General features: G+C 72.0%; 53 protein-coding genes and 1 tRNA gene (1 of these 54 running past the window's edge). 20 read left to right on the top strand and 34 right to left on the bottom strand.

Annotated elements, in window-relative coordinates:
• Positions 1-142: 142 nt before the first annotated feature.
• Genes ABIC61_RS05270 through ABIC61_RS05280 form a run of 3 tightly spaced genes read right to left on the bottom strand, consistent with a single transcriptional unit; the run spans position 143 to position 3,422 of the window.
• Positions 143-1,111, bottom strand: coding sequence for a glycine betaine ABC transporter substrate-binding protein (locus tag ABIC61_RS05270; protein ID WP_354029069.1), 969 nt, complete (start codon positions 1,109-1,111; stop codon positions 143-145).
• The gene (locus tag ABIC61_RS05275; RefSeq protein WP_354029070.1) at positions 1,108-2,082 is read right to left on the bottom strand and encodes an ABC transporter permease; all 975 of its coding nucleotides are present in this window, start codon (positions 2,080-2,082) and stop codon (positions 1,108-1,110) included. The genes ABIC61_RS05270 and ABIC61_RS05275 overlap by 4 nt, the downstream gene beginning before the upstream one ends.
• The gene (locus ABIC61_RS05280; RefSeq protein ID WP_502908786.1) at positions 2,079-3,422 is read right to left on the bottom strand and encodes a quaternary amine ABC transporter ATP-binding protein; all 1,344 of its coding nucleotides are present in this window, start codon (positions 3,420-3,422) and stop codon (positions 2,079-2,081) included. The genes ABIC61_RS05275 and ABIC61_RS05280 overlap by 4 nt, the downstream gene beginning before the upstream one ends.
• A 429-nt stretch (positions 3,423-3,851) precedes the next feature.
• Between ABIC61_RS05280 and ABIC61_RS05285 the strand changes: the two genes are divergently transcribed.
• Positions 3,852-5,387, top strand: coding sequence for an amino acid permease (locus ABIC61_RS05285; RefSeq protein WP_354029072.1), 1,536 nt, complete (start codon positions 3,852-3,854; stop codon positions 5,385-5,387).
• Positions 5,388-5,468: 81 nt separating this feature from the next.
• Positions 5,469-5,789 (top strand): hypothetical protein, encoded by a 321-nt coding sequence (locus tag ABIC61_RS05290; RefSeq protein WP_354029073.1) that lies wholly within the window; start codon positions 5,469-5,471, stop codon positions 5,787-5,789.
• Positions 5,790-5,812: 23 nt separating this feature from the next.
• On the opposite strand, the gene ABIC61_RS05295 is transcribed toward ABIC61_RS05290, so the two are convergent.
• Positions 5,813-6,739, bottom strand: coding sequence for an aldo/keto reductase (locus tag ABIC61_RS05295; protein ID WP_354029074.1), 927 nt, complete (start codon positions 6,737-6,739; stop codon positions 5,813-5,815).
• Positions 6,740-6,812: 73 nt separating this feature from the next.
• Here ABIC61_RS05295 and ABIC61_RS05300 point away from each other — a divergent pair, with 73 nt between their 5' ends.
• The gene (locus ABIC61_RS05300; protein ID WP_354029075.1) at positions 6,813-7,409 is read left to right on the top strand and encodes a TetR/AcrR family transcriptional regulator; all 597 of its coding nucleotides are present in this window, start codon (positions 6,813-6,815) and stop codon (positions 7,407-7,409) included.
• On the opposite strand, the gene ABIC61_RS05305 is transcribed toward ABIC61_RS05300, so the two are convergent.
• From ABIC61_RS05305 to ABIC61_RS05325, 5 genes are all read right to left on the bottom strand, one after another.
• Entirely contained in the window at positions 7,381-8,217 is an 837-nt protein-coding gene (locus tag ABIC61_RS05305) for a VOC family protein (RefSeq protein ID WP_354029076.1), read from the bottom strand. The genes ABIC61_RS05300 and ABIC61_RS05305 overlap by 29 nt on opposite strands.
• 117 nt (positions 8,218-8,334) lie before the next feature.
• Positions 8,335-8,958 (bottom strand): PepSY domain-containing protein, encoded by a 624-nt coding sequence (locus tag ABIC61_RS05310; protein ID WP_144757385.1) that lies wholly within the window; start codon positions 8,956-8,958, stop codon positions 8,335-8,337.
• A 48-nt stretch (positions 8,959-9,006) separates the two neighbouring features.
• Positions 9,007-10,338: a HAMP domain-containing sensor histidine kinase gene (locus tag ABIC61_RS05315; RefSeq protein ID WP_354029077.1), complete on the bottom strand. Its 1,332-nt coding sequence runs from the start codon at positions 10,336-10,338 to the stop codon at positions 9,007-9,009.
• Complete coding sequence (locus ABIC61_RS05320) at positions 10,331-11,008, bottom strand: response regulator transcription factor (protein ID WP_354029078.1); 678 nt, start codon at positions 11,006-11,008, stop codon at positions 10,331-10,333. The genes ABIC61_RS05315 and ABIC61_RS05320 overlap by 8 nt, the downstream gene beginning before the upstream one ends.
• Positions 11,009-11,113: 105 nt before the next feature.
• Positions 11,114-11,713: a TetR/AcrR family transcriptional regulator gene (locus ABIC61_RS05325; RefSeq protein WP_354029079.1), complete on the bottom strand. Its 600-nt coding sequence runs from the start codon at positions 11,711-11,713 to the stop codon at positions 11,114-11,116.
• A 124-nt stretch (positions 11,714-11,837) separates the two neighbouring features.
• Between ABIC61_RS05325 and ABIC61_RS05330 the strand changes: the two genes are divergently transcribed.
• From ABIC61_RS05330 to ABIC61_RS05340, 3 genes are read left to right on the top strand one after another with little or no spacing between them, the layout of a single operon-like run.
• Complete coding sequence (locus tag ABIC61_RS05330) at positions 11,838-12,434, top strand: DUF6230 family protein (RefSeq protein ID WP_354029080.1); 597 nt, start codon at positions 11,838-11,840, stop codon at positions 12,432-12,434.
• Positions 12,434-12,850: a DUF6114 domain-containing protein gene (locus tag ABIC61_RS05335; RefSeq protein ID WP_354029081.1), complete on the top strand. Its 417-nt coding sequence runs from the start codon at positions 12,434-12,436 to the stop codon at positions 12,848-12,850. Before ABIC61_RS05330 ends, ABIC61_RS05335 begins: the two co-directional genes overlap by 1 nt.
• Positions 12,847-13,626, top strand: a complete 780-nt coding sequence (locus ABIC61_RS05340) for a hypothetical protein (RefSeq protein ID WP_354029082.1) — start codon at positions 12,847-12,849, stop codon at positions 13,624-13,626. The genes ABIC61_RS05335 and ABIC61_RS05340 overlap by 4 nt, the downstream gene beginning before the upstream one ends.
• 335 nt (positions 13,627-13,961) lie before the next feature.
• On the opposite strand, the gene ABIC61_RS05345 is transcribed toward ABIC61_RS05340, so the two are convergent.
• The 5 genes from ABIC61_RS05345 to ABIC61_RS05365 all read right to left on the bottom strand — a co-directional run bounded on the left by ABIC61_RS05345 (position 13,962) and on the right by ABIC61_RS05365 (position 16,965).
• Positions 13,962-14,174, bottom strand: coding sequence for an SCO4848 family membrane protein (locus tag ABIC61_RS05345; protein WP_354029083.1), 213 nt, complete (start codon positions 14,172-14,174; stop codon positions 13,962-13,964).
• Positions 14,175-14,281: 107 nt separating this feature from the next.
• The gene (locus ABIC61_RS05350) at positions 14,282-15,139 is read right to left on the bottom strand and encodes an alpha/beta hydrolase (RefSeq protein WP_354029084.1); all 858 of its coding nucleotides are present in this window, start codon (positions 15,137-15,139) and stop codon (positions 14,282-14,284) included.
• Positions 15,129-16,055 carry a hypothetical protein gene (locus ABIC61_RS05355; protein ID WP_354029085.1) on the bottom strand — a complete coding sequence of 309 codons (927 nt, stop codon included), beginning with the start codon at positions 16,053-16,055 and terminating at the stop codon, positions 15,129-15,131. The genes ABIC61_RS05350 and ABIC61_RS05355 overlap by 11 nt, the downstream gene beginning before the upstream one ends.
• The gene (locus ABIC61_RS05360) at positions 16,052-16,528 is read right to left on the bottom strand and encodes an ImmA/IrrE family metallo-endopeptidase (protein ID WP_354029086.1); all 477 of its coding nucleotides are present in this window, start codon (positions 16,526-16,528) and stop codon (positions 16,052-16,054) included. The genes ABIC61_RS05355 and ABIC61_RS05360 overlap by 4 nt, the downstream gene beginning before the upstream one ends.
• Entirely contained in the window at positions 16,525-16,965 is a 441-nt protein-coding gene (locus ABIC61_RS05365; RefSeq protein ID WP_144757371.1) for a hypothetical protein, read from the bottom strand. The genes ABIC61_RS05360 and ABIC61_RS05365 overlap by 4 nt, the downstream gene beginning before the upstream one ends.
• Positions 16,966-17,048: 83 nt before the next feature.
• Between ABIC61_RS05365 and ABIC61_RS05370 the strand changes: the two genes are divergently transcribed.
• A complete protein-coding gene (locus ABIC61_RS05370) occupies positions 17,049-17,699 on the top strand; it encodes an IMPACT family protein (protein ID WP_354029087.1) in 651 nt (216 codons plus the stop codon).
• A gap of 103 nt (positions 17,700-17,802) precedes the next feature.
• Here ABIC61_RS05370 and ABIC61_RS05375 read toward each other — a convergent pair.
• Positions 17,803-17,878 (bottom strand) — tRNA-Lys (locus tag ABIC61_RS05375).
• 92 nt (positions 17,879-17,970) lie between these two features.
• On the opposite strand from ABIC61_RS05375, the gene bcp reads away from it, so the two are divergent.
• Positions 17,971-18,441: a thioredoxin-dependent thiol peroxidase gene (gene bcp, locus ABIC61_RS05380; RefSeq protein WP_144757367.1), complete on the top strand. Its 471-nt coding sequence runs from the start codon at positions 17,971-17,973 to the stop codon at positions 18,439-18,441.
• Between the two features lie 152 nt (positions 18,442-18,593).
• Here bcp and ABIC61_RS05385 read toward each other — a convergent pair whose 3' ends face one another.
• On the bottom strand, positions 18,594-19,016 hold the full coding sequence (locus ABIC61_RS05385) for a hypothetical protein (RefSeq protein WP_144757365.1): 423 nt from the start codon (positions 19,014-19,016) through the stop codon (positions 18,594-18,596).
• Between the two features lie 260 nt (positions 19,017-19,276).
• Here ABIC61_RS05385 and ABIC61_RS05390 point away from each other — a divergent pair, with 260 nt between their 5' ends.
• The gene (locus ABIC61_RS05390; RefSeq protein WP_022904217.1) at positions 19,277-19,525 is read left to right on the top strand and encodes a WhiB family transcriptional regulator; all 249 of its coding nucleotides are present in this window, start codon (positions 19,277-19,279) and stop codon (positions 19,523-19,525) included.
• Positions 19,526-20,083: 558 nt separating this feature from the next.
• On the opposite strand, the gene ABIC61_RS05395 is transcribed toward ABIC61_RS05390, so the two are convergent.
• Positions 20,084-21,589 carry a sensor histidine kinase gene (locus ABIC61_RS05395; RefSeq protein WP_144757360.1) on the bottom strand — a complete coding sequence of 502 codons (1,506 nt, stop codon included), beginning with the start codon at positions 21,587-21,589 and terminating at the stop codon, positions 20,084-20,086.
• Between the two features lie 117 nt (positions 21,590-21,706).
• Here ABIC61_RS05395 and ABIC61_RS05400 point away from each other — a divergent pair, with 117 nt between their 5' ends.
• The gene (locus ABIC61_RS05400; protein WP_354029088.1) at positions 21,707-22,120 is read left to right on the top strand and encodes an Rv3235 family protein; all 414 of its coding nucleotides are present in this window, start codon (positions 21,707-21,709) and stop codon (positions 22,118-22,120) included.
• 69 nt (positions 22,121-22,189) lie between these two features.
• On the opposite strand, the gene secA is transcribed toward ABIC61_RS05400, so the two are convergent.
• The 6 genes from secA to mtrA form a co-directional block, all read right to left on the bottom strand.
• Positions 22,190-24,970, bottom strand: a complete 2,781-nt coding sequence (secA, locus tag ABIC61_RS05405; protein WP_354029089.1) for a preprotein translocase subunit SecA — start codon at positions 24,968-24,970, stop codon at positions 22,190-22,192.
• 154 nt (positions 24,971-25,124) lie between these two features.
• Positions 25,125-25,823, bottom strand: a complete 699-nt coding sequence (gene hpf / locus ABIC61_RS05410; protein ID WP_079236420.1) for a ribosome hibernation-promoting factor, HPF/YfiA family — start codon at positions 25,821-25,823, stop codon at positions 25,125-25,127.
• 150 nt (positions 25,824-25,973) lie between these two features.
• Positions 25,974-26,645, bottom strand: a complete 672-nt coding sequence (locus ABIC61_RS05415) for a ComF family protein (protein ID WP_354029090.1) — start codon at positions 26,643-26,645, stop codon at positions 25,974-25,976.
• Positions 26,646-26,746: 101 nt separating this feature from the next.
• The gene (locus tag ABIC61_RS05420) at positions 26,747-28,429 is read right to left on the bottom strand and encodes an LpqB family beta-propeller domain-containing protein (RefSeq protein ID WP_354029091.1); all 1,683 of its coding nucleotides are present in this window, start codon (positions 28,427-28,429) and stop codon (positions 26,747-26,749) included.
• Positions 28,429-30,105 carry an MtrAB system histidine kinase MtrB gene (gene mtrB, locus ABIC61_RS05425; protein WP_354029092.1) on the bottom strand — a complete coding sequence of 559 codons (1,677 nt, stop codon included), beginning with the start codon at positions 30,103-30,105 and terminating at the stop codon, positions 28,429-28,431. Before mtrB ends, ABIC61_RS05420 begins: the two co-directional genes overlap by 1 nt.
• Positions 30,106-30,110: 5 nt before the next feature.
• Entirely contained in the window at positions 30,111-30,785 is a 675-nt protein-coding gene (mtrA, locus tag ABIC61_RS05430; protein ID WP_354029093.1) for an MtrAB system response regulator MtrA, read from the bottom strand.
• Between the two features lie 161 nt (positions 30,786-30,946).
• Here mtrA and ABIC61_RS05435 point away from each other — a divergent pair, with 161 nt between their 5' ends.
• Genes ABIC61_RS05435 through ABIC61_RS05455 form a run of 5 tightly spaced genes read left to right on the top strand, consistent with a single transcriptional unit; the run spans position 30,947 to position 36,552 of the window.
• The gene (locus tag ABIC61_RS05435) at positions 30,947-32,347 is read left to right on the top strand and encodes a glycerophosphoryl diester phosphodiesterase membrane domain-containing protein (RefSeq protein ID WP_354029094.1); all 1,401 of its coding nucleotides are present in this window, start codon (positions 30,947-30,949) and stop codon (positions 32,345-32,347) included.
• The gene (locus ABIC61_RS05440; RefSeq protein ID WP_354029095.1) at positions 32,344-32,982 is read left to right on the top strand and encodes a DUF4129 domain-containing protein; all 639 of its coding nucleotides are present in this window, start codon (positions 32,344-32,346) and stop codon (positions 32,980-32,982) included. Before ABIC61_RS05435 ends, ABIC61_RS05440 begins: the two co-directional genes overlap by 4 nt.
• Entirely contained in the window at positions 32,979-34,208 is a 1,230-nt protein-coding gene (locus tag ABIC61_RS05445) for a DUF4350 domain-containing protein (protein WP_354029096.1), read from the top strand. The genes ABIC61_RS05440 and ABIC61_RS05445 overlap by 4 nt, the downstream gene beginning before the upstream one ends.
• Complete coding sequence (locus ABIC61_RS05450) at positions 34,205-35,200, top strand: AAA family ATPase (RefSeq protein ID WP_502908785.1); 996 nt, start codon at positions 34,205-34,207, stop codon at positions 35,198-35,200. The genes ABIC61_RS05445 and ABIC61_RS05450 overlap by 4 nt, the downstream gene beginning before the upstream one ends.
• Positions 35,200-36,552, top strand: coding sequence for a DUF58 domain-containing protein (locus ABIC61_RS05455; protein ID WP_354029097.1), 1,353 nt, complete (start codon positions 35,200-35,202; stop codon positions 36,550-36,552). Before ABIC61_RS05450 ends, ABIC61_RS05455 begins: the two co-directional genes overlap by 1 nt.
• On the opposite strand, the gene ABIC61_RS05460 is transcribed toward ABIC61_RS05455, so the two are convergent.
• Positions 36,549-37,544: a stage II sporulation protein M gene (locus tag ABIC61_RS05460; RefSeq protein WP_144757340.1), complete on the bottom strand. Its 996-nt coding sequence runs from the start codon at positions 37,542-37,544 to the stop codon at positions 36,549-36,551. The two genes, ABIC61_RS05455 and ABIC61_RS05460, sit on opposite strands and share 4 nt — an antisense overlap.
• A gap of 66 nt (positions 37,545-37,610) precedes the next feature.
• Between ABIC61_RS05460 and ABIC61_RS05465 the strand changes: the two genes are divergently transcribed.
• Positions 37,611-38,480 carry an RDD family protein gene (locus ABIC61_RS05465; protein WP_354029098.1) on the top strand — a complete coding sequence of 290 codons (870 nt, stop codon included), beginning with the start codon at positions 37,611-37,613 and terminating at the stop codon, positions 38,478-38,480.
• Positions 38,481-38,657: 177 nt separating this feature from the next.
• On the opposite strand, the gene ahcY is transcribed toward ABIC61_RS05465, so the two are convergent.
• Both ahcY and ABIC61_RS05475 read right to left on the bottom strand, forming a co-directional pair.
• Complete coding sequence (ahcY, locus tag ABIC61_RS05470; RefSeq protein ID WP_354029099.1) at positions 38,658-40,136, bottom strand: adenosylhomocysteinase; 1,479 nt, start codon at positions 40,134-40,136, stop codon at positions 38,658-38,660.
• A 103-nt stretch (positions 40,137-40,239) separates the two neighbouring features.
• Positions 40,240-40,455 carry a DUF3499 family protein gene (locus tag ABIC61_RS05475; protein ID WP_144752489.1) on the bottom strand — a complete coding sequence of 72 codons (216 nt, stop codon included), beginning with the start codon at positions 40,453-40,455 and terminating at the stop codon, positions 40,240-40,242.
• 58 nt (positions 40,456-40,513) lie between these two features.
• On the opposite strand from ABIC61_RS05475, the gene ABIC61_RS05480 reads away from it, so the two are divergent.
• Complete coding sequence (locus ABIC61_RS05480) at positions 40,514-40,954, top strand: hypothetical protein (RefSeq protein ID WP_354029100.1); 441 nt, start codon at positions 40,514-40,516, stop codon at positions 40,952-40,954.
• A gap of 31 nt (positions 40,955-40,985) precedes the next feature.
• Here ABIC61_RS05480 and ABIC61_RS05485 read toward each other — a convergent pair whose 3' ends face one another.
• From ABIC61_RS05485 to manA, 5 genes are all read right to left on the bottom strand, one after another.
• A complete protein-coding gene (locus tag ABIC61_RS05485; protein WP_354029101.1) occupies positions 40,986-42,389 on the bottom strand; it encodes a DUF5719 family protein in 1,404 nt (467 codons plus the stop codon).
• A complete protein-coding gene (locus ABIC61_RS05490) occupies positions 42,386-45,223 on the bottom strand; it encodes a glycosyltransferase (RefSeq protein ID WP_354029102.1) in 2,838 nt (945 codons plus the stop codon). The genes ABIC61_RS05485 and ABIC61_RS05490 overlap by 4 nt, the downstream gene beginning before the upstream one ends.
• A 187-nt stretch (positions 45,224-45,410) precedes the next feature.
• Positions 45,411-45,743: a WhiB family transcriptional regulator gene (locus ABIC61_RS05495; protein ID WP_083295294.1), complete on the bottom strand. Its 333-nt coding sequence runs from the start codon at positions 45,741-45,743 to the stop codon at positions 45,411-45,413.
• 189 nt (positions 45,744-45,932) lie between these two features.
• Positions 45,933-46,895: a UDP-glucose 4-epimerase GalE gene (gene galE / locus ABIC61_RS05500; protein WP_354029103.1), complete on the bottom strand. Its 963-nt coding sequence runs from the start codon at positions 46,893-46,895 to the stop codon at positions 45,933-45,935.
• A gap of 39 nt (positions 46,896-46,934) precedes the next feature.
• Positions 46,935-48,143, bottom strand: coding sequence for a mannose-6-phosphate isomerase, class I (gene manA / locus ABIC61_RS05505; RefSeq protein WP_354029104.1), 1,209 nt, complete (start codon positions 48,141-48,143; stop codon positions 46,935-46,937).
• 40 nt (positions 48,144-48,183) lie between these two features.
• Here manA and ABIC61_RS05510 point away from each other — a divergent pair, with 40 nt between their 5' ends.
• Both ABIC61_RS05510 and ABIC61_RS05515 read left to right on the top strand, forming a co-directional pair.
• The gene (locus ABIC61_RS05510) at positions 48,184-50,316 is read left to right on the top strand and encodes an acyltransferase family protein (RefSeq protein WP_354029105.1); all 2,133 of its coding nucleotides are present in this window, start codon (positions 48,184-48,186) and stop codon (positions 50,314-50,316) included.
• Between the two features lie 30 nt (positions 50,317-50,346).
• Positions 50,347-51,726 carry an O-antigen ligase family protein gene (locus ABIC61_RS05515; protein WP_354029106.1) on the top strand — a complete coding sequence of 460 codons (1,380 nt, stop codon included), beginning with the start codon at positions 50,347-50,349 and terminating at the stop codon, positions 51,724-51,726.
• A 4-nt stretch (positions 51,727-51,730) separates the two neighbouring features.
• Here the strand turns inward: ABIC61_RS05515 and ABIC61_RS05520 are convergent, their stop codons facing one another.
• A complete protein-coding gene (locus ABIC61_RS05520) occupies positions 51,731-53,125 on the bottom strand; it encodes a hypothetical protein (RefSeq protein ID WP_354029107.1) in 1,395 nt (464 codons plus the stop codon).
• A gap of 91 nt (positions 53,126-53,216) precedes the next feature.
• On the opposite strand from ABIC61_RS05520, the gene ABIC61_RS05525 reads away from it, so the two are divergent.
• A complete protein-coding gene (locus ABIC61_RS05525; protein WP_354029108.1) occupies positions 53,217-54,518 on the top strand; it encodes an O-antigen ligase family protein in 1,302 nt (433 codons plus the stop codon).
• Between the two features lie 323 nt (positions 54,519-54,841).
• On the opposite strand, the gene ABIC61_RS05530 is transcribed toward ABIC61_RS05525, so the two are convergent.
• A complete protein-coding gene (locus ABIC61_RS05530; RefSeq protein ID WP_354029109.1) occupies positions 54,842-55,594 on the bottom strand; it encodes a polyprenol monophosphomannose synthase in 753 nt (250 codons plus the stop codon).
• Positions 55,591-56,726 carry the 3' end of a glycosyltransferase gene (locus ABIC61_RS05535; RefSeq protein WP_354029110.1) on the bottom strand. The gene runs 1,354 nt beyond the window's last position, so only the last 1,136 of its 2,490 coding nucleotides appear in the window; its start codon lies off the right edge, out of view — the gene reads right to left on this strand; the stop codon is at positions 55,591-55,593. The genes ABIC61_RS05530 and ABIC61_RS05535 overlap by 4 nt, the downstream gene beginning before the upstream one ends.

Raw genomic sequence — 56,726 nt, forward strand, 5'->3', positions numbered from 1 at the left:
CGCGGGCGCCGGGGGTCACTCCCCTCCCCCGCAGGCGCCTTCCCGGCTCCGGGGGGGGGCGCGCCCCGGCCCCCCCCCCCCCCCCCGGGCGGGGGGGGGGGGGCCCCGCGGCCCCCGCGCCTCCCGTCCTGCTCGTCAGCCGCTACTTCGACGACGTGAGCGAGTCCACGTAGTCCTGGTGCTCGGACGCCCACTTCGCGGTGATCGCCGGGTACTCGCTCGTCTTCGCGCCGCTGTTCACGAGCGCGTTCTCCAGCGAGTAGAGCGTGTCGGAGTCCATCGAGAAGTCGGACATCCACTTCGACGCCGTCGGGAAGTCGTCCTTGATGGACTTCTTCGCGATGGTGTGGATCTCCTCGTTCTTGCCGAGCGCGCCCTTCGGGTCCTTCAGGTCCTTGATCGGGAACGCGTCGTACGCCCAGTGCGGACGCCACAGCGTCACGACGACGTCCTGCTTCTTCGCGATCGAGGCCTTGAGGTCCGCGAGCATCGCCGGCGTGGAACTCGTCACGAAGTCCATGCCGTCGAGGCCGTACTGCGGGATGACCTGCTCGGACACGACCTTCGTCTCACCGGCGGCGGGCTCGATGCCGATGATCTTGTTGCCGAAGTCCGACGCGTGCGCCTTGAGCTCGTCGATCGAGTCGATGTCCGAGTACTCCGGCACGGCGAGCTCGAGCGACGCCTGCTCGTTCCACGCACCGAGGTCCGTGAGGTCCTTGCCGTACGTGTCCATGTACTCCTTGTGCGTGTTCGGCAGCCAGGTGTCGAACACGACGTCGTAGTCGCCGGACGCCAGGCCCGTGTACGCGGGTGCGACGTCGGAGTTCGTGAGCTGGACGTCGTAGCCCTTCTGCTCGAGCACGTGCTTCCAGAGGTAGCTGGCGGCGGTGTCCTCGTCCCAGCCGTTGAAGACGACGACGTGCATCGACTTCTGGTCGCCGTTGTCGAGCGTGCCGGTCGCGCCGTAGTAGCCGGGCGGCATGCAGGCGGAGAGGCCGAGGGCGGTGGCGGCGGCGAGCGCGGCCGCCGCGAGGGTGCGCTTGGTCCGCTTGCACGGGGTGTGGTTGCGCGGGGTCTGGTTGCGCTTCATGGTCTGGTCATTCCTCACGCGTCGACGGTCTGGCGGTCGGTGGCCGCTTCGGTGGTGGCGGCGGTCTGGGCGGTCGCCGCGTTCGGCGTCGCGGTCACCGTCGGCTTCCGCTTCCGTCCGAACAGCCTGGAGGCGCGCCCCGCGTCGCCGCCGAGCGCTGCGGTCAGGCGGTCCAGCAGGATCGCGAGGACCACGACGGACAGTCCGGCCTCGGCACCCAGGCCGACGTCGATGCGGTTCAGCGACGCGACGATCTGCTCGCCGAGCCCACCGGCGCCGACCATGCCGGCGATGACGACCATCGAGAGGGACAGCATGATGACCTGGTTGACGCCCGCCATGATGCTGGCCTTCGCGAGCGGCAGCTGGATCTGGCGGAGGATGCGCCACGGGCTGGAGCCGAACGCGGCGCCGGCCTCGACGACCTCGCTCGGGACCCCGCGGATGCCGAGCTCGGTGAGACGCACACCCGGAGCCATCGCGAACACGATCGTCGCGACGATGCCGGGCACGACGCCGACGCGGAAGAGCAGCAGCGCCGGGATCAGGTAGACGAACGCCGGGGTGGTCTGCATGAAGTCGAGCACCGGGCGGATGATGCGGCTCGCGGTGTCGGAGCGGGCGGCCCAGATGCCGAGCGGCACGCTGAACACGACGGCGAGGCCCGCGGCGACGATCACGAGCGCCAGGGTGTCCATCGCGTTCGTCCACTGACCGACGCTCACGATGAAGAGCAGGCCGATGGCGGCACCGATGGCGAGTTTCCAGCCCTTCGCGACGAACGCCAGGACCACGAGGACCGCGACGACCACCCAGAACGGCGGAGTGGAGAGGAAGTACTCCATCCACGCGTCCATCCACGTGAACACGTAGCGGACGACGTCGAAGAAGCCGGAGAGGTAGGTCGTGATCCAGTCGACGATCGCGGCGACCCAGGTGCCGAGGGGCAGGTGGAAGTCGCCGAAGGAGTTGGTACCGGGGGTGATCATGCGTGGTCTCCTTCGCTGACGACGGGGTGTTCGCCGGTCGCGGCGAGGGTCGAGTCCATGTCGGAGTCGCTGATGCGGGTCACCGGCTCGAGCACCGGGATCGGCATCGTCGCGGTCGGCACGTTGCCGAGCGCTGCGAGCAGCGTGACGCGCGGGACCACGCCGAGCAGGCGCCCCTCGTCGTCCACGACCGCGATCGGCAGCGGCGACTCGACGGCGAGCTCGAACAGGTCGGTGAGCGCGGTGTCCGGGGCGACCCGGGCGTACTCGGTGTTCACGATGGCGTCGAGGTTCGTGTCGCCGGCCTTGACCTGCCGCATGACGTGCCGGTCACGGACCCAGCCCTCGAGCTTCCGGCCGCGGCCGGTCACGAAGACCGCCGCGGTCTGCAGGTCGCGCATGGTGCGCAGCGCGCCTCGGGGTCCGACGGTGAGCGGGACGGCCGCACGTGCGGGCTCCATCACGCTCGCGGCGGTCAGCACGCGAGCACGGTCGACGTCCTGCACGAACTGGGCGACGTAGTCGTTCGCGGGGTCGGTGAGGATGTCCTCCGGCGACCCGATCTGGACGATCCGGCCGTCGCGCATCACGGCGATCCGGTCACCGAGGAACATCGCCTCGTTCAGGTCGTGCGTGATGAAGACGATGGTCTTGCCGAGGCGCTGCTGCAGGTCGACGAGCTGCTCCTGCATCTCACGGCGGATGAGCGGGTCGAGGGCGCTGAACGCCTCGTCCATGAGCAGGACGTCGGTCTCGGCAGCGAGGGCGCGGGCGATGCCGACGCGCTGCTGCATGCCGCCGGACAGCTCGTCGGGCTTGGCGTCCGCCCAGACGTCGAGGCCGACCAGGCCGATGACCTCGCGGGCCTTGGCGAGCCGGGTGGTCTTGTCGACGCCGTTCACCTCGAGGCCGTACGCGACGTTCTCGAGCACCGTGCGGTGCGGCAGCAGTGCGAAGTGCTGGAAGACCATCGACACGCTCGTGCGACGGATCTCGCGGATCTCCTTCGGCGTGGCCTTCGTGACGGTGCGGCCACCGATCTCCACCGTGCCGGCGGTCGGCTCGAGCAGACCGTTCAGCATCCGGATGAGGGTCGACTTGCCGGATCCGGAGAGCCCCATGACGACGAAGATCTCGCCGGGACGCACGTCGAACGACGCGTCGATGACGGCTGCGGAACCGAGGTCGCGGACCTCGTCACGCGTCGCGCCGGCGGCCAGACGGCGGACCGCCTCGCCGGGACGTCGGCCGAACACCTTGTAGGCGCCGCGCACGCTCAGCGCGGGATCGGCGGTGGGGTCGTCCGGCGTGCTGGCACGCCGGTCCTGGGGTGGTGCGATGGTCAACGGTGCTCCTCGCGGGACCGCGGCGCACGGGCGCACGGCGGTCTCGGTGTGGTTGCGGACGGGTCGCCCGGCACCCTGTTCGGCGGCACCGCATCGAGCCCGCGCAACAGGCGCAGGGCGAGCGATCACGCACGCGGGGGTCGTACTCGGGACGACCCCGGTCCGGCCGACCGTACGGCCAGCGCTCTGCTGCTGCGCTGGACGCGTCCTGATCGTCGGTGTCCCCTGAGGGGACGTTCAAGGCTATCGACGGTTGTCCCCCATCGCGAATCCGGGTCCGCCGGAATCCCGGCACCGCTGTACCCCGACCACGGCGTGTCGCCCACTGGCATGGGGATCGCGATCGTAACCACCCCGTTACAGTTCAGGCCTCTCGCATGTTTGTGTGCCGCCCCGGTTCCACGCACCTGTAGCGTGTCGCGCATGACAGCGCAGAACGACACCGGGGTGGACCGCGCGCCCGCGAACGACTTCTCGCACGAGCAGGAGGGCTACCAGCACGGTCTGAAGCCCCGGCAACTGCAGATGATCGCCATCGGCGGCGCGATCGGCACCGGCCTCTTCCTCGGCGCCGGCGGCCGACTGCACACCGCGGGGCCGGCCCTCGCGGTCGTCTACCTGATCGCGGGCATCTTCGCCTTCTTCATCCTGCGCGCCCTCGGCGAGCTCGTGCTGCACCGCCCGTCCTCCGGGTCGTTCATCTCCTACGCCCGTGAGTTCTACGGCGAGAAGTTCGCGTACGCCGCGGGCTGGATGTACTTCCTGAACTGGGCGATGACCTCGATCGTGGACACCACCGCCGTCGCGGTCTACCTGAAGTACTGGTCGGCGTTCACCGCTGCTCCACAGTGGCTCCTCGCACTCATCGCCCTCGTGGTCGTCCTCGCCGCCAACATGGTCGCGGTCAAGGTGTTCGGTGAACTCGAGTTCTGGTTCGCCCTCATCAAGGTCGCCGCCCTCGTCGCGTTCCTCGTGATCGCGCTCATCTGGCTGATCTGGGCCTTCCCGGTCGAGGCGGGCGGCGAGACCGTCCGCACCGGCTTCAGCCTCTGGGCCGACAACGGCGGACTGCTGCCGAACGGGCTGCTCCCCGCGGTCCTCGTGGTGCAGGGCGTCGTGTTCGCCTACGCCGCCATCGAGCTCGTCGGCACCGCGTCCGGTGAGACGCAGGACACCGAGAAGGTCATCCCCCGCGCCATCAACTCCGTCATCCTCCGCATCGCGGTGTTCTACGTCGGCTCGGTCGTCCTGCTGTCGATCCTCCTGCCGTACACCGCCTACAAGGAGGGCGAGAGCCCCTTCGTCACGTTCTTCTCGTCGATCGGCAACCCGCAGGTCGGGGCGATCGTCGGGTCGATCATGAACTTCGTCGTGCTCACCGCGGCACTGTCGTCCCTCAACGCCGGCCTGTACTCGACCGGCCGTGCGCTGCACTCGATGGGCATGAACGGCTCGGCGCCGAAGTGGACCACGAAGATGTCGAAGGGCGGTGTGCCGTACGCCGGCATCCTGCTGACCGCGGCGTTCACCGTCGCGGGCGTCGTGCTCAACTACTTCATCCCGAGCCAGGCGTTCGAGATCGCGCTGAACATCGCCAGCCTCGGCATCATCACGGCGTGGGGCACGATCATCCTCTGCCAGATGAAGCTCCGCTCCTGGGCGAAGCAGGGGCTCGCGAAGGAGCCGTCGTTCAAGCTGCCCGGCGCCCCGGTGACCTCGTGGCTGACGCTCGCGTTCCTCGTGTCGGTGCTCGTCCTGATGGCGATCGACTACCCCGTCGGCACCTACACGATCGCTTCCCTGGTCATCGTGATCCCGCTGCTCATCGTCGGCTGGTTCCTGCAGCGCGACCGGATCCTCCGCATCGCCTCCCTGCGCGAGGGCGTGACCGGTCCGTTCCCCGTGACCGGCCGTGACCCCGCCAACCAGGTGCGCCGCCGGGACGAGGACGGTCACTGACCTTCTCGCTCCTGTCCGGATAGCGACGACGCGGCTCGGCGCCGCACGCACGGGTCCGGCACCCCTCGGTACGATCGGCGGGTGCCGGACCCTTCTGCATCCCCCGCGACCTCGTCGCCCGTGCTCGACCTCCAGCTGACGTGGCGCGGCACGTTCGGCCGCGTCCGGGTGTTCGACGACCACGTGTCGGCGGAGACGAGCTTCGAGCGCGACGGCCTCACCCAGGTGCCGATGGACGCCGTGGACGGGTGGCGCATCGAGCCGTGCGACTTCGACGCGGTGTGCGTCGAGTTCGTCACGGCCGACGACACCTACCGCGTCCTGCTCGACACGTCGGACGAGAAGGTCGCCGGGCTCGCACTCCGCCGGGTGCTCGGGGCACCGCTGCCGTCAGAGTCCTGACCCGGACCGTTCTCCCCAGCCGCTCACGGCCAGGTGCGCTCCGTCTGCCCGTCGGCGACCCGCTGCGACCACACCGCGTCGAGTGCGGTCGTCTGCGCCTCGGTGAGCACGATGCTCCCGACCGCGACGTTCTCGGCGAGGTGGTCGGCGTTCGACGTGCCGGGGATCAGCAGGACGTCCGGTGCGTGCCCGAGCAACCAGGCGAGCCCGAGCTGCGCGGGCGTGATGCCGAGCTCAGCGGCGATGCGGAGCACTTCGGGCTCGTCGGCGACCTTCGGCAGCCCGGGGAACGCACCGCCGAGCGGGAAGTACGGTACCCACGCGATGCCGTTCCGCACGCACACGTCGAGGAGCGCCTCGTGCTCACGGGCCACGAGCGAGTAGGCGTTCTGCACGCACACGATCCCTGCCGCGAGCCCGCGGCCGAGGACCTCGCCGGACACCGCGCTCAGCCCGATGCCGCCGATGAGCCCCTCGTCCCGCATGGCGGTCATCTCCGCGAGCTGGGCGTCGAGGTCCACGAGCTGGTCCCCCTGCGCGATGAGACCGGGGCCGATGTCGGCTCGACGGAGGTTCACCACGTCGATGCGGTCCCGTCCGAGGCTCCGCAGGTTCGCGTGCACCTGCGCACGGAGCTGCTCCGGGCGCTGCTCCAGCGCGAGCGGCACCGGGGCGTCCACGCGCACCGCACCGACCTTGCTCACGACGACGACCTCGTCCGAGGCACCGAACGCCCGGCGGATCACGTCGTTCGCCACCCCGTCTCCGTAGAAGTCGGCGGTGTCGACGTGGTCGACCCCGAGGTCCCGCGCGCGGTGCAGCAGCGCCGCCCCGGCATCACGGTCGTCGGCGAAGCGCTCGAGGGCCATCGCGCCGTACCCGATCCGCGCGACGGTCCGTCCGCCGAGGTCGTACGCGCCACCCGGGCGCCGTGTCTCGTTCTCCTGCATGGGGGTCTCCGGTAGTCTCATCCGAAGCGGAGGAACCTCCGCTTCACCGATCATAACCGGAGGAACCTCCGCTTTGTCCAGCGAACCGACGTCCCCCGTCCGACGGCCGCGCGCCGACGCCGCCCGCAACCGGGAGCGACTCGTCGAGGCCGCGCGGGCAGCCTTCACCACCCACGGGGAGGACACCTCGCTCGAGGGCATCGCCCGGGCAGCCGGGGTCGGCATCGGCACGCTCTACCGGGCGTTCCCCACGCGCGAGGACCTCATCGCGGCCGTGTACCGCGCCGAGCTCGACGCAGCCCTCGACACCGTCGACGACTCGCTCCGCACAGCGACCACCGGTGCCGGCGCACTGCGATCGTTCAGCGGTCGGTACGCCGAGTTCGTCGCCACGAAGCGCGGCCTCGCCGAGACCGTCCGGGTGGGTGCGCTCCGTGGCGCAGCCGAGGCCGCGGGCACCCGCGACCGGGTGAACGCGGCCGTGCAGCGCTTCCTCGACGCCGGAGCCGCGGACGGCTCGCTCCGCGAGGACCTGCTCGCGGACGACGTCACCGCGGCATTGATCGGGATCCTGCTGTCGACGCGGGACGCCACGGACACCGGGCAGACCGGTCGTCTGCTGGACATCCTGCTCGCTGGACTCAGTCGGAGTCCGGCGCGAACTGCGTGACGCGGAACGTCGCACCCTGCGGGTCCCGGAGTTCCGCTGCCTTCGTCCAGAAACCCTCCCACGCGCCGAGCACCGAGCCGCCGAGCCGCTCGGCCAGCGCGGCCGCGTCGTCTCGGTCGGCGACGCTGAACGAGACGTGCCAGTCGTCCGGGCCGGAGTCCGTCCGGGCCAGGGCGCCGATCACGTCGGCGAAGCCCTCCGGAGCGCCGGCCTGGCGTTCGCGGATGTCCGGGTCCGAGGTCGCGGCGAGGTGGTCGCCGTACCCGGGCAGCCGGACCATCGCGCTCGGGCCTTCCTCGATGCCCGAGACCCGCCACCCGAACAGCTGCTCGTAGAACGAGAACGCCTGCTCGGGCTCCGTCGAGCGCAGGTCGCTGAACACCCAGCCACCGGGGGCGTTGATGTGCTGTGCGCCGAGCCGTGCCCGGGCCTGCCAGAGGCCGAACGCGGCACCGCGGGGATCGACGCAGTCGACGCTGCGGCCGGCCACTCCCCCGGGCCCGGCGTCCTCGGGCGCAGCGGCCGAGCCGCCGAGCTCGACGACCCGGGCGGCCGCGACATCGGCGTCGTCGACCGCGATGTACGTCGTCCAGGTCGCCGGGTCCTCGCTCGAGGCGATCGCACCGACCTCGTGCCCGTCGAGGCTCACGATCCGGTACGACCCCGGGGCACCGGGCGGCAGCCGCTCCTCGAAGTCCCAGCCGAACAGGCCGCCGTAGAACGCCTGCGCGGCGTCCGGGTCGGGCTGTCGGGCGTCGATCCAGCTCGGGACGCCCTGGGGGTAGGTGCGCGGGGTCTGGTCGGTCATCGTCGCTCCCTGGTCAGCCGACGCTCGGCCGGACGCCCCCGGTCTACCGCGCACCACCGACGCGCGCACGCGCGGCGGCGGCGGGCACCTGCGCGGCGGCGGCACCCGGGCGAGCCGTCAGTCGTCGGTGTCGACCCGGTCCGTGACGACGTCGCCCGAACCGGCGTCGATCCGGACGCTGTGCTTCGTGCCGGACGGGTCGCGGACGTCGCCCTCCCAGACCACCTTCCCGAGGTGGTCGTCGAGCCCGAGCTCGGTGATGGTCCCGGCGTGCAGGTCCTCGAGCTTGCCCGCAGCGTCGGTGACGTCGAGGTCGGCCGCCGCGACGAACCGGTCGTTCTCGGCGCGGTCATCGGCGTCGGAGGTCTCGGCCCGCGGCGACCCGGACACCGAGGTGCCCTCGGCGTTCGTGTGGACCTCGTGCTCGTTGCCGTCGTCCGTGACGACCAGGACCTCGTACGCCGAGCCGTTCTGCTCCTGTTCGACGGAGATCACGACACCGGACCCGACGGCCTTCCGGGCGGTCTCGACCGCCGCACGCAGGGCGTCGTTCGATGCAGCCGCGGTGGTGGCGGTCCCACCGGAGGAGTTCGACGACGACGCTGCGGACGACGGCGCGCCCGAGGAACCGGACTGCGCGGTCGAGCACCCGGCGAGGGCGAGGGCGGCCACGAGCGGCAGGGCGGTGAACCCGGCGATGCGACGGGCGGAGCGGACGGAGGCGGTACGGGGAGTGTTCATGCGACCAGCGTGCCGAGCGGGTGCTGAAGCAGACCTGAAGCGACCTGTTCAGCCACCGAGTGCGATGCGGACGACGAAGCGCGCACCACCGAGCGGGGAGTCCGTCACCGTGACGTCGCCACCGTGCGCCCGGACCGCGTCCCGCACGATCGCGAGCCCGAGACCCGCGCCGCCGGCGTCCCGGCTGCGGGCCTCGTCGAGCCGGACGAACCGCTCGAACACCCGGTCGCGCTCCTCCGTCGGGACCCCGACGCCGTCGTCGTCCACCGTGAGGACCGCCCGCCCGCCGTCCTCGGCGAGCGCCACGGCCACCCGTGCGGACGCGTGCCGGAGGGCGTTGTCGACGAGGTTGCGGACCACCCCGGCGAGCACGCGCTCGTTCCCGAGGACCCGGGCAGGTGCGATCCCGGAGCCGTCGACGTGCACGTGTCCCGCGGACCGCGCCCGGGCGACCGCGTCGAACGCCAGGTCGTCGAGGTCGACCGGACGCCGCTGCCCGATCCCGCCCTCGTCGAGCCGGGAGAGCTCGAGCAGCGCCGTGACGAGGTCCTGCAGCCGGAGCGCCTCGGACCGGACGACCTCGGACAGCTCGGTGACGTCCGCGCGCTCGGGGTGCGCCGCGGCGACCTCGGCGTGCTGCCGGATCGTGGCGATCGGCGACCGCAGCTCGTGGGAGGCGTCGGAGACGAACCGCCGCTGCCCTTCGGCGGAGCGGTCGAGCCGGTCGAGCATGGCATTCATCGTGTCCGCGAGCCGGGCGATCTCGTCGCCGGTGTCCGGCACGGCGACCCGGGCGTCGGGACGCGCCGCCCGGACCGTCTCGACCTCGTTCCGCATCCGTTCGACCGGCCGGAGCGAGCGACCGGTCACGACCCAGGTCACGGACCCCATGAGGACCACGAGCACGGGGACCCCGACCGCGAGCAGCGCCACGGCGGCACCGACGGCCGCGTCGGTCTGCTCGAGCGAGACGCCGTAGACGAGGGTCGCCTCCCCGCCACCCGGCAGGTCGACGTCGTCGGCGACGAGCAGCCACCGCTCGCCGTCGTGCGACCACCGGGACTCCTCGGCGGTGGGCAGCGCGGGCGGGTCGGCGTCGTCGCCGTGCGCGAGGACCGCGCCGCCGTCACCGACGACCTGGACGAGGACGTCCTCGTAGCCGCTGACCACACCGGCACCGTCGGCCTCGACCCGGGCGGACGCCTGCTCGAGGCCGGCATCCGCCGCGGTCCGCACGCCGTCGAGGAGCACGAGCCGCAGGACCACCACGAACGCCGCGGCACCGACCAGCAGGGCGGCGAGCACCACCACGACCGCGCCGAGGGTCGTGCGGGCGCGGACGGAGCGGAAGCGCCGCGACCGCCGGGGAGCGTCAGCCACCGTCGGCCGCCAACCGGTACCCGGCACCGCGCACCGTCTCGAGGGACGTCCGCCCGAACGGTCGGTCGACCTTGCGCCGGAGGTGTCCGACGTACACCTCCACGATGTTCGGGTCGCCGTCGAAGTCGACGTCCCAGACGTTCTCGATCACGGCGCGCTTCGAGCAGACCTCGCCGGCCCGTCGGGCGAGGAACTCGAGCACCGCGAACTCCCGGCTGGTCAGGTCGACGGGGACGCCGCCACGGGACACCGTCCGGGCCGCCGGGTCGACGACGAGGTCACCGACCGTGAGGACCGCAGGCCGCTCCCGGGCGCCGCGACGGACCAGGGCCCGCAGGCGCGCGACGAGCACCGGGTGCGAGAAGGGCTTGGTGACGTAGTCGTCCGCGCCCGCGTCGAGTGCCTCGACCTGGTCCCACTCGCCGTCCTTGGCCGTCAGCATGAGGACCGGCGTCCAGTCCCCGTCTGACCGGAGCTGCGCGCACACCGCCCACCCGCTGAGACCGGGCATCATGAGGTCGAGCACGATCGCGTCGTACGTGAACTCGCGGGCGTGCCAGAGTCCGTCGACGCCGTCGTGGGCGACGTCGACCGCCCACCCCTCGGCTTCGAGGCCTCGGCGGACGCCGTCGGCGAGCCGCACCTCGTCGTCGACCACCAGCACGCGCATCCCACGATCCTGCCGTGCCCCGCTGAAGCGGCGCTGAAGCGCCCTGGACGCGACCAGGGGACGGACTGGAGGCACGGTGCGGGCCCGCCCCGCGCCTCCAGTCCGTCATCCAGTCGCGTCGAGTGCCCCCACCAACGCGGTCGCGCTGCGCACGAGGAACGCGGTGAGCGCGTCTGCGGACGCGTCGTCGTCCGTCGGGACCTCGTCGAGCATCTCCTCGACGAAGGCGACCCACGATCGCAGGGCGCTGCGCAGCAGTGGACGGTCCTCGTACCCGAGTTCGGTGAACACCACGATGACCCGGCGGGCGTTCTCGTCGCGGGCCTCGTCGATGAGCGCACGCACGTCGGCATCCCCGGCGGAGGCGCCGCGGACGAGGGCGTGGAACGTCCCCCGGTGCTCGGCCACGAACGCGACGAAGCGGCGGAGGGTGTCCTCGAGCCGGGCGAGCGGTTCCAGCTCGTCGCGCGGCTCGGTGGCGTGCAGCATCGCGTCGCGGGCGGTGCGGACGATGGCCTCGTGCAGGCCCTGCTTCGTGCCGAAGTAGTGGAACAGCAGGCCACGGGAGACCCCGGCCTCGGTGGCGAGCCGGTCGATCGTGATGTCCTCGAGCGGTTCGTCCACCAGGGTCGCGACGCCGAGGGCGACGAGCTGTGCGCGGCGTTCCTCGGAGCTGAGGCGGGAGCGCTGGCGGTCGTCGGGCACGCCTGGAGCCTAGCGAGCGGGAATGTCCGTCCCCCGAACGGGTGACGATGTTGTTGACCTACAGTCAACAACGGGTCTAGCGTGGCCTGCGGTCGCGACGGAGCGACCGTCACGAGGAGGAACGATGTTGTTCACCAGACTCACCCGCTCGCACGGCGGCCGTGTCGCTCTCGTCGCCGTCCCGGTCGGGATCGCCACCGCCATCGCCCTCGGCGGTGTCGCCCAGGGAGCGGTCCCCGTGTCGTTCTCGGTCTCCGGCCAGCAGTTCCAGATCAGTGCCGACAAGCTCGACGGCCAGCAGTTCTCGCAGTACGCCGGCGTCGCGAAGGACACCGCGGGCAACGACCGCCAGGTCGCGATCGCCAACATCGGGTCGGCGACGCTCGCGAACCTCTGCCAGTCCGTCACGACCGACACCCCGATGGGCAAGGTCGGCGTGATGATCACCGCCGGTGGAGGGAAGACCCCGGCGTCCGCGAAGGACCTGCAGATCGGGATGACCGACCTCAAGGGCGACGCCGAGTTCCACGACATCCGGATCGGCGTCGACGCGTCGACCGTGAAGGGCGATCAGCACGGCAGCGCCGGCGACTTCGCTCAGGACGCCGACGCGCTCACCATCGACGGAGTGCAGCAGACCGCGTGGTCGACGACCGCCGGGACGTTCACGCTGACGGGCATGCACCTGCAGCTCACGGACGGCTCGAAGAGCTGCTTCTGATGAGCGCCCACGCCGTCGCACCCACCTCCCCCTGGGCGCGCTTCCGGGTCTGGGCCCGTTCGCGGCCGTTCGTCGGAGGCCTGCTCGTCGGGCTCGGCGGGATCGAGCTGTTCTGCTCCGGCCAGCTCGACCTCGGCAACATCCGGATCCAGTTCGGCATCGAGGGCCTGCAGGCGACCGTGATCCCGATCGCCCTCGTGGTGCTCGGCGTCCTGGCGGTGTGCTCCCCCGCGCAGCGGATCTTCTACGGGATCGTCACGCTCGCGCTGGCGGTGTACTCGCTCATCGGCGTGAACCTCGGCGGCTTCGTGCTCGGCATGCTGCTGTCCGCGGTCGGCGGCGTGCTCGTCGTCGCCTGGATGCCGCGGGGCCCGTCCGAGCCTGCCGACCCGGTGCACGACGAGGGTGCCGCGTGAGTCGTCGACTGCGTGCGTCGCTCGGGATCGGCACGGTGGTGGTCGTCGCCGCCGCACTGTCGGTGACGGGTGGGACGAGTGCTTCGGCCGCGGGGTTCTGCATCCCGCTGCTCATGGACTGCTCGGCGCCCTCGCCGGCGCCGTCGCCCTCGACGTCCGCCGCACCGTCGTCTTCGTCCTCTCCGACCCCGTCCGACCCGTCCGGGTCGGATGCCACAGCCCCGTCGGCGCCGGGCTCCGGGACGGGTTCGGGTCCTGGCCCGGCATCCGGCGGCGACGGTGCCACCCGTGATCCTGCTCCCTCAGCGACCGCCACGCCGGACGCGTCGTGGGGCGCAGCGGTCCCGGACGACACGACGGTGTTCACGCAGCCGTCCGCGCAGCTGAGCAGTTCCTCGATCGAGATCGGCGGACTGTCCGGACTCGCGCTCGTGCAGGTGCCCCTCGCCGACGGTTCGCAGATCACCGTCATCCGGCTCAGTGCCGACCGGGTCGCGATGGACGACTTCACGCTCGACGTCCGCGGCGAGTCGAACGGGACCTCGGCGGTGACGACGGACGCCCGGATGGAGCTCCGTGGGCACGTGGAGGTGTACCTGAACTCGGTCACCGCGGAACTGCCGGGAGGGAAGCACCTCACGCTCGGTGCCGACACCCCACCGCCGGGAGGCGAGCTCCCGACGACGTGGGCCCGGGTCGACCTCGGGCTCGTCGGCGCCATCGCGGACGGCATCACCCACACCGGCTCCGACCTGCGGGTGCGCCCGGGCGCGTAGGGGCGGTGCCGTTCCGGGCGCACCAGGTCGTTCCGGGCGTACTTGGCTGTTCCGGGCGTACCCGGCCGTTTCTTTCGACCAGGTACGCCCGACCCCGCTTCCCACCGCAGGCGATACGGGAAGGAACCGACGGACGGGAGGCACATTGCGGCGCCGCACCGCGCCTCCAGGCCCACACACGGTCGGGACGAGCGCGCCGCACCGGACGCACCCGGCTGTTCCGGGCGTACCGGGTCGTTCCGGGCATACCGGGTCGTTTCTTTCGACCAGGTACGCCCGATCTCGCTTCCCACCCCAGGCGATATGGGAAGGAACGACGCGCAGCAGGGGCGCGCTCAGACGAGCAGGAGGATCCCTGCGACGACAGCAGCCGCTGCGATCACCAGCGCGATGAGCAGCAGCACGAAGTGCACCGTGTAGAAGGTCGTCGGCTTGCCGGCTGCGTCGCGCGCCCGGGAGTCCTTCGCGACCCGCTGGAAGAAGCGCGGCCAGGTGACGACGTTGAAGACGGCACCGATGAACAGGACGACAGCTGCGAAGACGGTCACCCGACGATCCTAGACAACGCACGTCGGGGCCGGTGGTGCTCGGCCGCCCCCAACGCGGCCGAGACCCACCCCGGCGGCCACAGAATCTGTAGCAACTGCTACAAACCCTACACGGCCAGGGCGACGGCGTCGAGCCATCCAGTGGGATTCGTGTCCCGTTCTCCGCCGTGCGTGGCTCCGGCGACCACGTGGAGCCGTGCAGTGCCCGGCCACGAGGCCACGAGCGCACGGCTGGAGTCGAGCGGGACGGTGCGGTCGGCGTCGCCGTGCACGACGAGCAACGACGGGGCGGGACCGGCGACCTCCGGCAGTCCGAGACGGACCGGCCTGTCCTGACCGGCCAGCCGCGCGAGTCCGGGGACCCGCAGCGTCCACCGCATCACCGCGGCCGCTGCCCGCCCGATCAGGCCGCCGCCGGCGCCGTGCGCGACCGTGGCGTCCCAGTCCGACAGCGGTCCGGTGAGCACGACGCTCCGCACGCGGACCGGGAGCGGCCCAGCGAGCAGCCGGAGCCAGAGCGACGCGCCGAACGACCAGCCGAGCAGTACGACCTCGGTGGCACCACGTGCGGCCGCGAACCGGAGCCACGCGAGCGCCTCGTCCTCCTCGCGCAGGCCGAAGCCGTGTCGGCGCGCCGGGTGCCGGGCCGAGTGCGACGCGAACAGCACGGTGTCCCCGCGGGCGATGAAGGCGTCGGCGACGTCCTGGTGCCGCAGGGGGTGCGAGCCGAGACCCGGCAGGAACACCGCCCAGGTCGTCCCGTCGCCGCCCGGGCGGATCCAGCCGGGAAGTCCGCCGACGGACACCGGCTCGAGCCCCGGCGCCGGGACGACGTCCGGCGTCTCGTACAGCGCGGCGGCGCGGCGAGCGATCACGGCACCGGCGATCGGGACGAGCACACCGACGACCCCGGCCACAACCCCGACGGTGCGCGCAGCGACGGGCGCGAGACGGCTACGCGACATCGAGCGCTGCCTCGGCGTCCGCCAGCGCTCGACGCTCGGCGTCGCTCAGCGTCTGCCGGGCACGACGAGCACCGTCGTTGATCTCGACGATCAGGCGGCTCAGGCGCGTGGCGGGGTCGCCGGAGTCCGGGTAGGCGTTGTCGATCCCGATGCGCTCGTGCAGGGGGGCGAGGCGGCGGAGGGCGACCTCGACCCGGCGGGACCGTCGGCGCCGCGAGACCTGGTGGCCGATCACGAGGAAGAGCATCCCCGACGAGACGCAGATCACGGCGCCCGGGGTCGTCACGTCGTACGGCAGCGCCAGCCCGTGGGTCACGTCGAGGTCGCCCACCACGTGCGCGACGTCCATCACCACGACGACGACCATCCGCACGACGCCGAGCACACCGCCGAGCACGAGTACCCACAGGCCGACGAGGTCGGTGGTGGTGCGGGCCTCGCGCAGGTGCAGCACGCAGATCAGCCCGGTCGCACCGAGCGCCACCCCGAGGTAGACCGTCTGCGCGATCGAGTAGACGGTCGCTGCCGGGTGCTGCCCGGCATCGAGCATGAACGTCGTCGTGGTCGCCGGCTTGTCGAGGACCACGAAGGCGACGACCACCACGACCACCACGACCGCACACGTGACGACGATCGCGTTCCGGAGCCACGGCCGCGCAGCGCCGACCGCCTTCGCCACGCCCCAGAGCAGCGTGCTCGTCCCCGCCACCATGAGGCAGTCACTCACCACGGTCACGACGTTGAACCCGCCGAACAGCGGATCGAGCCAGAGGTAGAGCGGGTCGACGTTCGTGACGATCGTCGCCGCGAACAGCAGGAACGTGACGGCCAGGGTCCGGTCCTGCCCGCGCTGGAGCACGAACAGCGTCACCGTGCCAGCGATGAGGAGCAGCGCCTGGACGAGGGAGACGATCACCCGAACACCCCGCGGAACGCACTCGGACGACCGCGGTGCCCGCGGATGAGCCCGGCGAGCCGGTCGGCGAAGACCTCGGCCTCGTGCTCGTACTCGTTCGAGAACAGCCCGCGGGCGAGGGCCCGCTCGACCTTGTACTCCGGCAGGTCCGGGATGACGTCGCGGATGTACGCCGCCTGGGGTGCGTGGTTCTGGTGACGGTGCAGGATGTGCCCGAGTTCGTGGCCGATGACGAAGGACCGGAAGGTCTGCGACGCCGTGGGCGAGATCATCACGAGGTGCCGGCGTTCGAGGGTGGCCACGAAGCCGCACACCGGCTCGGCCGCGAGGAACGCCTCTTCACGCACGACGATCGGCTTGCCGACGACCTCGGCCGCTGCCGACACCGCCTGGTCGACGTCCGACCAGCCCTCGGCCGCACCGCGCGCCCAGAACGCCTCGACGAAGTCGTCCGCCCCGACGTGCTCCGTCATGCGACGCTCCCCCGCTCGGACTCCTCCTCGAGGACCTCCGCGATGCGGCGGAGGGCGTCGGGCGAGAGTTCGCCGGGGAAGGTGCGGGCCGCGAACCCGCTCACGCGTGCCGACCGGAGCGACCGGACGAGTGCGAGCTGGGCACCGATGCGCTCGGGGACGTCACTGTCCTCGAGCAGGAAGCGCTCGTCGACCTCGAAGAACCCGGCCAGCAGGCGGAGCAACCCGGTGTCACGGTTGCGTCGTCCGTCGCCGGAGAGCATGTACGTCCACTTCGCCCGGGACAGCGAACCGCCCTGCGCCGCCACGTACTCCTCGATCGCGGAGAACGGCACGGGCGAGCCGCGCTGCGCCTCCTCGAAGTCGAGCAGGAGGTTGAGCCGGCGCGCCAGTTCGGCAGCGTCGAGGACGCCACCCTTCGGAGCTGCTGTCGCCATGTCGATCGGACTCCTCCCCAGCCGCACGTCGTGCAGGACATGGTAGCGCGGGCTGCCGGGTGCCCGCCGCTACCCTCGGGACCGTGAGTCCACGCTTCCCGTCCACGATCGCCGAGCCGGTCGAGCACGAGATCGTCATCACGAAGTCGCGGTTCATCACCACGGTCGCACCGGTCACGGGCGTCGAGGACGCCGACCGGGTCATCGCCGAGGTCCGCCGACGCCGGTGGGACGCACGGCACAACTGCACCGCCATGGTCACCGGCGTGCTCGGGGACCAGGCCCGGTCGAGCGACGACGGCGAACCCTCCGGCACCGCGGGTGTCCCGATGCTCGAAGTCCTGCGCCGGCGCGACCTGACCGACGTCGTCGTGGTCGTCACCCGGTACTTCGGCGGCGTGAAGCTCGGCGCCGGTGGACTCGTCCGCGCGTACTCGACGTCGGCGTCGGGGGCGCTCGACCGGGCGACCCTCGTGCACCGGCGAGCACTGACCCGCGTGACGGTGGACGTCCCGCACGCCGACGCCGGTCGCATCGACAACGTGCTGCGCGACTGGGTCCGGCACCACGACGCGACACTCGGCGACGCCGCCTACGGAGTGGCGGCCACCTTCGAGCTCTGGGTGCCGGGCGAGGCGATCGAGCCGCTGCGCGCGGACCTCGCCGCGACCTCGGCGGGCACGCTCGACCCGGTGGTCGGTGAGGAGCGCGTCGTCGACGTCCCAGCGACCTGACCCGGACGAAGTCGCCGCTCGATCGCACTCCGGGCGTGTCTCGCTGATGGTGCCCCGGAGCCGGGAACGACGAAGGCCCCGACTCGATGAGTCGGGGCCTTGCTGGTGCACCCCCTCGGACTTGAACCGAGAACCCACTGATTAAGAGTCAGTTGCTCTGCCAATTGAGCTAGAGGTGCATGTTGCGCTTCCGTGCTGCAACGGGAAACAACAATAGCATGGGTTTCGCGTGCTCCTGACCACTCGGGGCACCGGACTCGACAGGAGCACCATGACCGACCGTCTCGCCGCCGGCGACACCGCCCCCGACTTCACCCTCCCGGACCAGGACGGCACCGAGCACTCGCTCGCCGACCTCCGTGGCAAGAAGGTCATCGTGTACTTCTACCCGGCGGCGTCCACCCCGGGCTGCACCACCGAGGCGTGCGACTTCCGGGACAACATGTCGTCACTGCAGGCGGCCGGCTACGAGGTGCTCGGCGTCTCGAAGGACGACCTGCCGAAGCTCAAGGAGTTCCAGCACGAGCAGGCGCTCACGTTCCCGCTGCTGAGCGACCCGGACCTCGCCGTGCACAAGGCGTACGCAGCCTGGGGCGAGAAGAACAACTACGGGAAGATCGTCACCGGCACGATCCGGTCGACGATCGTCGTGGACGAGGACGGCACCGTCCAGCTCCCCCTCTACAACGTGAAGGCAACGGGGCACGTGGCGAGCCTGCGGAAGAAGCTCGGTCTGGTCTGAGAACCCGACCAGACGACGGACTGGAGGCGGGGGGGCCCCGGGGCCCCCCCCCCCCCGCCCGGGGGGGGGGGGCCCCCACCCCCCCCCCCCCGGCCGGGGGGGGGGGGGGGGCCCCCCGCCCCCCCCGCCTCCAGTCCGTTGGTCGGTACCGCCTATTCCACCGGACGGGCGAGCGCGTCCGTCACCGGACGCGACAGCACCAGCGTGATGCCCAGCAGCGCCGGGATGAGCAGGAGCCACCCGACGGCCGGCACGCGGAAGACACCCTGGAACGCGCCGATCGCCAGGGCCCCCTGCAGCACCTGCCAGACGATGATCCCGGAGCGCACCCACGGCCGGCGGTTCCGGAGGCCGACGAACAGCGCACCGAGCCAGAGCGCCGCGATGGCGGCGAGGATCGTCAGCGCGATGCCGGACGCGAGGCTCGAGGCGGGCGCGACGATCAGTTCGACGACGAGGACGATCGTCACGACGACGAGGGCGGCGAACTCCACACCGACCACCACGAGGAGCGCCACGAGGGCCGGCGACCTCCGCTCGGCGGGGGCGGACTCGTTCGGGGTGGTCTCGGGCACAGCATTCCTCCAGCGTCGGAACCCTTGATTTGGCCCTACCAGTATGGAACGATATTCGAGGTCGTTTGGACGGCACGATGTGGTGTGCGTCTCCCGTGGTTCGACGCTCCTCCCCCGAGCGTTCTGCGGGCGTCAGACTCGCTTCCAGCGGACTCCTCCCCCACGGGTGTCCCCTCGTGCCTCGCGCATGCTCAGCGTTCCGATCCCCGAACCGCGGCCCCGGCCTGCCGTTCGAGCATCGATTTCAAGGAGCACCACACATGGACTGGCGTGACCAGGCAGCCTGCCTCACCGCGGACCCCGAGCTCTTCTTCCCCGTCGGGAACACCGGACCGGCCGTCGACCAGATCGAGAAGGCCAAGTCGGTCTGCGCTCGCTGCACGGTCACCGAGATGTGCCTGCAGTACGCACTCGAGAACAACCAGGACTCCGGTGTCTGGGGTGGCCTCAGCGAGGACGAGCGCCGCGCGCTGAAGCGTCGCGCCGCCCGCGCTCGTCGCGCTTCCTGACGCTGCGCAACCTGCGCAACCTGCGCGCCCTGCGCGCCCTCCGCGCCTGACGCCCGCCGCCCCTCGGGGCCGGCGGGCGTCGTCGTGTCCGCAGTGCGCGGCGCGGGGGCGGTGCGGTGCGGTGCGCGCTGCGTGGGTGCTGCCCACACGTCGTGGGCCGAGGATCGCGCCCGGCACCGGACACCGCGCCCCGGTGCAACGGGGCGCGGTGTCCGGTACGGGGCGCGTCGCGAGACCTCCGGCCTGGAGGCACGGCGCAGCTCCGCCGGGCGGGCGCGGCTCCGTCGGGGCTCACTCCACGATCGCGCGGCGGCTCTGCGCGCGCTCGCGCCGCCCGTACGGCTCTGCGCGCGTTCGCGCCGCCCGTACGTGCTCTGCGCGCGTTCGCGCCCCCGTACGGACATTGCGCCCCGTCAGAACGGGGCGCAGTGTTCGCGACGGGGCGCGACGGGAGCGGTGCACTCCGTCGGGCGCCGAAAGCGGCCTGAGCCGCGCCGACGCCGCGCCGACGCCGCGCCGACGCCGCGCCGAAAGCGGCCTACGCCGCGCCGGCCGCGCCTACGCGGCGCCGGCCGCGGTCAGCCAGCGGAACGGGATGGTGATCGTCACCTCGGTGCCGCTGCCGGTCAGGGTGTGCCAGTCGATCGTGCCGCCGAGCTCGCCCTGGATCAGGGTGCGGACGATCTGCGTGCCGAGCCCCGAGCCGACCTTGCCCTCCGGCAGCCCCACGCCGTTGTCGCGGACCTGGATGTCGAGGTGGTCGTCGGAGCGCTCGGCCACGATCTCGACCTCGCCGTCCCGGCCGTCCAGCCCGTGCTCGACCGCGTTCGTGACCAGTTCGGTGAGGCCGAGCGCGAGCGGCGTGGCGGCCTCGGACGGCAGCACCCCGAACTCGCCGGTCTTCTTCGGGTGCACGGTGGTGTTGTGCGAGGCGGCGACCTCGGTGACGAGCTTGAGCACGGAGTCGAACACGTCGTCGAAGTCCACCGTTTGGCTCAGGCCGCTCGACAGGGTGTCGTGCACGACCGCGATCGCCGCGACCCGGCGCATCGCGTTCTGCAGCGAGGTCCGGGCCTCGTCGGAGTGCGTGCGGCGGGCCTGGATGCGCAGGAGGGACGCCACTGTCTGCAGGTTGTTCTTCACCCGGTGGTGGATCTCGCGGATAGTCGCGTCCTTGGTGATGAGCTCGCGCTCCTGGTGCCGCAGCTCGGTGACGTCGCGGCAGAGCACGATCGCGCCGATGCGGTCGCCGTGGTCGCGGAGCGGGATCGAGCGCAGGGACACGGTCACGCCCTTGGACTCGATGTCGGCACGCCACGGGGCACGCCCGGTGACGACGAGCGGCAGGGACTCGTCGACGTCGAGCTGCGCCCCGATGAGTTCGGTGGTGACCTCGGCGAGGGACTTCCGCTCGAGCTCGCCCTCGAACCCCATGCGGTTGAAGGCGCTGAGCCCGTTGGGGCTCGCGAACGTGACGATGCCGTTCGTGTCCAGGCGGAGCAGGCCGTCGCTCGCTCGAGGGGCTCCGCGACGGGGTCCGGCCGGTGCGCCGATGTCCGGGAAGTCGCCGGTCGCGATCATGCCGAACAGGTCGTTCGCACTCGCGGTGAAGTTGAGTTCCTGGCGACTCGGGGTGCGCATCTCGTCCTGGTTCGAGTGCCGCGTGACGACCGCGATCGGGCGCTCGGTGGTCTCGGCGGAGTTCGCACTCAGGCGCCGCAGCACCGGGATGGCGCGCACACGCGTCGGGGTGTCCTCGTACCAGTCCGGCTCGGCGGAGTCGACGACCTTCGCGCCGGCGAAGCACTCGGTGACCTGCTCGCGCCACTCCTCGCGGATCTCCTGCCCGACGATGTCGCGGTAGAAGAGCGTCGCCGCGGAGCTCGGCCGGGCGTGGGCGACGGCCACGAACGAGCCGTCCTCGGCAGTGGGCACCCAGAGGACCATGTCGGCGAACGACAGATCGGCGAGCAGCTGCCAGTCCCCGACGAGCAGGTGGAGCCACTCCACGTCGGCTTCGGAGGAACGGCCTTGTGCGAGGACGAGGTCACTGAGGGTCGACACCCCGTCAGTCTAGGTGCGCTGCACTGTGGAGAACTCCTCGCTCTCCACAGCCCCGAACACTGTTGCATTTCTCATGTTGTACGCACCATACGCTCAGCCCCGACGAAAGGGGCAGGGGTGGCGGAGCAAGCACGCCGGATCGACGACGAGGACCGGACGGTGGAGACCACGCACCTCGCCGTGGTCCCGCCCCCGACGGACGTCGAGGACACGGCGAGGGCACTGGGGCTGTGCGTGGCCGAGATCCTCACCGGGGCGCGCGAGGTCGACAGCATCGCGCGCTGGATCACGGACGAGGTGCACCGGCACCTGCAACAGCGCGCGACCGTCGCCGCACGGTCGCGGCAGCTGGGCGGCCGGTCACGCGCCCGGGCGCTGCTCCGCGTCGGCAGCGTGATCGTGTGCCGTCCGGCCGACGGCGTCGCCGAGGCGACCGTCGTCGTGCACACGCGCAGCCACGCGCGTGCGGTGGCGATGCGGCTCGAAGAGCGGCAGGGCCGCTGGCGGGCGACCGCGGTCGGGGTCCTGTGACGAGACTGCGGACGGACGGGAGGCGCGGTGCCAGATGGCACCGCGCCTCCCGTCACGTCAGTGGTGACGTCAGTTCTTCTTGGCGGCCTGTCGACGCTCGGCGCGGTTGCTCGCCGCGGCCTGGCCGGAGGCCGTCGCCGCGTTGCCGAACGCGGAACCCTGCTCGGGCCCGGCAGCGGCTTCCGCCTCGGCCTGGGCCTTCTGCGCACGTGCGGTCGCGGCCTGCTCGAGGCGGCCACGCTCGTCGCGCACCTCGACCTCACCGTCGATCGACGGCGCCGAGTACTCGAGCCCGGAGACCTCGTCTTCGTCGAGACCCTTGGCCTCGATCACGGCGTTCTCGCCGTCGGACTGGACCTGCACCTCGAGGTTGAAGAGGTAGCCCACGGACTCTTCGCGGATCTGCCCCATCATGCTCTGGAACAGTGCGTAGCCCTCGCGCTGGTACTCGACCAGCGGGTCGCGCTGCGCCATCGCACGGAGGCCGATGCCGTCCTTGAGGTAGTCCATCTCGTACAGGTGGTCGCGCCAGCGGCGGTCGATCACCGAGAGGACGACGCGGCGCTCGAGCTCGCGCATGGCTTCGTCACCGAGGAGCTCCTCGCGCTTCTCGTACGCGAGCTTCGCGTCGGAGAGGATCTCGCGACCGAGGAACTCGCGCGAGGCCTTGCCCTTCGAGCCGGCCTCGGTGATGACCTCGTCGATGGAGATCGAGATCGGGAACAGCGTGCCGAGCTCCGTCCACATGGCATCGAGGTCCCAGTCGTCCGGGGAGCCCTCACCGGTGTGGGTGTCGATCACGTCGTCGACGACGCTCTTCAGGAACGTCTGCGCGCGGTCGTGGATGTCGTCGCCCTCGAGGATGTGGCGGCGGTCGCTGTAGATCGCCTCGCGCTGGCGGTTCAGGACGTCGTCGTACTTCAGGACGTTCTTGCGGATCTCGGCGTTGCGGCCCTCGACCTGCGCCTGGGCCGAACGGATGGCACGGCCGACGAGCTTGTTCTCGATCGCCAGGTCGTCCGGCACGTTCGAGCGGCCCATCAGGCTCTCGGCAGCACCGGAGTTGAACAGGCGCATGAGGTCGTCGGTCAGCGACAGGTAGAAGCGGCTCTCGCCCGGGTCACCCTGACGGCCGGAACGACCACGCAGCTGGTTGTCGATGCGGCGGGACTCGTGGCGCTCGGTGCCGAGGACGTACAGGCCGCCGGCCTCACGGACCTTGTCGCCCTCTTCCTTGATCTCGGCCTTGACGCGGGCGAACACGTCGTCCCACTCGGCCTCGTACTCCTCCGGGGTCTCCGTCGGGGAGAGGCCCTTCGCGTGCATCTCCTGCACGGCGAGGAACTCCGAGTTGCCGCCGAGCATGATGTCGGTACCGCGGCCGGCCATGTTCGTGGCGACGGTCACGGCGCCGAGACGACCCGCCTGGGCGACGATCGCGGCCTCACGAGCGTGGTTCTTGGCGTTCAGGACCTCGTGCTTGACGCCCTTCTTCGCGAGGAGCTTCGAGAGGTACTCGGACTTCTCGACGCTCGTCGTGCCGACCAGGACCGGCTGGCCCTTCTCGTGGCGCTCCGCGATGTCCTCGGCGACCTGCTCGAACTTGGACTTCTCGTTCTTGTAGACGAGGTCCGTCTGGTCGATGCGCTGCATCGGCTTGTTCGTCGGGATCGGGACCACGCCGAGCTTGTAGGTCGACATGAACTCGGCCGCCTCGGTCTCGGCGGTACCCGTCATGCCGGAGAGCTTCTGGTACAGGCGGAAGTAGTTCTGCAGCGTGACCGTGGCGAGGGTCTGGTTCTCGGCCTTGACCTCGACACCCTCCTTCGCCTCGATCGCCTGGTGGATGCCCTCGTTGTAGCGGCGGCCCATCAGGATGCGGCCGGTGTGCTCGTCGACGATGAGCACCTCGCCGTTCATCACGACGTAGTCCTTGTCGCGCTTGAAGAGGGCGACGGCCTTGATGGAGTTGTTCAGGAACGAGATCAGCGGGGTGTTCGCCGACTCGTACAGGTTGTCGATGCCGAGGTAGTCCTCAACCTTCTCGATGCCGGGCTCGAGCACGCCGACGGTGCGCTTCTTCTCGTCGACCTCGTAGTCCTCACCCGGGGTGAGGCGGGTGGCGATCGACGCGAACTCGGTGAACCAGCGGTTCGCCTCGCCCGAGGACGGGCCGGAGATGATGAGCGGCGTGCGGGCCTCGTCGATGAGGATCGAGTCGACCTCGTCCACGATGGCGAAGAAGTGGCCGCGCTGCACCATGTCGGAGGACTGCCACGCCATGTTGTCGCGCAGGTAGTCGAAGCCGAACTCGTTGTTCGTGCCGTACGTGATGTCGGCGGCGTACTGCTCGCGACGCTCGGCCGGGGACTGGTTCGCGATGATGCAACCGGTCGACATGCCGAGGGCGCGGAAGACGCGGCCCATGATCTCGGACTGGTACGACGCGAGGAAGTCGTTGACGGTGATGACGTGCACGCCGCGCGACGGGATGGCGTTGAGGTACGCGGCCGTCGTCGCGACGAGGGTCTTGCCCTCACCGGTCTTCATCTCGGCGATGTTGCCGAGGTGGAGCGCCGCGCCACCCATGAGCTGCACGTCGAAGTGCCGCATGCCGAGGGTGCGCTTCGCGGCCTCGCGCACGGCGGCGAAGGCCTCGGGCAGCAGGTCGTCGAGGGTCTCACCGTTCGCGTAGCGCTCGCGGAGCTCCTTGGTCTCGTCCTGGAGCTCCTCGTCGGACAGACTCGCGAAGTCGTCCTCGAGGTCGTTGATCGCCGAGGCGTACGCCTTCAGCCGACGGAGGGTGCGTCCTTCACCGATGCGGAGGACCTTCTCCAGCACGTTTGCCACGTGAGCTCCTTACGAGATCGTCCGCGCGACCTGCGCGATGCGAACAGCCAGTCATGCTAGCAACCCGCTCGGGCGGGCTGCTGGGAGCGGCACGGGTGTGCGCGGCCCGCGAACGGACCGCGCACACCTCGATCGTGTCGGCGTCGGGCGGCCGTCAGGCGATCGCGACCGCCGGTTCCGCCTCGGACGCCGGGGCACCCGCGGTCTGGTCGTCGATGCCGATCACGCCGTAGTCCCAGCCCTTCCGCCGGTAGACCACGCTCGGTCGACGAGTCTCCGCGTCGACGAACAGGTAGAAGTCGTGTCCGACGAGCTCCATGTAGTACAGCGCGTCGTCGACCGTCATGGGCGAGGCCTCGAAGACCTTCTGGCGGATCACCACCGGGCAGTACGCCTCAGTCTCCTCCTCGTCGCCCGTCTCGTCGACCACGGGCACGGCGCCGGTCGCGACGTCCTCGATGAGCTTGCCCGTCGCCGGGACCACCCCCATCCGTTCGAACCCGGTGCCCGAGGCCTCGGACACGGAGGTCGGACGGTGCCGTCCACGGTGCACCTTGCGACGGTCGCGTGCTCGGCGGAGGCGTTCCATGATGCGCGCGAACGCCAGGTCGAACGCCGCGTACTTGTCCGACGCGGCGGACTCCGCCCGCACGAGGGGGCCGGGGCCGATCAGCGTGAGCTCGACGCGGTCCTCGCCCTGGGAACCGCCCGACTTCTCGTGGTGGCGGCTGATGCGCACCTCGAACGCGAGGGCGCGGTCGGCGAGCACGTCGATCTTCTCGGACTTCTGTTCGACGTAGGTGCGGAATCGGTCGGTGACCCCGATGTTCCGGCCCGTGATCGTCACGTCCATGTGGCGGCTCCCATCCAGACTCAGCGCGTCGCCTCCATCCGGCGATCCTGAACGCCTTGACGCGAGGCTAGACCCGCGAGCGCTCCGCCGTCACCCGATGCCGGTGAGTCGTACCGGACACCCACCGGACACACAGTGGCCACCGAGGGTTCACCCGTCGACGCTCGCGACCGCGATGCACCGGACCACCCGTCCACCCGCGGCGTGGACCGCCCGGACGGCCTCGGCCATCGTCACGCCCGTCGTGACGACGTCGTCCACGACCACCACGTCGCGGCCCGCGACCCCGACGGCACGGAGCGTGCCCACGGTCGCCGCGACCCGCTCGACGGCGGACCGTTCCTTCTGTCCGGAGCCGGACTCGCGCTCGGCACCGCGATCCGGGGACGGCACCCGCCGCAGGCTCCGCGGACGCCGGACTCCTCCGCGGGCGAGCAGCAGGACGACGGGGTCGAAGCCACGTCGGCGGGCACCACGGCGCGACGGCGGCACCCGGAGCAGCACGACGCCCGGCGGGGCCTCGGCGAGCGCCGCACGCACCATCGCACCGAACCGGCTGCCGAGTGGTCGAGCCAGGTCGACCCGTCCGCGGAGTTTCAGTTCGAGGAGGAGCGTGCGGACGAGGCACTCGTACTCGAAGGCGGCGTCGAGCCGGACCCCGGCGACGAGGCGCACGCGACGGCCCTGGGTGTCGAGGACGGCGCGGCAGGCACGACACAGTGCACGGTCCGGCGTGCCGCAGCCGACGCAGGCGACCGGCAGGAAGAGCCCGAGCACGGCGAGGGCCGCGTCCTGCCACGCGTGCTCCCGGTCGTCACCCATGCCACGATCCTGGAGCCGACCGTGCGTCCGCGTGGGCGGACCCGGCGGACTGTGGACGCGCCTCCAGGTCGATGCCCCTGTTGAGGAGGACCTACGCGACCTCAGCGCTGGATGCCGAGCACGTCGGCCGTGACGCCCGTCGTGCCCCAGCCGCCACCGGTGGACTGCAGGACCGACCCGTCCGACATCCGCAGCAGCATCGACCCACCGCTGCCCCCGGCGATCGCCGTCGCCCGGCCGTCCGGCTTCGGCAGCGTGTTCGACTGCCCGCCGATGGTCGTGCGGACCACGTCGGGCCCCGTCGTGGTCTGGCCGACCGATGCGACGTCGGAGTCGCTGACCCAGGCTGCGCCCACTGCGGTGCCGGTGGCGGCCTGCACGCGGACCGGGGACCCGAGCGTCGTCGGCGTGCGGTCGGACCCGCGCACGATCGCCATGACGTACAGGCTCGGGCCGTCGCTCGTCTCGATGAGCGCGAGCGCCCGCGTGGAGTCGCGCGACACCTGGAACGAGACGATTTCCCCCTTCGGCAGGGTCGTGCTCACCGCGTGCGGATCGCCGCCCAGGCCGTACGCGGTGACCTTGCGGGTGTCCTTCGACGACGCCACCCAGACGAAGCCGACGTCGTCGATCGAGGGCGCGACGAGGTCGTCCGTCGCGTCGATGCGCAGGTGGTTCCGACCCCGCACCACCGTCACGCCGTCGTCGTTGCCGATCGCAGCCGCGGTGCCGGACGCCGACAGGGCGAGCGAGGACGGGTCGAGTCCCGCGATCTCGTCGCCCATGCCGTTGCCGAGCTCCGCGACCTTCCCGCTGCCCGTCGCGGCGTAGCCGACGGCGCCGTCGTGGTCGACGAGCGGACGCGAGTCGACGTCGGGGTTCTGCACGGCCTCGGAGCCGCTGGTGTCCGGGACGGAGAACGTCGCGCCCTCGACGGTGATCGAGACGGACGAGACCGTCGCGACCGAGGCGAGCGACTTGCTGAGCTGTTCGCGCATCCGGGCTCGGTCCTGGCTGCTGGCCCGCAACGCGTCGCTGGAGAGGTCGACGAGGGCGGTGCCGCTGTCGATCGTCACGGCGTTCAGCGAGAGCTGCGTGCCCTCCGGGAACGAGGAGACGACGGACCCCTTCAGCCAGTCAGCCGGGCCGGCGAGCAGGGCACTGGCGATGCGGGTGCTCGTCGAGGAGCGGGCGAGGAACCAGCGCTCGTCGGGCACCAGGAACTTGTACGTCGGGTCGAAGAAGTACAGCGCGTGCTGCTGGAACACCGAGTCGAAGCTCACCGGGGACAGGATGATGCCGTCCGGCGCGTAGGCGATGCGCCACTCGCCGTCCTCGCGCGTGAACTGGAACGTCAGCGTCGACGAGGTCGGTCGGACGGCCTGGGTGTACTCGCCGTTCGCGTCGACGGTCGCGCTGGCGGTCAGGGTGTAGGTCAGTTCGCGCTCGCCGACGCGCTCGACCGCGGGGTTCCCCTGCCGGACCGTGACGCCACGGCGCGGGTTCCACTTCTCCGCGAAGCCCGACGACAGGAACTGCCGGGCGATGGCGTAGTCGTCCTGCGCGCCGGTGCCTGCTGCGATGAACCCGCGGAGGATCGCGGTCTGGTCGGCACCCGCCACGGGCTTGTCCGGGCGGTAGTCGACCCCGGAGAGCGACTCGTCCTTGATCGTCTGACCGGCGCGGACCGGGCCGTCGGTGGGGATCGCGGCGCAGGCGGACACGGTGATGATCGTCACCGCGGCGAGCGCCGCGGCGAGGAGGTGTCGGAGGCGGGTGCGCATCAGTCGTCCTCTCGCACGGCTCGGGGGCCCTCGTACGTCTCGTCGAGGTCCGGGAGCGGGATCGCCGACGTGGTGACGCCGACGCGCTCGTTGCGGGGCAGGGTCAGGACGAACGTCGATCCCTCGCCGGGCTTCGACCACACGTCGATGCGGCCGCCGTGCAGGTTCGCGTCGCCGAGCGAGATCGCGAGCCCCAGGCCGGTGCCGCCGATGGTGCGCTTCCGACTCGGGTCGGCGCGCCAGAACCGGTCGAAGACGCGGACGGCGTCCTCCGGCGGCATGCCGATGCCCTGGTCGCGCACGGCGATCGCCACGGTGCGGGCGTCGCTGTCGACGACGACCTGCACGGGCTTCGCGTCGCCGTGCTCGATCGCGTTGCCGACGAGGTTCCGGAGGATGCGGCGGACGCGCTTGGCGTCGAGCTGCATCGTCGTGTGGCCGCCGGGGGTCGCGAGCTGGAGGTCGATGCCGGCGCGTTCGGCGAGGGGACGGAACTCGTCGACGATGTCCGCGGCCAGCGAGGCGGGGATCACCGGCTCCGGGTCGAGCTGGACCGCCTGCGCATCGAAGCGGGAGATCTCCAGCAGGTCGGCGAGCAGCAGCTCGAACCGTTCGATCTGCGTGTGCATGAGCTCGGCGGACCGACCGACCGACGGTTCGAACGCGTGCCGGGAGTCGTAGAGCATGTCCCCGGCGAGCCGGATCGTGGTGAGCGGGGTGCGGAGTTCGTGCGACACGTCCGACACGAACCGCTGCTGGACCCGGGAGAGCTCGGCGAGCTGGGTGATCTGGCGGCTGACGGCGTCGGCCATCCCGTTGAAGCTCCGCGCGAGCGTGGCGATGTCGTCGTTGCCGCGGACCGGGATGCGTTCGTCGAGTCGGCCGGCCGCGATCTTCCGGCTCGTCTCGGCGGCACCGCGGATCGGGACCACGACCAACCGGACGACGAGCGACGTGACGAGGGCGATGAGGACCATGAGCGCCACACCGCCGATGGACAGCGTCTGCGACACGAAGTCGAGGGTCTGCTGCGCGTCCGAGAGGTCGTACACCAGGTACAGCTCGTACTGGCCGGCGCTCGGGATCTGCAGGGTCGACCCGACGGCGAGCCCGGGCTGCCGACGGCCGTCGTCCTCGAGCCGGACGGGCTGCAGGCTGAGCTTGCCGGTGTTCTTGCCCACCTCCTTGCGGAGGACGTCGGTGATCACGGCGTCCGGGAAGCCCTGGCTCGCGACGTTCTGCACCGTCTGCGGGCCGGGCTGGTCCGGGCTGCGCTCGATGGCGATGCTCGTGCCACCGGGGCTCGTCGTGTTCGACAGGATCGCCTGCTGCGCCTCGCTCTGCAGGGTCTCGAGCTCGGACTGGTTGTTGTCCTCGCCCGCGGTGGCCGCGTCGAAGATGCCCTGCGCGACGATCGTCGCGCGTGCGGACTCGGCCTCGATCTGGTCACGGCGCTGCGCGTACACGTTGTTCGAGATGCTGATCATCACGGCGGTGCCGATGATCGCGATCGCGAGACCGGTCGTCATCACCGTGATGGCGACCGACCGGAACATCAGGGAGCGTCGCCACAGGTAGGCGACACCACGCCAGCCGCGCCGCACCCAGCGCCGGAGCCGTCGCCCGATGCGCCCGGGCGTGCTCCGTGCGCCGGCGGGCGACGGTCCGGCAGGCACGGTGCTCAGGCCCCTCCGGCCCGGTACCCGACGCCGCGCACCGTGGTGACGATCTTCGGGTTGTCGGGGTCGTGCTCGATCTTCGCGCGGAGGCGCTGGACGTGCACGTTCACCAGGCGGGTGTCCGCCTTGTAGTGGTACCCCCAGACCTGCTCGAGCAGCATCTCGCGGGTGAACACCTGGTTCGGCTTCTCGGAGAGTGCACGGAGCAGGTCGAACTCGAGGGGCGTCAGCGCGATCACGGACTCGCCCCGGCGGACCTCGTGCCCGGCGACGTCGACGGTGAGGTCGCCCACGTGCAGCACGGTCGCGTCCGACGCGGAGGGACGGAGCCTGGTACGGATGCGGGCGACGAGCTCCTTCGGGTTGAAGGGCTTGACCACGTAGTCGTCCGCGCCGTTCTCGAGCCCCGCGACGACGTCGGCGGTGTCGCCCTTCGCGGTCAGCATGATGATCGGCGTCCCGCTCTCGGCGCGGATGCGCTTGCAGACCTCGATGCCGTCGATGCCCGGGAGCATGACGTCGAGGAGCACCAGGTCGGGCTTCGTGCCGTGGAAGGCGTCGATGGCGTCGTTGCCGTCGGCGCTGAACTCCGGCTCGTAGCCCTCCGAGCGGAGGACGATGCCGATCATCTCGGCGAGGGCCTGGTCGTCGTCGACGACGAGGATGCGCGGTGTCATGTGATGTGGACTCCGTGTGGCGTGCGGCGGTGCTGCGTGCGGCGGTGCCGGGTCGGCACTCGCGTCCTCACGATAGCCGAGGCCCCGTCGGGTGGCGTTTTCCGACAGGATGGTGTCGTCCGCGCGTCCGCTGCGCGGCCGAGGACCACGAGGGGGCGGCGATGTCCGATTGGCAGACACCGGGGACGTCCGGCGCGCAGCCGGGTCCGGGGACGCCCGGCACGCGACCGGGTGCGGACCGGCCTGGAGGCGCGGCGCACCAGCCCGGACCGCAGCCGTCCGCCCCGTGGCCGGTCCCCGGACCCCCGCCACCTCCGCCCGTCGGCTCACGGCCCGTCATCCCCCTCAGGCCGCTCGGCCTCGGCGACGTCCTGGCCGGCGCCTTCACCGTGTTCCGCCGGAACGCGCGGGTCCTGCTCCTCTGGAGCGTGCTGCTGAGCGGCGTGCTCGGCCTGCTCGCGACACTCGTGAGCACCTTCGGACAGCGGGCGCTGCAGTCGCGGATGCTGTCGGCCGTCGACGGCGGGAGCAGCTCGGACTCGATCATCGCCGGGTCCGTGACGCTCTTGATCGTGCTCTCCGTCGGGCTGCCGTTCCTGGCGTACCTCGGCCGGGCGTTCCTCGTCGCCCCCGTCGCCGCGGACACCGGACAGCGGATCCTCGGTCGGCGCGCCACCTTCCGCGGGCTCTGGGCGCTGCTCGCCGGTCGGCGCCGGTCGGTCGTCGCGTGGATCCTCCTGCAGCTCGCGGCCGGTGTCGTCATCGGCATCGTGTTCGTGCTCGTCTTCGTCGGCTTCGTCGCCGCACTGACGGCGGGCGACTCGAACGTGTGGGGCTTCGTGCTCGGGTTCCTCGGGATGTTCGCCGGCTTCGGGGTCGTCCTCGCCTGGCTCGGCACGAAGTTCGCGTTCACCGTCCCGACGATCGCGTTGGAGGGCCGGTCGGTGTTCTCCGCGGCGGCCCAGTCCTGGCGCCTCACCCGCGGCGCGTTCTGGCGGACCTTCGGCATCGTGCTGCTGGTGCAGGCGATGTTCGGCTTCGCGGTGTCGATCGCGTCGTTTCCGCTCTCCATCGGGTCCGTCCTGCTCAGCGGGACCTTCGACCCCCTCGGGCAGACCGACGCGTCGTCCGGTGTCGGCGTTGGCGGGATCGTCGCCGTGGTGGTCGGCAGCCTGCTCGCGATCGCGGTGCAGTGCATCGCGGACGTCCTGAACGCGTCGGTGCTGACACTGCTGACCGTCGACCGGCGCATCCGGACCGAAGCGCTCGACCAGCGGATCGCGTCGCACCTGGAGACCGGCACGCCGCCGGACCCGTACGCGCCGGCGCCGCAGGTGTCCCGGCCGCCGTGGCCGGCGCAGCCCGGTCAGCCGTGGCCCGGACAGCCGTGGCAGGGCGGGCAGCAGCCGTGGCCCGGGCAGCAGCCGTGGCCGGGACAGCCGGGGCAGCAGCCCTGGGCCGGTCCGCCGGTCCCGTCGCAGCAGCCGTGGTCGGGGCAGCCGACACCGCCGCCGGAGTGGGGCGGCGCACCGGGACGCTACCCGCCGGACGGTCGCGCATGACGATCGACCCCGACGAGGCCCGCCGACTGCTGGAACGCGAACTCGACCGGTCCGAGTACGACGGCGCCCACGTGACGTGGTGGGATCGAGCGTCCCAGTCGTTCCTCGAGTGGCTCGGCTCGCTCCGCGCCGACGGCCTCGGCTCGCCCGTCGTCGCGCACACCCTGCTCTGGGTGGCCGTCGTCGTGCTCGTCGCCGTGGTCGTGCTGGTCGTCGTGGCGCGTGGGCTCCCCCGGCGTCGTGCTCGGCTCGCCGGGCCGGGGGTCGGCGGGGTCTTCGACGACGACGACCTCCGATCGGCGGCCGAGATCGCCGACGCCGCCCGCGCTGCGCTCCGGAGCGGCGACTTCGAGGGTGCGGTGCTCGACGGCTACCGTGCCCTCGCGCGCGGCCTCGGCGAGCGCGACCTCGTGCCGGACGTCCCCGGGGCGACCGCCCGCGCGATCGCCGGGCGGGCCGCCGTCGTGTTCCCCGGTGAGACGACGCGGCTCGACCACGCGGCTCGGGTGTTCGACGAGGTCCGGTACCTCGGCGCCGTCGCCACCGAGGCCGACGCCCGTGAGGTCCTCGACACCGAGCACGCGGTCCGGACGGCTCGGCCCGCCACCGCGACGGTTCCGGCGGTCCCGGCATGACGACGACTGCACCACCGCTCGCGGGTCGGGCACCCCGAGAGGGCCGCGGGCTGCGGATCGGCTTCTGGGTCGCGATCGTCCTCGTCGGTCTGCTCCTCGCCGCGCTCACCGCCGTGGTGCAGCGGAGCGGTGGCCCCGAGCGGGACCCGCTCGACCCGGCGTCGGCGACGGCGAGCGGGTCGAAGGCGCTCGTCCGCGTGCTCGAACAGCGCGGCACCGACGTCCGGGTCGTCGACACCGCCGACCGCATCGACGCCGACGGCGGCACGGTCTTCGTCGACGACTCGCAGGGCGCGCTCGACCCGGCCGTCGCACGGCGACTCGGTCGCGAGGCAGCGCACGTCGTCCTCGTCTCGACGACCCCGGCGGTCCTCGACGCGTTCGGCCTCGACGTCGAGCCCGTCGCGCAGGTCGACGGCGACGACACCGCCGCGACCGGCACGTGCGCGATCCCCGCGGCAGCGGACGCCCGTCGGGTGACGACCACCGGGTTCGCCTTCCAGGTGCCGGACGGCGCACGCGCCCCGTCGGGCACCGACCTGTGCGCACCGACCGGCTCCGGCGACGACCGCGGGTACGGACTCGTCCGCACCGACACCCCAGCGGGCGACGTCACCCTCGTCGGCACCACCTCGGTGTTCCGCAACGACACCATCACCACGGCGGGCAACGCCGCGCTCGCCCTCGGACTCCTCGGCGACGGCGACGCGCTCACCTGGTACACGACGACGCCGGGCGCACCGGACGCGGCACCGACCCTCGGCACGCTCGCACCATCGTGGGTGCCGAGTGCCCTCGCCCTGCTCGGCCTCGTGGCCGTCGCGGCGGGGATCTGGCGCGGCCGTCGGCTCGGACCGCTCGTGGTCGAGCGGATGCCGGTGGTCGTCCGGGCCGCCGAGACCACCGAGGGCCGGGCACGCCTGTCCGCGCGGACCCGTGACCGCACGCACGCCCTGGACACCCTCCGCATCGCCGCCGTCCGACGGACCGCCCGTCGGCTCGGACTCCCCCGCTCGGCACACGTCGACGAGGTCGTCCGGGCCGCCGCCCACGCGACCGGACGATCCGACACCGACGTCGGTGCCGTGCTCGTCGGCGGGGCGACCCCGGACGACCGCGCGCTCGTCGCCGGTGCCGCGGCGCTCGACGACCTCGAGCGCGCCGTCCACGCCGCGACCACCGGCGACCAGCAGACCGACCACGACCGACGAGGAGCACGACCGTGACCGATCCGTCCCCCACCCAAACCCCGCAGACGCACCCGGCGGCGGATCCGCTCCGCGACGCGTTCGGTCGACTCCGCGCCGAGGTCGGCAAGGCCGTCGTGGGACAGGAGGGCGCCGTCTCGGGGATGATCGTCGGCATCCTGGCGCAGGGCCACGTGCTGCTCGAGGGCGTCCCCGGCGTCGCGAAGACCCTGCTCGTGCGGAGCCTCGCGGCGGCGATGTCGCTCGACACCAAGCGGATCCAGTTCACGCCGGACCTCATGCCCGGCGACGTCACCGGTTCGCTCGTCTACGACGCGTCCACGGGCACGTTCCCGTTCCGGGAGGGCCCGGTGTTCACGAACGTGCTCCTCGCCGACGAGGTGAACCGCACACCCCCGAAGACCCAGTCCGCCCTGCTCGAGGCCATGGAGGAGCGACAGGTCAGCGTCGACGGGGACGCACGGGCGCTGCCCGACCCGTTCTTCGTCGCCGCGACCATGAACCCGATCGAGTTCGAGGGCACCTACACGCTCCCCGAGGCGCAGCTCGACCGGTTCCTCATGAAGCTCACCCTCGACGTGCCCCCGCGGGACGTCGAGTGGCAGGTGCTCCGTCGGCACGCGGACGGCTTCGTGCCCCGCGACGTCCGGTCGGCGGGCATCGTGCCGGTGGTCGGCGTCGCCGAGGTCCTCGCCGCGCAGCGTGCGGTCCGGGCCGTGGGAGCACGCGACGACGTCCTGGCCTACGTCGTCGACCTCGCCCGTGCGACCCGGCAGGCGCCGTCGGTCCGGGTCGGCGTGAGCCCCCGCGGCGCGACCGCACTGCTCGCCGCGGCCAAGGCCTGGGCGTGGCTCACCGGGTACGACGCGATCACCCCGGACCACGTGCAGGCCATGCTGCTGCCGGTCTGGCGGCACCGACTCCGGGTCGCCGCGGACGCCGAGCTCGAGGGCGTCGGTGCCGACGGCGTCCTGCAGCAGGTGCTCGAGCAGGTCCGGGTGCCGATCTAGTGGCGATCTCCGGCCGGTTCGTCGCGCTCCTCGCCGTCGCGATCGTCCCGACCGTGCTGCTCGGCACGGGATGGGCGGGCCTGGCGTGGGCGGGTGTGGTCGTCGTCGCGGCCGCGGTCGACGTCCTGCTCGCCGCGGACCTCGCACGCGTGCGGGTCGAACGGCGGATGCCCCGGCTGGCCCGGCGCGACACCACGGCGGACGGCACGCTCGTGCTCGCCAACGACGGCTCCCGACGGCTGCGGGGTGTCGTCCGGGACATGTGGGAGCCGTCGGCCGGCCACGCACCACGGCGCCTCCGGATGGACGTGCCGTCCGGGGAGCGACGGACCGCGCGCATGCGGTTCGCCCCGTTCCGACGCGGCCGCCGGACCTCCGCCGGTGTCGCCGTCCGCGCGTTCGGGCCGTTCGGACTCGCCGCGCGCCAACGGGTGCTGCACGCTCCGGCCGAACTCGTCGTGACGCCGCCGTTCCGCTCACGACGGCACCTGCCCTCGCGACTCGCACGGCTCCGGGAGCTCGACGGCGAGACCACCCTGCAGCTCCGCGGCCACGGCACCGAGTTCGACTCGCTGCGGGACTACGTGCGGGGCGACGACGTCCGGTCGATCGACTGGCGTGCCACGGCTCGTCGGCAGGACCTCGTCGTGCGGACCTGGCGTCCGGAGCGCGACCGACGGGTGATCGTGGTCGTCGACGCAGGACGTGCCGGAGCCGGTCGGGTCGACGACGAACCCCGCCTGGACACCTTCATCGAGTCGGCCCTGCTGCTCGGCGCCCTGGCCGCGGCCGCCGGTGACCGGGTCGACCTCGCCGTGCTCGACGACGCCGTCCGCGGCCGCGTGCACGGTGCCACCAGGACCGACGTCGTCCAGCGGTTCGGCGAGACGCTCGCGCTCGCGGAGCCCGGTCTCGCCGCCACCGACTGGTCCGCCGTCCCCGGGCTCGTCGACTCGGTCACGACCTCGCGGGCCTTCGTCGTGCTCGTCTCCAGCCTCGACTCCGTCGGTGCCTCGGCCGACCTGCTCGCCGTGCTGCCGCGGCTCGCGCGGCGGCACGCCGTCGTCGTCACGAGCGTGACGGACCCGACCGTGGAGCGGATGGCGCGCGGGGCCCTGGAGCCGACCGACGGCGGACCGGGCCGGCGGGGCGGACGCGCGCCGTTCCTCCCGGACCGTGCCGAACGCGACGTCTACCGGCGGGCCGCTGCGGAACGGACCCTGCTCGATGCCGACGGCGTCGCCGACGTCGCCCGCCGTGCGGGTGTCGAGGTGGTGCGGGCCACGCCCGAGCAGGTGCCGCCGCTGGTCGCGGACGCGTACATCCGGGCGAAGGCGAGCGGGCGGCTCTAGCCGGCGACGAGTGCGGACGTGCCGCGCTCGAACTCCTCGAGGTCGCCGCGCTCCCCCGCGCGGTGCGCCCGACCGCCGAGCACCCACTGGTACCAGAGGACCGCGGCGAGGGCGATCGTGCCGATGCCGATCTTGACGGGCCACGGCCAGTCCTGCCGGGTCACCGTGCCCTCGACGATGCCGGAGAGCAGCAGCGTCAGGGCGAGCCCCACGGCGATCGTGATGAGGGCGCGACCGTCCTCCGCCAGGGCCTGTGCACGGGTGCGCGCACCGGGGGCCACCCACGACCAGAAGATCATCAGGCCCGCAGCCGCGGCGAGGAACACCGAGTACAGCTCGAGCTGCCCGTGCGGGGCGATGTAGAGGAAGAAGTCCCCGAGACGCCCCTGCGAGTGCATGATCGCCGCCGAGACGCCGAGGCCGATCGCGTTCTGCCCGATGGAGAACGGCACGAAGAGGCCGGTGATGCCGAACGCGACCATGGTCGCCGCGATGTAGGCGTTGTTCGTCCAGACCTGCGCCGTGAACGCACCGAGGCCGTGGTCGGAGTAGTAGTCCTGGAAGTCCTGTGTCGCGTACTGGCGGAGCGCCTCCGGCGTGCCGAACGTCGCCGTCGCGCCCGGGGTGGTGCCGATCCAGACGGCCACGACGGCGGCGATCGCGGCGGTGGCGATCGCGACCCAGATCGTCACCCAGCGGATGCGGTACAGCGCCGCGGGGAGCTGCACGACGAAGAACGAGGTGACCGCGGTGAGCGGGTCGACCGGGGTGCCCGTGAACCGGAGGCGAGCACGGAACAGGGTCAGCGACAGTCGGTCGCCGACGGCCGTGCGCGGCGCCGCTCCGCGGATGCGGGCGAGGTCGGTCGCCCCCTGCTGGTAGGCCGACACGAGCCGGTCGACGTCGGCGCCGGACGCGTGTCGTGCACGGGCGAGGCGGTCGAGTTCCTGCCAGCGCTCACGGTGCACCTCGGTGTAGGCGTCCAAGTCCACAGCGTCTCCCCCGCTCCGTCGGTGCGCGGTCGGGCGTGCCGCGACCGTCTCCGACAGAATGATCCCATGCCGAAGACCCGTGCGCCGCGTGACCTCGCCGACGGCCGGTTCGTCCGTGCCCTCGACGACACCGCCGAGGAGCTCGTGGTCGGCGAGGCCGTCGCCCTCGACGTGCAGCCGGCCGGCATCGTCCTCCGGCTCGCGGCGGCACTGCTCGACGCCGTGTGCGTCCTCGCGCTGTACGTCATGCTCATGATCGGGCTGTCGCGTGTCTGGCCCAGCGGGATCGACGACGCCTGGGCTGCCGCACTCGACATCGGGGTCCTGGTCGGGGTCCTCGTCCTGGTCCCCGCCGCGGTCGAGACGGTGACGCGGGGCAAGAGCGTCGGCCGCTACGCCACCGGTACCCGGGTCGTCCGGCTCGACGGTGGGGCGATCGGCCTCCGACACGCGTTCGCCCGGGCCCTCGTCGGGCTGTTCGAGCTGTGGATGACGGTCGGGTCCGTGGCGTTGCTCGTCGCGCTGTTCGGCTCGCGGCCGCGGCGGCTCGGGGACCTGCTCGCCGGGACCTTCGTGCAGCACGAGCGGGCGACGAAGCACCGCGACCCGCAGGTCCTCATGCCGGCCGAGCTCGTGTCGTGGGCGTCCGTCGCTGACGTCTCGGCGCTGCCGCAGCGGCTCGAGAACCGCCTCGGAGCCTTCTTCCGCGGAGCGGCCGACCTCCGGCCCGAACTCCGGGAGTCGACCGCACGGATGCTGGCCGAGGCCGTGGCGGAGTACGCGCACCCGGTGCCTGCTGTGCACCCGGAGGCCTTCCTCGCGGGGGTCGTCGTGCTGCGGCGGGAGCGGGACCTGCGGGCGCTGCGGTCGCGCGCGGCGATGCTCGACGACGCCGCGGTGCGGGCGTCCGCGCCGCCGCCCGGCTTCCCGCGCTGAGGCGGCGCGCGGCCGCACCGGCGCCGGCGCGGCGGCGCGGCGCGGGCGCCCGTTCGGCGCGGCCGTCCGGCTGCCGGTCAGACTCCGCGCCCCGTTGCGGACGTCGCGCCCCGTTGTGTCGGGGCGCGATGTTCGCAACGGGGCGCGATCGTCCGATTACCGCGGACGCGCGCCGCGTCAGTAGCGGTAGTGCTCCGGCTTGTACGGGCCCTCGACCGGGACGCCGATGTACGCTGCCTGCTCCGGACGGAGTTCGGTGAGCGCGACCCCGAGGGCGTCGAGGTGCAGGCGCGCCACCTTCTCGTCGAGGTGCTTCGGCAGGACGTACACGCCGGTCGGGTACTCCGCGCGCCGGGTGTGCAGCTCGATCTGCGCGAGCACCTGGTTCGTGAACGAGTTGCTCATCACGAACGACGGGTGCCCGGTCGCGTTGCCGAGGTTCATGAGCCGGCCCTCGCTCAGCACGAGGATCGAGCGGCCGGTCGGCAGGCGCCACTCGTGCACCTGCGGCTTGATCTCGACCTTCTCGACACCCGGCAGGGACTCGAGGCCCGCCATGTCGATCTCGTTGTCGAAGTGTCCCACGTTCGCGACGATCGCGAGGTGCTTCAGTCCGAGCATCTCGTCCACGCCGACGACGCCGAGGTTGCCCGTGCAGGTGATGACCATGTCGACCTCGCCGACGACGTCCGCCAAGCGAGCGACCTGGTAGCCGTCCATCGCCGCCTGGAGTGCGCAGATCGGGTCGACCTCGGACACGATCACCCGTGCGCCCTGGCCGCGCAGCGCCTCGGCCGCACCCTTGCCGACGTCGCCGTAGCCGACGACGAACGCCACCTTGCCGCCCATCAGGACGTCGGTCGCACGGTTCAGGCCGTCGGGCAGCGAGTGGCGGATGCCGTACTTGTTGTCGAACTTCGACTTCGTGACGGAGTCGTTGACGTTGATCGCCGGGAACTTCAGCTCACCGGAGCGGGACAGCTCGTACAGGCGGTGCACGCCCGTGGTCGTCTCCTCCGTGACGCCCTCGATGTCGGCCGCGATGCGGGTCCAGCGGTCGCTCGACTCCTGCAGCGAGGCGGCGACGGTGTCCAGGACGATCTTCCACTCGGCGCTCGCGTCGGCACCGGCCTCGGGGACTCGGCCCGCTGCCTCGGCGTCGGCTCCGGTGTGCACGAGCATCGTCGCGTCACCGCCGTCGTCGAGGATCAGGTTCGGACCGATCCACTCGGCGCCGACCGCCCCGGCCTCGGCCGACCAGTCGAAGATGCGGTTGGTGCACCACCAGTACTCCTCGAGCGTCTCGCCCTTCCACGCGAAGACCGGCACACCGGCCGGGGACTCGGGGGTGCCCGTCGGCCCGACCGCGATCGCCGCGGCGGCTTCGTCCTGCGTGGAGAAGATGTTGCAGCTCGCCCAGCGGACCTGCGCGCCGAGTGCGACGAGGGTCTCGATGAGCACGGCGGTCTGCACGGTCATGTGGAGGGAGCCCGCGATGCGCGCGCCGGCGAGCGGCTGCGACGCGCCGAACTCCTCGCGCAGGGACATCAGGCCCGGCATCTCGTTCTCGGCGAGGCGGATCTGGTGACGGCCCGCCTCGGCGAGCGAGAGGTCGGCGACGCGGAACGGTGCTGCGGTACGAGCTTCGGTGGGCATGTCCATCAGTCTTCCATGCCGGGAGGCGCGGGTCGTCAGGCGACGTCGGTCAGGTGATCCGTGCCTCCAGTCCGCCCCCTGTGGAGGACTGAGCAGGCCGTGCTCAGTCGGCGTCGCGGCGGAGCGGCTCACGCCGCACCACCTGCCAACCACGCGGCACGCGCAGCTGCGCTGCGTGGCGCTGGCAGAGGTCGTACCCGTGGGGTTCGACGCGCGTGGAGAGCGGTCCGACGACCACCATCGAGTCGCCGTAGTCGTACGTCAGCGTCGCCGCGGCGCTCGCGCCACAGGCCACCTTGCTGCAGATCCGTACGTCCATACCGCCAACGACCCTAGCGGAGCGCGGCTGCGACCGGAGTCGCGCGTACGATGTGGGGATGCGTCGCAGGACCCGTCTCGTCACACCGGTCGGCCGAGGCCGCGGCCGCTCCCGGCACGGTCGCGGCGGACGGTCCAGCGTGACCGGTCCGGACCTCGCGCCGATCATCACCCGCGCCGAGACCTTCGACCGGATCGTCGGCGACACCGCGCACTACCTGCTCGGACTGTGGCCGGACGAACTCCAGGGCGTCGTGTTCCAGGTCGCGGACATGCCGACCGACGCGACGCTCCCCGACCACATGCCGCGGTGGCGCGTCGACCGCGAACAGCGTCGCGTGACCGTGTTCCGGATCCCCGTCGAGCGCGTCACCCGCAGCCCGGAGAAGGACGACACCGACAAGCGGGTCATCATCGAGACCGCGGTGTTCCGTGCCGTCGGCGAACTGATCGACAAGGATCCGTGGGACCTGGCGCCGGACCGCTACCGCCACTGGTGACGCGCGGCGCGCGATCCACCCGCGACCCGGGTCAGGGGTAGACGCGGACCGGCGTCGACACCTCGGTCGCCGCGCGCACCGGGAACCCGGCGATACCGTCGCCGCTCTGGAACGTGACCCCCGCGACGAGACCCTTCGTCCCCGTGAGCGTGAGCTGCTTCGACACGGGCACGATCACCGTCTGCGTCGCGCCCGCGACGACGTCGACCTGCTGCTCCTCGTCGCCCGTCCGGATCGTGACCCGGGCGTCGGTGCGGGTCGGGTTCACGAACGTCAGGCGCTGGTTGTTCCCGGGCGCGAGGGCGGTGATCGTCGTCTCGCCGAGCGGCTCGGCGGACGCGAACCACCCGAGGTCCGTGCGGTCGTCGTCGGTCGGGGTCGTGGTCCGGGCGCCGGCGACGATCGGCACCGTGGAGGTGACCGTGAACGAGTAACGACCGTCCGGGAAGTCGTCGAGGGCGACGTCCGTCACGACACCGGGCTCGGCGGTGGCGTTCACGGTGGAGCCGCCGCCGTCCGAGGTGGTGATGCCGAGGGTGACGCGAGCCGCCTGGGTGCCGGGCACGAACAGCCGGACGATCGGTGCGGCGTCGGCCGTGTCGTCGCCGCGCTGTGCCTCCTGGGCGCCCTTCAGGACGACGCCGGGGATGATCTGCGTCGTCGAGGGTGCCGCTCCCCCGGAGACGATGTCGAAGCCACCCGGGGTCAGCGTGCGGACGATCGACTCCTGCATGTGGGCGACGATCTGGCCGCCGGAGGACTCGACGTGGACGACGGTGGAGCCCTGGTCGGACACGAAGCCCGACAGCGGGACGACCTTCTGCGTGTTCGGCGCGACGACGATGCCGGTCGTGCCGGGGGCGCTCACGGTGCCGGTGCCGTCGTAGATCGACAGGTCGACGGTGGCGTTCACGTCGGTCGGGTTCGAGAGCGTGACGAGGCTGGTGCGTCCGGTCTCGGTGGAGCCGCCGACGAGCCACGTCGACTGGCTCGGGTCGTCGCAGGACGCTGCGCCGACGCCGACCAGGTCGCCGCTCGAGACGCTCTGGTAGCTGCTGCCGGCGACCTGGGGCGTGGACTTCCCCGCCGGGGCGGTGAGGAGCCGCGGGTCGCTGCCGCCCGTCGTCGACGGGTCGAGCGAGGAGCGCTCGACCGTCGACCCCGTGGTCGCGGTCGCCACGGTGGCGGACCCGACCGTGCTGGCCTTCGTCGCGTCGTTGCCGGCGTCGTCGGACAGGCGGAGGGCACTGCCCGCGCAGACGCGCTCGGCGTCGGCCGGCACCGGGGTGACGGTCTTGCCGGCCGGACGTCCGGGATCGGACTCGGTGCCGAGGGCGTGCGCCGCGGTGACGGCACCGGCGGCCACGACCACGGCGATCGCGGTGGCGGTGCCGCGGACGATCCAGCGACGGACGGAGGCGGTGTCGGTGCTCATTCGTCGCGCTCCTCGTCGAAGGTGGTGGCGGGTTCCTCGGCCTCGATGACGTTCGAGGTGGCACGGCGGCGCCGGGGTGCCGTCGGCACGGCGAGCAGGGCCGCGGCACCGAAGACCACGCCGAGCACGATCAGGTAGAGCACGTGGGTGGCGTGCGCACCGGCCGATCCGGTGGAGGGCCGGTCGACGTCGCCCTCGTAGTGGAACAGCTGGCCGCTGGTCGTCTCACCGATGCTCGTGAACAGCGCGTTCTGGCCGATCGCGCCGGCGGCACGGTCGTGGACGTCGCGCGCTGCCTGGTCGTCCGAGGCGTCGTCGAGCAGGACGAAGCTGATGCCGAGCTGCCGGAGCGCCGGCTCGGGGTCGTAGCCGCTCCGGCTGGCGAGGTTGCCCGCCAGGGTCGCGAGCTGCGAGCCCGAGCGGCTCAACGTCAGGGCGGTGGAGTCGAGCGTCGACTGGTCGTCGAGCGTCGAGCCCTGACCGCGTTCGAGCGACACCGCGAGCGAGCCGTCGGTCTGCGGCTGGACGACGAGCGTCCCGACGTCCGGGTTCGCCTGTGCCTCGGCGTTCACGTACGCGCTGAGGACGCGGCCCGTGGTCGGCTGGATGACGGCGTTGCCGAGGTAGAACGCACCGAACGCCGGGGCCACGGTGACGGCGGCGAGGACGGTCGTGACGAGGCCGGCGACGGGCGCGAGCCGCGGCAGGACGTCGATGCCGATGCACGCGGCGGCGACGATCCCGAGCCAGTACACGGACAGGCCACTGCCGGGCCAGACGATCGTGGTGGTCGAGCCCACACCCGTGACGGTGACCTGGGTCGCCGCGTACGCGGTCGCGAACCCGAGCAGGGCGACGACGAGGGATCCCCCGGCGACGGCCCACCGGTGCCCGAGCATCGCGCCGATCGCGGCGACGGCGACCGGGAGCGCGAGGACGGCCATCAGGACGGGGAGGATCCACGCCGCGAGCGCGAGCCCGGACGTCGTGGGCAGCCAGCCGCTCCAGTCCGGAACGGGCTGGCCGATGGCGAGCTGGAACGCCGACGGGGCACGCGTCGCAGAGGGGACGCCGGGGTCGGCGAACACCGCGAGCACGTTGCCGCGGGAGACCTGCGCGAGCACCAGCGGCAGGAAGAGGACGGCGGCCGGCACCGGGATGAACACCCGGCGGTGCGCACGGCGCCAACCGACGACGAGCGACACGAGCCACGCGACGAGCAGGACGGGCAGCAGCGACGGGGCGGAGGCGGCGACCACCGCGAACAGCAGCGAGGCACCGGACGCCCAGGCCCACGACCGGTGTGCCTCGAGCACGGCGAGGAACAGCCACGGCAGCAGGACGTGCGCGATGACGGCGCCGAGGTGTCCGCTGGTGACGGCGCCGACGAGGGTCGGGGCGATCGTGTAGAGCGCCGCGCCGACGACGGGGACCCAGGTCCGGGTCGTGACCTTGCGGACGGCGAACCAGGCGCCGAGCGCGGCGACCGGGAACGCGACGAGCATCACGAGCACGACCGAGGTCGACGGCGACCAGAAGGTGATCGACCCGAGGACCGCGACGACGGCCGCGAACGGGTCGGACGGGCCCGTGAACCCGGTGCCGATCGAGTGCCAGCCGTACCCGACGTTCTGCCACAGCCGGGCGACGTCGGTGCTGAGCGGCAGGAGGCCACCCCCGGTCAGCGCCGGCGAGCCGAGGAGCGGGTACAGCGTGACGACGCTGAGGACGGCCGCGGCGAGGACGACCCAGATGCCGCCGTCGCCGAGGAACGACGCCCGGGCGATGGGGGCGTCCTCGACGCGGGCGAGTTCGACGTCCCGAGAGGTCGTGCGCCGCTCGTGCACCCGACGCCAGCTCACGCGGAGCGGCTCGACGGCGGCCCAGCCGAGCTTCTTGTTGCGGGCCAGGGTCCGACGGGAGCGCCCGACACCGCCCCCGAAGGCCACGGCGAAGGCGGCGGAGAGCTCGGCGCTGACGGCTGCGGGGTGCTTCGCGACGAGGTGACCGATCGCACGTCCGATCGCGAACGGCACGAGCGTCAGCCAGTGGATCCAGAGGACCCCGGCGGAGGCGTAGGTCATCCGTCGGTGGAGCTGCGCCTGGCGGTGCATCCGGACGCGACGACGCTCCGAGACGCGCTTGCGCCCGAATTCCTCGATCGGGCCGGCGCTCGTGACACGGGCCTCGGGGACGACGGCGACACGGTGCCCGGCGAGGCGCACCCGCACGCAGAAGTCGAGCGCGGCGTCGACGTCGGGCAGCGCCGGGTCGAAGCCGCCGAGCTCGTTCCAGATCGAACGCCGGACGAGCATCCCGCCGGCGGCCACGGCCATCACGTCGGTGTTCCGGTCGTGCTGCCCCTGGTCGAGCTCGTCCTGCACGAGGACGAGGGAGCGGCCGAAGCGGGTCATGCTCTCGCCGAACGCACGGATCACCGCCGGGTCCTCGACCGACACCGACTTCGGGCCGGCGACGACGACGGACGGTGCGATCTCGACCGCGGAGAGCAGATCGGCGAGCGCCGAGGGCGACGGCGCGTTGTCGTGCCCGAGCAGCCAGAGCCACTCGTCGACGGGCTCGTCCGCCACGGCGGGCGGCGCTTCGCGCTCGCCTCGCGCGACCGCCTCGCCGAACGGCCGACCGGCGGGCAGCCGCAGCAGTTCGGCGGAGCCGCCGAAGGACAGGTCCTTGGTGGAACCGTCGGTCGACCCGAGGTCGACGACGACGAGGTTCTCGGGGTGGCGGGTCTGGGCGGCGAGCGCGTCCAGGGTCCGGTCGAGGTGGTCCGCCCCGTTGGCGGCGACGAGGATCGCGGTGACTCTGGGCTGCATGACGGGCGTCACTCTACGGTCTGGAGGCGCGGCGCGGCCTGCGGACGGCGGCGCGCCGTGAACCTGTGGAGCGGATCACTGCACGGTGTGCGTCGGGCGATCGATGGCCGGTCCCGGCGTCCTCGTCGCAGGCTCCTCGGCGCACCCTCGCACGGCGCTGGCGCGCCGTGACCGCTCGGGTGCGCGCTTACGCGCGCTTTCTCAGCTTGCGGCGCTCGCGCTCGGACAGGCCGCCCCAGATGCCGAAGCGCTCGTCGTTCTCGAGCGCGTACTCGAGGCACTGCGCCCGGACCTCGCACGAGGTGCAGATCTTCTTCGCCTCGCGCGTCGATCCGCCCTTCTCGGGGAAGAACGCCTCGGGGTCCGTCTGCGCGCAGAGCGAGTCGACCTGCCACGCGAGCGGGTTCTCCTCGTCGTCGGTCTCCGGACGCCGGACGCCCGGGACGCCGAGCGACACGGGGTCGACGTGCCAGTCCTCCGGTACTCCGGCGTGGAAATCGGAACCGTTCACCCTGATCACCCCTGACGTCTCGATAACGGGACCACAACGATCGCTGTCGTTGCCTGTAATTACAGCGGTGTCATTCGCGAGAGTCAAGTCGCGGATCATAGAAGGCTCTGACCGTTCCGGCGTGTCATGTCCCCCGTACGGGCGTGTCGCGGCCGGTCTGTCCGGGCTTCGGGGGACAACTGACGGCCCCTCGAGCGCTCAGGAGACGTTGCGGCGGGCCTCCCACGCGCTGGTGACCATCTCGTCGAGCGTGTGGCGCATCGACCACTCGAGGTCTCGTGCCGCGGCCTCGCCGGTCGCCACGATCCGTGCGGGGTCCCCGGCGCGTCGCGGTGCGATCTCCGGCTCGAACGCGATCCCGGTGGCGGCGGCCATGGCGTCCATGATCTGGCGAACGCTCACCCCGTCGCCGCTGCCGAGGTTGTACGCGCGCTGGAGGGTCTCGCCGGCCTCGAGCTTCTGCGCGGCGATCGCGTGCGAGTGGGCGAGGTCGGCGACGTGCACGTAGTCGCGGACGCACGTGCCGTCCGGCGTGTCGTAGTCGTCGCCGTTGATCCGCGGGGTCCGTCCGGCGAGCAGGGCGTCGAAGACGAGCGGGAAGAGGTTGTGCGGGCTGGCGTCGTAGAGGTCCGGCTCCCCCGAGCCGACGACGTTGAAGTAGCGCAGTGACGTCGTGGTGAACCCGGCGGCGACCTCCATGTCGCGGAGCAGCCACTCGCCGATGAGCTTCGACTCGCCGTACGGCGACTCCGGGGCCTTCGGGGTGGACTCCACGACCGTCTCGACGTCCGGCGTACCGTACACCGCGGCGCTCGACGAGAACACGGCCTTCCGCACGTCGTTCTCCGCCATCGCACGAAGCAGCGTCGCCATGCCCGTGACGTTCTGCTCGTAGGTGTGCAGCGGCCGCTCCACCGAGACGCCGGCGTACTTGAAGCCGGCGACGTGCACGACGCCCGTCACCGCGTGGTCGCGCAGCGTCCGGGCCAGCAGCTCGCCGTCGAGGATCGTGCCCTGCACGAACGGCACGTCGTCGGGCACGAACGCCCGGAAACCGCTCGACAGGTCGTCGAACGCGACGGTGTCGATCCCCGCTGCACGGAGCGCTCGGACGACGTGGGACCCGATGTACCCGGCACCGCCGGTGACCAGCCAACTCATGCTGGCCACGCTAGCGGACGGTGTTGCCCGACCTCGTGTTCACGCTCCGGTGGCGATGAAGACCGTCGAGGCCAGTCCGCTGCCGCCGTCGGCCTCGACCGTGACGTCGCCCTCGTCGGGCGTGATGTAGCAGGACTCCCCCTGGCGGAGCAGTGTCGCCGACGTCGCGCCGACGAGCGTGACGGCACCCGCGGTGCAGATCGCGATCGACGGCCCGACGAGCGGTGCCACCCCAGCGGTGCCGAGACCGACCGGGCGTCCGTCGCCGGTGACACGGAGGAGCGCGAAGCCCACGCCGTCCGGCGCGAACCGCTCGACGCCGGCGTCGACCGGTTCGGGCGCGAGCAGCGGGGCCGGGTACGCGGTGAAGTCGAGGACGTGCAGGAGTTCTGCCACGTCGACGTGCTTCGGCGTGAGGCCACCCCGCAGCACGTTGTCCGACGGGGCCATCAGCTCGATGCCGAGTCCGTCGAGGTAGGCGTGGATGTTCCCCGCGGGCAGGTACATGGCCTGACCGGCGGCGAGCGTGACGCGGTGCATGAGCAGCGAGACCACGATGCCCGGGTCGCCCGGGTAGCTCGACGTGAGGTCCCGCACGGTCGCCGTGTTCGGCGTCAGGGCGTCGTCGGCCAGCGCCGCGGCGAGGTCGCTGACGGCCTGCACGATCGCCCGGGCCGACGAGTCCGCGGTCTCGAGCCAGCGGACGGTGTCCTCGAGTCCGTGCTGCAGGTGCACCGCGAGGGGTCCGAGGCGACCGGACCCGGCGTCGAGCGCCTCGACCTCGGCGAGGGTCTCGGCGACCGGACGGAAGCCGCTCAGCGCCTCGAACCGCTCGCTCAGCGCGACGACGAGCTCGGGCTTCGGGAACGGGTCCTTGTAGTTGCGGGCCGGGTCGTCGATCGGGATCCCGGCCGCCTGTTCGCGCTCGAAGCCCTCGCGCGCCTGCTCCGGCGTCGGGTGCGCCTGCAGGGACAGCGGCGCCGCAGCCGCGAGGACCTTGAGCAGGAAGGGCAGCCCGGAGCGGTCGGCCCCGAGCGCGTCCTGCGGCTCGGCGGCGATCCAGTCGAGCAGTGTGTCGGCACCGCCCACCATCGCGGGGTTCACGACCACGCTCGGGCTGCCGGGGTGGGCACCGAGCCAGAGTTCGGCCTGCGGGGCCCCGGTGACGGTCCGGCCGAGGAGCTCGGGGATCGCGGTGACGGACCCCCAGGCGTAGTCGCGGGGCGTGTTCGTGATGCCGAGGAACATGGGACAGAGCCTATCGGCGGTCACATTAGACTCTCCCGCGATGCCAGCAAGCACAGCGGAGGCACCCACCCGACGGGCGCTCCGGACAACCGCCACCGGGACGACCGACGCGACCCGGTGGGACATCCAGGGGCTCCGCGCGTTCGCGGTCCTCGCGGTCGTCCTCTACCACCTGTGGCCCGGCCGACTGCCCGGCGGGTTCGTCGGCGTCGACGTCTTCTTCGTCATCTCGGGCTTCCTCATCACCGGCCACCTCCTCCGGGAGCTCGTGACCACCGGCCGGATCGGTCTGGCCGGGTTCTGGGCACGCCGGGCGAAGCGGCTGCTCCCCGGCGCCTTCCTGACGATCGTCGCGACGGGCACCGCCGTGCTCCTCTGGGTCCCGAGCGCCCTCTGGGGGCAGTACGGCCGGGAGCTCATCGCGTCGACCGTGTACGTGCAGAACTGGCAGCTCGCCGCCGACTCGGTGGACTACCTCGCCCAGGGCAACCAGGCGTCGCCGTTCCAGCACTTCTGGTCGTTGTCGGTCGAGGAGCAGTTCTACATCGCGCTGCCGCTGCTGTTGCTCGCCGCCCTCTGGCTCGTCCGACGGTCCCTCCGCCGCGGGACGTCCGCCGTCACCGTCGTGCGGATCGTGCTCGGGGCCGTCGTCGTGCTCTCGTTCGCGTGGAGCATCGTCCAGACGCAGACGGCCTCCGGCATCGCCTACTTCTCGACGGCCACCCGGGCGTGGGAGTTCGCGCTCGGCGGTCTGGCGGCGACCGTCCCGCTGGCGGCGCCCCGGACCTTGCCGGCCCGCGTCGTGCGGGTGGTGGGTGCGTGGGTCGGAGCAGCGGGACTCGTGCTCTCGCTGGTCGTGATCACCGCGGCGACGCCGTTCCCCGGCAGCGCCGCCGCACTCCCGGTCGTCTCCGCGACCCTGGTCGTCCTGTTCGGTGGACGGTCCGGGCTCCAGCGGATCGGGAGGTTCGCACCGATCGGCTTCCTCGGTCGCATCTCCTACGCGGTGTACCTCTGGCACTGGCCCGCCGTCGTGATCGTGCCCATCGTCCTGCGGCACGAGCTCACCACGAAGGACAAGGTCGCGATCCTCGTCGGCGCCGTCGTCGTCGCCTCGATCACGACGCTGTGCATCGAGGAGCCGCTCCGGTTCTCCCGCTGGGTCAAGGCGCTCCGACCGCGCCGTGTGGCGCTCTACGGCGCGCTGAGCACCGTCGTCGTCGTGGCACTCGGGGTCGCCTCGCTCACCGCGCTGCACGTGCAGCAGGTCCAGGCGGCCGAGTTCGCGAAGCAGCTCGGCCGCGGCGACGTGCGGTGCTTCGGCGCGGCGGCACTGATCTCCTCGAGCGACCCGTGCGTCAACCCGGCCCTGGCCGACGTCCGCGTGCCGTCCGCCGCGAACGCGCTCGACGACGACGCGAACCGCGCCGCGTGCTGGTCGAACGACTCCGACGCGTTCAACGTGTGCGCACTCGGCCCGAAGACCGGGTACACGAAGCACCTGATCGCGATCGGGGACTCGCACAACAACGTGCTCGTCGACACCTACGAACGGATCGCCGAGGCGGAGAACTGGCGGATCGACGTCGCCGGACACCAGAGCTGCTACCTGACCACCGCCGTCCAGAAGGCAGGGTCGGCGGAGCAGGTCGCGGACTGCAACGGCTGGAAGCAGAACGCGATGGAGTACCTGCGGTCGCACTCCGACCTCGACGGCGTCATCGTGACGCACTCCACCGGGAACGGCCCGGTGATCCCGCCCGCCGGCAAGTCGAACGACGACACCGTCGTCGACGGGCTCGTGGATGCCTGGCGATCGGCGGCCGACGCGGGCATCCCGATCATCGCGCTCCGCGACAACCCGACGGCACGGCCGGACGTCGTCGCGTGCGTCGGGCAGATGTCCGGTGCGACGACGAGCGGATGCGACTCGAGTCGGGCGAACGCGCTGCGGCTGTTCGACGGCTCCGAGCAGGCAGCCGCCCGCCTGCCGGGCAAGGTCCGGACGATCGACCTCACGGACTACTACTGCACCGCCACGGTCTGTCCGGCCGTGATCGGCGGTGTCCTCGTGCACCGGGATCCGACGCACCTGACGAACACGTTCGCGAAGACCCTCTCGCCCTACCTCGGCGACGAGATCGCGGGGGCCCTCCGCGCGTTCGGGAAGTAGGTCGTGCCGGTGAACACGTACCCTGACTCCGTGACGAACTCCTGGCCGCTGGCACGCGGGACCGTTCCCGAGCGCGAGGCGTTCGCACTCGGGGCGACCGTGCTGTTCGTCCTGTTCGCCGGCGACGCCGTGCCGAACACGCTCACCTGGGTCGGTGCCGGCATCCTCTGGGCCGCGGTCGCGGCCTGGGGCATCGCGGTGCTCGTGCGCGCCCGTCCGCCGATCGTGCGGACGCCCCGCTCGCTGTGGTTCTTCCTCGCGTGGTGCCTGCTGTCCGTCGTCTGGTCGCACTGGCGGCCGGCCACGATCGCGAGCATCACCGTCCAGGTCATCTGCGCCGCGATCGCGTTCGCCATCGCATCGACGTTGACGTGGCGCCGCATCCTCGACGCCGTCAGCCTCGCGATGCGCTGGGTCCTCATGCTGTCGCTCGTGTTCGAGGCGTTCGTCGCCGTGGTGGTCCGACACCCGATCGCCCCGATCTGGACCCACTACGGCGACGCGAAGATCCCCGACGCGTTCTACTTCTCCCGCGCCGAGCTCTTCACCGGCGGGCGCATCCAGGGGCTGCCCGGCAACGCCAACCTCCTCGCGATGGTGGCGTTGCTCGCAGCGATCGCCGTCGCCGTGCAGTTCGCCGAGGGACGGATGGGTCGGAACCGGACCATCGGGTGGCTCGTCGTGGCCGTCGCCGTGCTGCTGCTGACCCGCTCGTCGACCGTGCTCGCCGCCGCGCTCGTGGTCGTGGTGGCCCTGGTCGTCGCGCTCTGGATCCGCCGGGTGCCGACCGAACGTCGGACACCGCGGTACCTCGTCGTGCTCGTGGCCGCCGTGGTCGTCGCCGTGGTCGGGTTCCTGGCCCGGGGCGCCGTGTCGGAGCTGCTCGGCAAGGGTGCGGACGCGACCGGCCGCGGCGAGATCTGGCAGCGGGTCCTCGGCCTGGTCGACCAACACCCCGTCGTCGGGTGGGGCTGGATCGGGTACTGGTGGCCGGACATCCCGACCCTCGCCGACCTCGCGCACCGCAAGGGCGTGACCTACCTGCAGGCGCACGACGCGTACCTCGACGTGTGGATGCAGACCGGGATCATCGGCCTGCTCCTCTTCGCGCTGTACGTCGTCACGACCCTGAACCGCTCGTGGTCGTCCGCGACGCGGATCGGGTACGACCAGACCCTGTCGCCGCGGGCGTTCGACCCGGTGTCGCTGTTGCCGCTCCTCGTCGTCGTGGCACTGCTCGTGCAGTCCGTCGCCGAGTCCCGCCTGCTCTACCAGGGCAACTGGGTGCTCTTCGCGCTCATCGCGATCAAGACCCGCATCGTGCTCGTCGGCGAGGAACCCCGCTCCACCGGCGACGGCCCGCGCACCCCGCCCGCCAAGCGCGAGTTCCGCCGGGCCGTCAGCCGCTGAAGAATCAGTTGCTGAGCAGCCTGCTGCACGGCACGTCCGCGGCCCACAGGGCGGTCCGCACCGGGACGACCTTCGCGGGATCGCCGTCGCACGCCGTCACGGCCGCCGGGATCTCCCCCGCCCAGACCGGCCCGCCGCTCCGCCGTGTGTCACCCGGCGCTGCGTTGCCCACCGCCGCGGCGACCACCAGGGCGACCACGCACCAACCGGCCACCGCCCCGACGAGGCGAGCCGCGCCTCCAGTCCGTCCTCGCTGCCCCGTGGCTGGCGCAACGGGCGTCCGCCAGCCGACGAGGACGCTCGCCGAGACGACCGCCGCCGCGACGAGCAGCAGACCGGACGCTGCCGCGTAGCGCAGCGGCGGCACGGCCTCGAGCGCCGCGACCGGGTGCGACCAGTCCAGGGTGGCTCCGCCGTTCGCGAGCAGTGCGGCCCACCAGACGCCGCCCGACCCGAGCGCCAGTGCGACGACCGTCCACCGGGCCCGCCACCGTCCGACCAGGACCGCCGCGACGACCACGAGCACGAGCAGCGCCAACGGCACCAGGACACCGGCCCAGCCGTGCGCGACGACGAACCGGACCGCGGCCCGCACGTCGGCGTCCCACGCGCCGGAGAACGGCTGGAGGACCCACCCGGCGACGACGTCCGCGAACGCGGGCGACCCCGGACGCGACTCCCGGTGGTCGGTCAGGGCAGTGGTCACCTGCGCGACGGCGCCGAGGAGCGCGACGACGGTCACCGGGAGCGCGCGCGGCCAGGCTCGTGCGCCCGATGCGTCACGCAGCGGGAACCACGCGAGCAGCAGGAGCGGCAGGAAGAACACCGTCTGCAGCTCGGAGAGCACCACGAACCCGGCCAGGACCGCCACGGCGGCACTCCCCCACAAGGTCCGGGCACGGTACGCGAAGCACCACGGCGCAGCGAAGAGCAGGAACCAGTGCAGGTTGGCGGCGTTGCCGGCGATCTCGTACGGCGCGAGCGGCAGGATCGCGGGGACCGCCGCGAGCACGAGCCGGAACGGCCACGACGGCACGACGTCGCGCGCCAGGACGAAGACCGCTGCTGCGACGACACCGACCACGGTGCACGCCCCCAGTGACAGCACGCGGGCGTAGTCCTCGATCGGCATCGCCCACCCGAGGTCCACGAGCAGCCGCGGGACGAGGTGCAGGTACCCGGCGTAGGGGTGCAGGAGCGAGTCGACGGGTCCGAGCGCCACACGCTCGCGCAGGAAGATGCCGCCGTCCTCCGCCCAGACCGTGGTGCGCGTGATCGGGCCGAGTCGCCACCACGTGAGCGCGACGACACCGGCACCGACGAGGACCGGGCCGAGCACCCCGACGAGCGCCCTGACGACGGCGATGGCCGGCCGTGGCCTCGGGATCTGTTCGTCCATCGTCCGCCGACCGTAGCCGAGTCATCACGCATCGGCGATATCGACGCTCCGCGATGGCCCAGCACGGAGGCGCGTACGCCAAGATGGACGGGTGACGGACGGACGGCTGACGAAGCGCGTGCTCGCCAGGCGCTACCTCTCCGCCTGGATCGGGTTCTCCGCCGGCGGCCGGTTCAGCCAGGCACTCGCCACCGTCATCGTCCTGTTCGCCTTCGGACAGCCCACCGTCCAGGCCCTCGTCGGCCGCGCCGGCGTCTGGGCGGTGCTCGTGTCCCTGTTCGTCCTCGCCGGGCTGAGCCTGCTCGGCCAGCGGTACCGGATCGAGTGGCACGGCGTGCTCCCGCTGTCGCTGATGGCCTTCGTCGGATACTGCGCGCTGAGCGTGCTCTGGAGCGAGTACTCCTGGGTGGCGCTCCGCGGACTCGTCGGCACGGTGTGCTTCATCGGGCTCGGACTGTACCTCGCCCTCGGGCGCGACCTCGTGCAGGTGATCCGGGCCTCCGGCGACGCGTTCCGGATCCTGCTCGTCGTCGCCCTCGGACTCGAGGTCCTGTCCGGCCTCGTCCTGGACACCCCGATCCCCGCGTTCGGCATCCAGGGGAACATCGCCTACGGCGGGCCGATCCAGGGCGTCGGCGGGACCCGGAACTTCATGGGGTTCATCGCCGCGATGGCGCTCGTGACCTTCGTCGTCGAGTTCCTCACCCGCTCGGTGACGATGTGGCGCGCGATCGGTTCCACCGCACTCGCCGTCATCGCGCTGATGCTCGTGCAGTCCCCCATCACCGGCCTCGCCATGATCGCCCTCGCGATCACCGCCCTCGCGCTCTGGTCACTGCGGCACGCCCGACCGACCACCCGCCCGGTCGTGAACGGCGTGCTCGGTGGGTTCGTGCTGCTCATGCTCGTCGTCGGCGTGCTCGCCCGGCACCGGGTCCTCGCCGAGATCGGCGCGGCCGGCGGCACCGCGACCCGCGTCGACCTGTGGTCGCAGATCCGGGTCTTCGTGGGGCAGTACCCCATCCAGGGCTGGGGGTGGGTCGGCACCTGGCCGCACGAGGCCGTCGTCCCCTACGTCACCTTCATCGACCCCGCCGGTGCCCGGTTCACCTCGGGTCTGAACGCGTTCGTCGACGCCTGGCTGCAGATCGGCCTCGCCGGCACGATCATCCTCGGCGTCACGGCACTGCTCGCGTTCGCCCGGGCCTGGGTCACCGCGACGACGTTCCCGGGCGTGGCGTACGTGTGGCCGGCCGCGGTGCTCGTGCTCCTCGGGGTGACGAGCGCCGCCGAGAGCTACCTGCTGCACGGCGCCGGTCTCATGGTGTTCGTCGCCGTGCTGGTGATCGCGGCCCGACGGCGGTCCTGGCGGCGGCACCTGCCGCGCACCTGACGAGCGCTGCGCGCCGGCACGGCGTCACGCCGCGCACGGTGCGCCCTCGCACGGTGCGAGAGCAACGTACGGTGCGAGGTTCCGCGCATGGTGCGGGCCCGCACGGCTCGCACCGTGCACGAGACCTCGCACGCTGCGGCCTGGAGGCGCGTGGCGGCGCCGCCACGCGCCTCCAGTCCGCCCGTGGCTCGCACGGTGCGACGGCGACGTACGGTGCGAGGTTCCGCGCGTGGTGCGAGGCCCGGACGGTCCCACCGTGCGCGGAACCTCGCACACTGCGGACCGGCCGGTGCGCGCAGCGCGACGCGCGCCGCGCGCGACGGTCAGCGCGCGGTGTGCCGCCGGCGGCCGAAGCGCCGCTGGAGTCCCCACTGCGTGACGCGCAGCATGGCCTCGCCGACGACCGAACCGCTCATCTTCGAGACGCCGTGCACGCGGTCCCGGAACCGGATCGGCACCTCGACGATGCGTCCACCGAGGTCGTCGACACGCAGGGTCATGTCGACCTGGAAGCAGTAGCCCTTCGAGTCGACCGACGCCAGGTCCATGCGCGCGACGGTGTCCGCACGGTAGGCCCGGAACCCCGCCGTGACGTCACGCACGCCGACGCCGAGCGCGATCCGGGCGTAGGTGTTCGCGCCGCGGCTGAGGACCTCGCGCCGGAGCGGCCAGTCGACCACGGAGCCCCCGGGGACCCAGCGGGACCCGATGGCGAGCGCGACGGTCTCGTCGTCCTGCACGGCGCCGATCAGCGCGGCGAGCCGGTCGGCCGGGTGCGACCCGTCGGCGTCCATCTCGACCAGCACCGGGTAGCCCCGTTCGAGCCCCCAGCGGAACCCGGCGACGTACGCCGTCCCGAGGCCGAGCTTGCCGCTGCGCTCGATGAGGTGCACGCGATCGTCGTCATCGGCCATCGTCCGGACGAGGTCGGCCGTCCCGTCGGGGCTGCTGTCGTCGACGACGAGCACGTGTGTCGTCGGGACCGCCTCGAGGATCGCTCGGACGGCGCTCTGGATGTTCTCGGCCTCGTCGTACGTCGGGACGACGACGAGGGCCGTGGGAGCGGCTCCGGTCACCGGTTCTGCAGGCGCCGCTTGATCTTGCCCGCGACACTGCGCGGGCCCTCGGTGCGGAAGTAGTGCACCGCGCGGCCGACGTCGTGACGGATGCCGTAGAGCTTCTTGCGGTCCGGCACGCGGACGCGCATCTGGTGCGCCTCGACCTGGGCCGCCGTCTCCCGCACGGACTTGTCGGCGGCGCGGACGGGGTTCCGGCAGAACTCCACGAGCGGCGCGAGGACGTTCTCCCACGTGAACTGCTCACGGACGCGGTCGACGTTCCCGATGAACTCGGTGCGGGCCTTCTTGTCGTAGATCGCCGTCTCGAGCGCTGCAGCCAGGCCGTCGATGTCCTGCTCGTGCACGGCGATGCCGAGCTTCTGCTCCGCGACGAGGTCACCGAAGGAGTCACCCGCGGTCGTCACGATCGGCAGGCGCGCCCACAGGTAGTCGAGGATGCGGGTGCGGAACGAGAACGTCGTCTCGAGGTGCTCGTAGTGCGTCGAGACGCCGGCGTCGGCCTCGAGCAGGTAGGCGCCGCGCTCCTCGTACGGGATCCACGTGTCGTTGAAGAACACGTGCTTGCCCGTCAGGCCCAGCTCGTCGGCCTCGGCACGGACCTTGGCGACGATGTCCATCTCCGGGACGTCCGGGTTCGGGTGCTGCACGCCCATGAAGAAGAGCTTCACCGTCGGGCGGCGCTCGGCGAGCCGGGCGATCGAGCGGACGAGCGTGATGGGGTCGAACCAGTCGTAGATCCCACCGCCCCAGACGACGAGCTTGTCGTTCTTGCCGATGCCCGGAACGACGCCCTTGACCCGCGCCTGGTCGTGCACGGGCGGGGTCGAGGACAGGCCGAACGGCACGACGCCGATGAGCGAGCGGAGGTCGGCGTCGCGCGAGTACGTGCGGGCGTTCACCCGGCCGGAGCCGGCGAGCTGGCCGAGCCAGAACATGCGCTGACGCTCGGAGGCGCAGATGAAGTAGTCGCCGAGTTCGAGCTGGTGGTTCAGGGTGTCCGAGGCGTCGAGGATCTGGCGGTTCCACTGGTCGACGTCGTCGCTGCGGCCCTGCTCGAGCTGCTCGAGGTGCAGCGGGTCGTACACGTCGACCACGAGGATCTTGCGCGTCGACTCGAGCACCGGGAACA

It is taken from the genome of Curtobacterium sp. 1544 (assembly GCF_040544915.1).
GTDB classification, from domain to species: Bacteria; Actinomycetota; Actinomycetes; order Actinomycetales; family Microbacteriaceae; genus Curtobacterium; species Curtobacterium pusillum_C.

Bases quoted from the DNA above. Each gene is read 5' to 3' on its own strand.
- ABIC61_RS05275 (WP_354029070.1), bottom strand. From the start codon at position 2,082: ATGATCACCCCCGGTACCAACTCCTTCGGCGACTTCCACCTGCCCCTC.
- ABIC61_RS05285 (WP_354029072.1), top strand. From the start codon at position 3,852: ATGACAGCGCAGAACGACACCGGGGTGGACCGCGCGCCCGCGAACGAC.
- ABIC61_RS05295 (WP_354029074.1), bottom strand. From the start codon at position 6,739: ATGCAGGAGAACGAGACACGGCGCCCGGGTGGCGCGTACGACCTCGGC.
- ABIC61_RS05305 (WP_354029076.1), bottom strand. From the start codon at position 8,217: ATGACCGACCAGACCCCGCGCACCTACCCCCAGGGCGTCCCGAGCTGG.
- ABIC61_RS05310 (WP_144757385.1), bottom strand. From the start codon at position 8,958: ATGAACACTCCCCGTACCGCCTCCGTCCGCTCCGCCCGTCGCATCGCC.
- ABIC61_RS05320 (WP_354029078.1), bottom strand. From the start codon at position 11,008: ATGCGCGTGCTGGTGGTCGACGACGAGGTGCGGCTCGCCGACGGCGTC.
- ABIC61_RS05330 (WP_354029080.1), top strand. From the start codon at position 11,838: ATGTTGTTCACCAGACTCACCCGCTCGCACGGCGGCCGTGTCGCTCTC.
- ABIC61_RS05335 (WP_354029081.1), top strand. From the start codon at position 12,434: ATGAGCGCCCACGCCGTCGCACCCACCTCCCCCTGGGCGCGCTTCCGG.
- ABIC61_RS05350 (WP_354029084.1), bottom strand. From the start codon at position 15,139: ATGTCGCGTAGCCGTCTCGCGCCCGTCGCTGCGCGCACCGTCGGGGTT.
- ABIC61_RS05360 (WP_354029086.1), bottom strand. From the start codon at position 16,528: ATGACGGAGCACGTCGGGGCGGACGACTTCGTCGAGGCGTTCTGGGCG.
- ABIC61_RS05365 (WP_144757371.1), bottom strand. From the start codon at position 16,965: ATGGCGACAGCAGCTCCGAAGGGTGGCGTCCTCGACGCTGCCGAACTG.
- bcp (WP_144757367.1), top strand. From the start codon at position 17,971: ATGACCGACCGTCTCGCCGCCGGCGACACCGCCCCCGACTTCACCCTC.
- ABIC61_RS05390 (WP_022904217.1), top strand. From the start codon at position 19,277: ATGGACTGGCGTGACCAGGCAGCCTGCCTCACCGCGGACCCCGAGCTC.
- hpf (WP_079236420.1), bottom strand. From the start codon at position 25,823: ATGGACGTGACGATCACGGGCCGGAACATCGGGGTCACCGACCGATTC.
- ABIC61_RS05415 (WP_354029090.1), bottom strand. From the start codon at position 26,645: ATGGGTGACGACCGGGAGCACGCGTGGCAGGACGCGGCCCTCGCCGTG.
- ABIC61_RS05420 (WP_354029091.1), bottom strand. From the start codon at position 28,429: ATGCGCACCCGCCTCCGACACCTCCTCGCCGCGGCGCTCGCCGCGGTG.
- mtrA (WP_354029093.1), bottom strand. From the start codon at position 30,785: ATGACACCGCGCATCCTCGTCGTCGACGACGACCAGGCCCTCGCCGAG.
- ABIC61_RS05435 (WP_354029094.1), top strand. From the start codon at position 30,947: ATGTCCGATTGGCAGACACCGGGGACGTCCGGCGCGCAGCCGGGTCCG.
- ABIC61_RS05440 (WP_354029095.1), top strand. From the start codon at position 32,344: ATGACGATCGACCCCGACGAGGCCCGCCGACTGCTGGAACGCGAACTC.
- ABIC61_RS05445 (WP_354029096.1), top strand. From the start codon at position 32,979: ATGACGACGACTGCACCACCGCTCGCGGGTCGGGCACCCCGAGAGGGC.
- ABIC61_RS05465 (WP_354029098.1), top strand. From the start codon at position 37,611: ATGCCGAAGACCCGTGCGCCGCGTGACCTCGCCGACGGCCGGTTCGTC.
- ahcY (WP_354029099.1), bottom strand. From the start codon at position 40,136: ATGCCCACCGAAGCTCGTACCGCAGCACCGTTCCGCGTCGCCGACCTC.
- ABIC61_RS05475 (WP_144752489.1), bottom strand. From the start codon at position 40,455: ATGGACGTACGGATCTGCAGCAAGGTGGCCTGTGGCGCGAGCGCCGCG.
- ABIC61_RS05480 (WP_354029100.1), top strand. From the start codon at position 40,514: ATGCGTCGCAGGACCCGTCTCGTCACACCGGTCGGCCGAGGCCGCGGC.
- ABIC61_RS05485 (WP_354029101.1), bottom strand. From the start codon at position 42,389: ATGAGCACCGACACCGCCTCCGTCCGTCGCTGGATCGTCCGCGGCACC.
- ABIC61_RS05490 (WP_354029102.1), bottom strand. From the start codon at position 45,223: ATGCAGCCCAGAGTCACCGCGATCCTCGTCGCCGCCAACGGGGCGGAC.
- galE (WP_354029103.1), bottom strand. From the start codon at position 46,895: ATGAGTTGGCTGGTCACCGGCGGTGCCGGGTACATCGGGTCCCACGTC.
- manA (WP_354029104.1), bottom strand. From the start codon at position 48,143: ATGTTCCTCGGCATCACGAACACGCCCCGCGACTACGCCTGGGGGTCC.
- ABIC61_RS05510 (WP_354029105.1), top strand. From the start codon at position 48,184: ATGCCAGCAAGCACAGCGGAGGCACCCACCCGACGGGCGCTCCGGACA.
- ABIC61_RS05520 (WP_354029107.1), bottom strand. From the start codon at position 53,125: ATGGACGAACAGATCCCGAGGCCACGGCCGGCCATCGCCGTCGTCAGG.